General features: G+C 70.7%; 48 protein-coding genes and 1 tRNA gene (2 of these 49 only partly in view). 27 read left to right on the top strand and 22 right to left on the bottom strand.

Going from position 1 to position 57671, the window contains the following annotated elements:
* Positions 1-701: the final stretch of an MFS transporter gene (locus tag OG798_RS24460; protein WP_267062116.1), read on the top strand. Its footprint begins 850 nt before the window's first position; 701 of the gene's 1551 nt are visible here — the last part of the coding sequence; the start codon falls outside the window, past its left edge; its stop codon occupies positions 699-701.
* 176 nt (positions 702-877) lie between these two features.
* Here OG798_RS24460 and OG798_RS24455 read toward each other — a convergent pair whose 3' ends face one another.
* Positions 878-1387, bottom strand: a complete 510-nt coding sequence (locus OG798_RS24455) for a MarR family winged helix-turn-helix transcriptional regulator (protein WP_067376571.1) — start codon at positions 1385-1387, stop codon at positions 878-880.
* 133 nt (positions 1388-1520) lie between these two features.
* Here OG798_RS24455 and OG798_RS24450 point away from each other — a divergent pair, with 133 nt between their 5' ends.
* Positions 1521-2333 (top strand): dioxygenase family protein, encoded by an 813-nt coding sequence (locus tag OG798_RS24450; RefSeq protein WP_121415862.1) that lies wholly within the window; start codon positions 1521-1523, stop codon positions 2331-2333.
* Positions 2334-2351: 18 nt separating this feature from the next.
* Here the strand turns inward: OG798_RS24450 and OG798_RS24445 are convergent, their stop codons facing one another.
* Positions 2352-2891 carry a GNAT family N-acetyltransferase gene (locus OG798_RS24445; protein WP_095854144.1) on the bottom strand — a complete coding sequence of 180 codons (540 nt, stop codon included), beginning with the start codon at positions 2889-2891 and terminating at the stop codon, positions 2352-2354.
* A gap of 169 nt (positions 2892-3060) precedes the next feature.
* Between OG798_RS24445 and OG798_RS24440 the strand changes: the two genes are divergently transcribed.
* Both OG798_RS24440 and OG798_RS24435 read left to right on the top strand, forming a co-directional pair.
* Complete coding sequence (locus tag OG798_RS24440) at positions 3061-4062, top strand: sigma-70 family RNA polymerase sigma factor (RefSeq protein WP_054233096.1); 1002 nt, start codon at positions 3061-3063, stop codon at positions 4060-4062.
* Between the two features lie 571 nt (positions 4063-4633).
* Positions 4634-5209: a TetR family transcriptional regulator gene (locus OG798_RS24435; protein WP_328760072.1), complete on the top strand. Its 576-nt coding sequence runs from the start codon at positions 4634-4636 to the stop codon at positions 5207-5209.
* Positions 5210-5285: 76 nt separating this feature from the next.
* On the opposite strand, the gene OG798_RS24430 is transcribed toward OG798_RS24435, so the two are convergent.
* Positions 5286-6341 carry a helix-turn-helix transcriptional regulator gene (locus OG798_RS24430; protein WP_267062115.1) on the bottom strand — a complete coding sequence of 352 codons (1056 nt, stop codon included), beginning with the start codon at positions 6339-6341 and terminating at the stop codon, positions 5286-5288.
* A gap of 62 nt (positions 6342-6403) precedes the next feature.
* Between OG798_RS24430 and OG798_RS24425 the strand changes: the two genes are divergently transcribed.
* Positions 6404-7978, top strand: a complete 1575-nt coding sequence (locus OG798_RS24425; RefSeq protein ID WP_267062114.1) for an MFS transporter — start codon at positions 6404-6406, stop codon at positions 7976-7978.
* Between the two features lie 323 nt (positions 7979-8301).
* A complete protein-coding gene (locus OG798_RS24420) occupies positions 8302-10077 on the top strand; it encodes an HEXXH motif domain-containing protein (RefSeq protein ID WP_095854145.1) in 1776 nt (591 codons plus the stop codon).
* Between the two features lie 43 nt (positions 10078-10120).
* Here the strand turns inward: OG798_RS24420 and fxsT are convergent, their stop codons facing one another.
* The 4 genes from fxsT to OG798_RS24400 form a co-directional block, all read right to left on the bottom strand.
* Complete coding sequence (fxsT, locus tag OG798_RS24415) at positions 10121-13987, bottom strand: FxSxx-COOH system tetratricopeptide repeat protein (RefSeq protein WP_328757662.1); 3867 nt, start codon at positions 13985-13987, stop codon at positions 10121-10123.
* Positions 13984-14922, bottom strand: a complete 939-nt coding sequence (locus tag OG798_RS24410) for an AAA family ATPase (RefSeq protein WP_328757661.1) — start codon at positions 14920-14922, stop codon at positions 13984-13986. The genes fxsT and OG798_RS24410 overlap by 4 nt, the downstream gene beginning before the upstream one ends.
* 119 nt (positions 14923-15041) lie before the next feature.
* A complete protein-coding gene (locus tag OG798_RS24405) occupies positions 15042-16553 on the bottom strand; it encodes a VMAP-C domain-containing protein (RefSeq protein ID WP_095854147.1) in 1512 nt (503 codons plus the stop codon).
* Positions 16550-17353, bottom strand: coding sequence for a toll/interleukin-1 receptor domain-containing protein (locus OG798_RS24400; protein WP_121415864.1), 804 nt, complete (start codon positions 17351-17353; stop codon positions 16550-16552). Before OG798_RS24400 ends, OG798_RS24405 begins: the two co-directional genes overlap by 4 nt.
* Positions 17354-17577: 224 nt before the next feature.
* Between OG798_RS24400 and OG798_RS24395 the strand changes: the two genes are divergently transcribed.
* From OG798_RS24395 to OG798_RS24380, 4 genes are all read left to right on the top strand, one after another.
* Positions 17578-18339 (top strand): DeoR/GlpR family DNA-binding transcription regulator, encoded by a 762-nt coding sequence (locus OG798_RS24395; protein ID WP_054233089.1) that lies wholly within the window; start codon positions 17578-17580, stop codon positions 18337-18339.
* Positions 18336-19289 (top strand): 1-phosphofructokinase, encoded by a 954-nt coding sequence (pfkB, locus tag OG798_RS24390; protein ID WP_095854149.1) that lies wholly within the window; start codon positions 18336-18338, stop codon positions 19287-19289. The genes OG798_RS24395 and pfkB overlap by 4 nt, the downstream gene beginning before the upstream one ends.
* Positions 19290-19494: 205 nt before the next feature.
* Positions 19495-21591 (top strand): PTS fructose transporter subunit IIABC, encoded by a 2097-nt coding sequence (locus OG798_RS24385; protein WP_267062111.1) that lies wholly within the window; start codon positions 19495-19497, stop codon positions 21589-21591.
* 87 nt (positions 21592-21678) lie between these two features.
* Positions 21679-21936 (top strand): hypothetical protein, encoded by a 258-nt coding sequence (locus tag OG798_RS24380; protein ID WP_328757660.1) that lies wholly within the window; start codon positions 21679-21681, stop codon positions 21934-21936.
* Between the two features lie 91 nt (positions 21937-22027).
* On the opposite strand, the gene OG798_RS24375 is transcribed toward OG798_RS24380, so the two are convergent.
* The 4 genes from OG798_RS24375 to OG798_RS24360 form a co-directional block, all read right to left on the bottom strand.
* Positions 22028-22777, bottom strand: coding sequence for a DUF6227 family protein (locus OG798_RS24375; RefSeq protein WP_095854152.1), 750 nt, complete (start codon positions 22775-22777; stop codon positions 22028-22030).
* Positions 22778-22934: 157 nt separating this feature from the next.
* On the bottom strand, positions 22935-24140 hold the full coding sequence (locus tag OG798_RS24370; protein ID WP_443053832.1) for a L,D-transpeptidase: 1206 nt from the start codon (positions 24138-24140) through the stop codon (positions 22935-22937).
* A 235-nt stretch (positions 24141-24375) separates the two neighbouring features.
* Positions 24376-25407, bottom strand: a complete 1032-nt coding sequence (locus tag OG798_RS24365) for a P1 family peptidase (protein WP_121415868.1) — start codon at positions 25405-25407, stop codon at positions 24376-24378.
* Positions 25404-26648, bottom strand: coding sequence for a low temperature requirement protein A (locus OG798_RS24360; RefSeq protein WP_095854155.1), 1245 nt, complete (start codon positions 26646-26648; stop codon positions 25404-25406). Before OG798_RS24360 ends, OG798_RS24365 begins: the two co-directional genes overlap by 4 nt.
* 104 nt (positions 26649-26752) lie before the next feature.
* On the opposite strand from OG798_RS24360, the gene OG798_RS24355 reads away from it, so the two are divergent.
* Positions 26753-26959, top strand: coding sequence for a hypothetical protein (locus tag OG798_RS24355; RefSeq protein ID WP_095854156.1), 207 nt, complete (start codon positions 26753-26755; stop codon positions 26957-26959).
* Between the two features lie 334 nt (positions 26960-27293).
* Here OG798_RS24355 and mscL read toward each other — a convergent pair whose 3' ends face one another.
* From mscL to OG798_RS24325, 6 genes are all read right to left on the bottom strand, one after another.
* Positions 27294-27764 carry a large conductance mechanosensitive channel protein MscL gene (mscL, locus tag OG798_RS24350; RefSeq protein ID WP_095857998.1) on the bottom strand — a complete coding sequence of 157 codons (471 nt, stop codon included), beginning with the start codon at positions 27762-27764 and terminating at the stop codon, positions 27294-27296.
* 150 nt (positions 27765-27914) lie between these two features.
* Positions 27915-28529, bottom strand: a complete 615-nt coding sequence (locus OG798_RS24345; protein WP_267062108.1) for a hypothetical protein — start codon at positions 28527-28529, stop codon at positions 27915-27917.
* Between the two features lie 216 nt (positions 28530-28745).
* Positions 28746-29579: an S-methyl-5'-thioadenosine phosphorylase gene (locus tag OG798_RS24340; protein WP_121418447.1), complete on the bottom strand. Its 834-nt coding sequence runs from the start codon at positions 29577-29579 to the stop codon at positions 28746-28748.
* A 115-nt stretch (positions 29580-29694) separates the two neighbouring features.
* Positions 29695-30006 (bottom strand): FmdB family zinc ribbon protein, encoded by a 312-nt coding sequence (locus tag OG798_RS24335; RefSeq protein WP_095854158.1) that lies wholly within the window; start codon positions 30004-30006, stop codon positions 29695-29697.
* Positions 30007-30074: 68 nt separating this feature from the next.
* Positions 30075-31337 (bottom strand): MFS transporter, encoded by a 1263-nt coding sequence (locus OG798_RS24330; protein ID WP_095854159.1) that lies wholly within the window; start codon positions 31335-31337, stop codon positions 30075-30077.
* A gap of 269 nt (positions 31338-31606) precedes the next feature.
* Positions 31607-33163: a potassium/proton antiporter gene (locus OG798_RS24325; RefSeq protein ID WP_095854160.1), complete on the bottom strand. Its 1557-nt coding sequence runs from the start codon at positions 33161-33163 to the stop codon at positions 31607-31609.
* 304 nt (positions 33164-33467) lie between these two features.
* Between OG798_RS24325 and OG798_RS24320 the strand changes: the two genes are divergently transcribed.
* A complete protein-coding gene (locus tag OG798_RS24320; protein WP_121415871.1) occupies positions 33468-36233 on the top strand; it encodes a penicillin acylase family protein in 2766 nt (921 codons plus the stop codon).
* Between the two features lie 57 nt (positions 36234-36290).
* On the opposite strand, the gene OG798_RS24315 is transcribed toward OG798_RS24320, so the two are convergent.
* The gene (locus OG798_RS24315) at positions 36291-36878 is read right to left on the bottom strand and encodes a 5-formyltetrahydrofolate cyclo-ligase (protein ID WP_443053831.1); all 588 of its coding nucleotides are present in this window, start codon (positions 36876-36878) and stop codon (positions 36291-36293) included.
* Positions 36879-37010: 132 nt separating this feature from the next.
* Between OG798_RS24315 and galU the strand changes: the two genes are divergently transcribed.
* The 7 genes from galU to OG798_RS24280 all read left to right on the top strand — a co-directional run bounded on the left by galU (position 37011) and on the right by OG798_RS24280 (position 42560).
* Entirely contained in the window at positions 37011-37913 is a 903-nt protein-coding gene (galU, locus tag OG798_RS24310; protein ID WP_095854163.1) for a UTP--glucose-1-phosphate uridylyltransferase GalU, read from the top strand.
* Between the two features lie 4 nt (positions 37914-37917).
* Positions 37918-39240: a molybdotransferase-like divisome protein Glp gene (glp, locus tag OG798_RS24305; protein WP_328757657.1), complete on the top strand. Its 1323-nt coding sequence runs from the start codon at positions 37918-37920 to the stop codon at positions 39238-39240.
* 61 nt (positions 39241-39301) lie between these two features.
* Complete coding sequence (moaC, locus tag OG798_RS24300; RefSeq protein ID WP_053852462.1) at positions 39302-39781, top strand: cyclic pyranopterin monophosphate synthase MoaC; 480 nt, start codon at positions 39302-39304, stop codon at positions 39779-39781.
* Entirely contained in the window at positions 39778-40290 is a 513-nt protein-coding gene (locus OG798_RS24295; protein WP_097225617.1) for a MogA/MoaB family molybdenum cofactor biosynthesis protein, read from the top strand. Before moaC ends, OG798_RS24295 begins: the two co-directional genes overlap by 4 nt.
* On the top strand, positions 40287-40940 hold the full coding sequence (locus OG798_RS24290; protein WP_054233071.1) for a GNAT family N-acetyltransferase: 654 nt from the start codon (positions 40287-40289) through the stop codon (positions 40938-40940). The genes OG798_RS24295 and OG798_RS24290 overlap by 4 nt, the downstream gene beginning before the upstream one ends.
* Positions 40941-41117: 177 nt before the next feature.
* Entirely contained in the window at positions 41118-42401 is a 1284-nt protein-coding gene (gene sepX / locus OG798_RS24285; protein ID WP_267062103.1) for a divisome protein SepX/GlpR, read from the top strand.
* 85 nt (positions 42402-42486) lie between these two features.
* Positions 42487-42560: transfer RNA gene (locus tag OG798_RS24280), tRNA-Ala, on the top strand.
* A gap of 66 nt (positions 42561-42626) precedes the next feature.
* Here OG798_RS24280 and OG798_RS24275 read toward each other — a convergent pair.
* Entirely contained in the window at positions 42627-43112 is a 486-nt protein-coding gene (locus tag OG798_RS24275) for a GNAT family N-acetyltransferase (protein WP_095854167.1), read from the bottom strand.
* A 58-nt stretch (positions 43113-43170) separates the two neighbouring features.
* Here OG798_RS24275 and OG798_RS24270 point away from each other — a divergent pair, with 58 nt between their 5' ends.
* Positions 43171-43974, top strand: coding sequence for an exodeoxyribonuclease III (locus OG798_RS24270; RefSeq protein ID WP_095854168.1), 804 nt, complete (start codon positions 43171-43173; stop codon positions 43972-43974).
* 25 nt (positions 43975-43999) lie between these two features.
* On the opposite strand, the gene OG798_RS24265 is transcribed toward OG798_RS24270, so the two are convergent.
* Entirely contained in the window at positions 44000-44626 is a 627-nt protein-coding gene (locus tag OG798_RS24265) for a MerR family transcriptional regulator (protein ID WP_097227576.1), read from the bottom strand.
* 161 nt (positions 44627-44787) lie between these two features.
* On the opposite strand from OG798_RS24265, the gene OG798_RS24260 reads away from it, so the two are divergent.
* The 4 genes from OG798_RS24260 to OG798_RS24245 all read left to right on the top strand — a co-directional run bounded on the left by OG798_RS24260 (position 44788) and on the right by OG798_RS24245 (position 48501).
* Positions 44788-46347, top strand: coding sequence for a flavin-containing monooxygenase (locus OG798_RS24260; RefSeq protein WP_121418448.1), 1560 nt, complete (start codon positions 44788-44790; stop codon positions 46345-46347).
* A complete protein-coding gene (locus OG798_RS24255) occupies positions 46344-47273 on the top strand; it encodes an alpha/beta fold hydrolase (protein ID WP_267062102.1) in 930 nt (309 codons plus the stop codon). Before OG798_RS24260 ends, OG798_RS24255 begins: the two co-directional genes overlap by 4 nt.
* Complete coding sequence (locus tag OG798_RS24250) at positions 47270-48154, top strand: SDR family oxidoreductase (protein WP_095854170.1); 885 nt, start codon at positions 47270-47272, stop codon at positions 48152-48154. The genes OG798_RS24255 and OG798_RS24250 overlap by 4 nt, the downstream gene beginning before the upstream one ends.
* An 86-nt stretch (positions 48155-48240) precedes the next feature.
* Positions 48241-48501: a hypothetical protein gene (locus tag OG798_RS24245; protein WP_095854171.1), complete on the top strand. Its 261-nt coding sequence runs from the start codon at positions 48241-48243 to the stop codon at positions 48499-48501.
* Positions 48502-48685: 184 nt separating this feature from the next.
* Here the strand turns inward: OG798_RS24245 and OG798_RS24240 are convergent, their stop codons facing one another.
* The gene (locus OG798_RS24240; protein WP_097225621.1) at positions 48686-52159 is read right to left on the bottom strand and encodes a S41 family peptidase; all 3474 of its coding nucleotides are present in this window, start codon (positions 52157-52159) and stop codon (positions 48686-48688) included.
* Between the two features lie 165 nt (positions 52160-52324).
* Here OG798_RS24240 and OG798_RS24235 point away from each other — a divergent pair, with 165 nt between their 5' ends.
* The 3 genes from OG798_RS24235 to OG798_RS24225 all read left to right on the top strand — a co-directional run bounded on the left by OG798_RS24235 (position 52325) and on the right by OG798_RS24225 (position 56406).
* Positions 52325-52912 (top strand): TetR/AcrR family transcriptional regulator, encoded by a 588-nt coding sequence (locus OG798_RS24235; protein ID WP_067376328.1) that lies wholly within the window; start codon positions 52325-52327, stop codon positions 52910-52912.
* Between the two features lie 112 nt (positions 52913-53024).
* Positions 53025-55256 carry an MMPL family transporter gene (locus tag OG798_RS24230; protein ID WP_097225622.1) on the top strand — a complete coding sequence of 744 codons (2232 nt, stop codon included), beginning with the start codon at positions 53025-53027 and terminating at the stop codon, positions 55254-55256.
* Positions 55257-55395: 139 nt separating this feature from the next.
* Entirely contained in the window at positions 55396-56406 is a 1011-nt protein-coding gene (locus tag OG798_RS24225; protein WP_328757656.1) for a helix-turn-helix domain-containing protein, read from the top strand.
* Between the two features lie 187 nt (positions 56407-56593).
* Here the strand turns inward: OG798_RS24225 and OG798_RS24220 are convergent, their stop codons facing one another.
* Positions 56594-57671, bottom strand: partial view of a serine hydrolase domain-containing protein gene (locus OG798_RS24220; RefSeq protein WP_121415879.1) — the 3' portion only. Its footprint extends 95 nt past the window's final position; only the last 1078 of its 1173 coding nucleotides appear in the window; its start codon lies beyond the right edge, outside the window; it ends in the stop codon at positions 56594-56596.

Below are 57671 nucleotides of genomic sequence, written 5' to 3'. Positions count from 1 at the left end.
TCTACCTCTCGCTCGGCCTCGCGATCATCGCGATGTTCGGCCTGTTCCTGTTCCTGACCTACTACCTGCAGATCGTGAAGGGCTACTCGCCGGTCAAGACCGGCTTCGCCTTCCTGCCGATGATCGCGGGCATGATCACGGGCTCCACCCAGATCGGCGCCCGTCTGATGACCCGCGTCCCGCCGCGGCTGCTGATGGCACCGGGCTTCGCCCTGGCCGCCCTGGGCATGCTGCTGCTGACCCAGATGGAGATCAACTCCTCCTACGCGGGTCTGCTGCTCCCGGCCCAGCTGCTGCTCGGCCTCGGTATGGGTACGGCGTTCATGCCCGCCATGTCCCTGGCCACGTACGGTGTCCAGCCGCAGGACGCCGGTGTCGCCTCCGCGATGGTCAACACCTCGCAGCAGGTGGGCGGCGCGATCGGTACGGCCCTGCTGAACACGATCGCCGCCTCGGCGACCACCTCGTACATCAAGGACCACATCGGTGGCGCCGCCTCCAAGTCGCAGCAGCAGCTCGTCCAGCTGCAGGGCATGGTGAACGGCTACACCAACGCCATCTGGTTCGCCGTCGGCATCCTGGTGGTCGCGGCCACGATCGCCGCGACCCTCGTCAACACCGGCCGCCCGGACATGTCCGCGGCCTCCGGCGCGGGCGACGGTGCCGAGGACGAGGTCAAGGTGCCGGTGATCGCCCACTGATCACCCGTACCGCCCGTACCGCCGCTGGTACCTCAGGTGCTTCGAGTGCGGGCGCGGGGTGGGGACGCCTCGCCCGTACGATTCCCAGGGTCCGCCCCGGTTCCGAGTTCATCGGGACCGGGGCGGACCCGCGTCCGCTCCCGGTCAACCCGTAACCCCGTAACCCCGTCAGCCCGTCAACGCAGCCAAGGCAGGTCCGCGCCCGCGTCCTTCGGCTGCAGCCCCTCGGCGATGATCCGCATGGCCTCGCCGAGGGCTTTGTGCTGTTCGGGCGTGAGCCGGTCGAAGAAGGCCTGCCGTACGGCGTCGACATGGCCCGGCGCGGCCTTGCTCAGCACCTCGTAACCGGCGTCGGTGAGGACGGCGAACTGGCCCCGCTTGTCGGAGGGGCAGTCCTCGCGGCGCACCCACCCGTTCTTCTCCAGGCGGGCGATCGCGTGCGAGAGGCGCGAGCGGGTGATCTTCGCGTTCATGGCCAGCTCGGTCATCCGCAGCCTTCTGCGCGGCGCCTCGACGAGCTGGACGAGCAGACCGTAGTAGACGTGCGGCATGCCCGCGTCGCGCTGCAGCTGACGGTCGAGATGGTCCTCGAGGAGGGTGGCGGCGTTCATGTACGCACGCCAGGTGCGCTGTTCCTCGTCGGTGAGCCAGCGCGGCTCTTCAGCGGATGCGGATGCCGTAGTCATGTACTCCACTGTACGAGCCCCTTCTTGAATGTTAAACAAATCGGGAGTATGGTTCCGCATGGAAGCTTGAGACTTCAAATAACTTCCCAATCGGTCTTACGATAGGGGGGACCCCCCGGAGGGAGTAGCCGCCATGTCTGTCGCCACGTCTGCCGTCACCGAGGGGCGTGCCCCGCAGGAGCGCATGCCCGCCCTCTACCTCAGTCATGGCGCTCCGCCGCTCGCCGACGACCCGATCTGGCCCGGAGAGCTGGCCGCCTGGTCCGCCGAACTGCCCCGTCCCAAGGCGATCCTGATGGTCTCCGCCCACTGGGAGGAGGCCCCGCTGGCCCTCGGCGCGGTCCAGACCGTACCGCTCGTCTACGACTTCTGGGGCTTCCCCGAGCACTACTACCAGGTCCGGTACGCGGCTCCCGGCGCCCCCCAACTCGCCGAGTCCGTACGGAAGCTGCTGCGCGCCCCGGGCGTTCCCGTCCAGGACATCCCGGACCGCGGCCTCGACCACGGTGCCTACGTCCCCCTCGTCGAGATGTTCCCCGACGCCGACATCCCTGTCCTGCAGATCTCCATGCCGACCCTCGATCCGGTGAAGCTGATGGAGATCGGACGCAAGCTGGCGCCGCTGCGCGACGAGGGCGTCCTGATCGTGGGCTCCGGCTTCTTCACCCACAACCTGGCCGCGCTGCGCCAGGCCGGCGTCCCCTCCTGGTCGGTCGAGTTCGACGACTGGGGCCACCGCGCCCTGGACGCCCGTGACTGGGACGCCCTGCTCGACTTCGGCCACAAGTCCCCGGCCGGCCTGCTCGCCCACCCCCGCACCGAGCACTTCGCCCCGCTCTTCGTGACGATGGGCGCGGCGGACGCCACGGGCGAGCTGGACGAGCAGCGGTCGGTGATCGACGGGTTCTGGCTGGGGCTGGCCAAGCGGTCGGTTCAGTTCGGCTAGAGGTTCTTCCCGTATCGGCTAGAGGTTCTTCTCGTACCAGGCCACATCCCAGTACCGGCCGAACTTCCGGCCCACCTCCCGGTACGTACCGACGTAGCGGAACCCGAAGCGTTCGTGCAGCCGCACGGACGCTTCGTTGGGTTGGGCGATGCCCGCGTAGGCGCGGTGCACGTCCTCGTCGGCGAGCGCCTCGAAGAGGGCCTTGTAGAGCAGCGTGCCGACGCCCCGGCCGCCCGCGTCCGGGGCGAGGTAGATGGTGACCTCGACGGAGGTGGCGTAGGCGGGCTTGGGGCGGAAGGCGCTTGACGTGGCGTATCCCAGAATTCGCTGTGCGTTCCCGGGAACCCCCTGTGAGTCCGTGTCCGTGGCAACCATCAGGCGGTGCGGGCCGTCTTCAGGGTGGGAGAGCAGCCAAGGACGACGCTCTTCCGAGGTGAAGACGGCAGTGTCGAAGGTGATGGGCGTCTCGCGGACGTAGTGGTTGTAGATGGCCGTGAGAGCGTCGAGGTCGGCCTCGACTCCTGGCCTGACCTGCACCTCTGTACGTTCCGTTGCCATCCGACCTCCCGCTGTGGCGGCACAGGGTACTGCATGGTCAGAAAAATAGGAGGGCGGGTTGGGAATTCTGTCCGGATTCCAGTCGTTGTTTCCTTCGGATGCCGGGCACTCGGAAGAGTGTCCGAGCCGCCACTAGGACCCGCAAGCCCACCATCGCAAGGGAGCACGCATGGCAACCCGTGCCGTCGCCCGTCGTCAGTCCGCCACCGGCGAGACCACCGACGCGGCACGCAGTGTTCGCGCCGTAGGCGGCGAAATCGCCGACCGCGACCTGGTCGGCATGTACCTCGACGAGATCGCGCGTACGCCGCTGCTCGACGCCGCCAAGGAAGTCGAGCTGTCCCAGATCATCGAGGCGGGTGTGTTCGCTCGGCAGATCCTCGACGACGAGGTCGATGCCCCCAAGGCGGATGCGACCCGCGAGGAGCTCGAGGCGCTGGTCGCCGAGGGGGAGCGGGCCAAGGATGTCTTCATCCGCTCCAACCTGCGGTTGGTCGTCGCCGTGGCCCGGCGGTATCCCCGTAGCGGCCTGCCCCTGCTCGACCTGATCCAGGAGGGCAACGCGGGCCTGGTGCGCGCGGTCGAGAAGTTCGACTACCGCAAGGGCTTCAAGTTCTCGACGTACGCCACGTGGTGGATCCGTCAGGCCATCACCCGCTCCATCGCCGACCAGTCGCGCACGATCCGCCTCCCCGTGCACCTGGTCGAGGAGCTGGGCCGGATCCGTCGCGTGCAGCGCGAGTTCAACCGCAAGAACGGGCGCGAGCCCGAGCACGCGGAGATCGCCGCCGAGCTGGACTCGACCCCGGAGCGTGTGACGGATGTCCTGGACTGGGCCCGCGACCCGGTCTCGCTGAACATGTCGGTGGACGACGACGGTGACACCCAGTTCGGTGACCTCCTCGAGGACACCTCCGCGGTCTCGCCCGAGCAGTCCGTCCTCACCCTGCTGCGCAGCGAGGAGCTCGACGACCTGATCGGCCGCCTCGACCAGCGCACGGCCTCGATCATCAAGATGCGGTACGGCATCGACGACGGCCGGGAGCGCACGCTCACGGAGGTCGGCAAGGAGCACGGGCTCACCCGTGAGCGCATCCGCCAGATCGAGAAGCACGCGCTGCTGGAGCTGAAGAAGCTGGCTCGCGACACCGGTTTTGACGCGGCGGCTTAAGAATGTCCGTGGTTAGTGCGGTTTGCGTGGTTCATGTGGTTGGTGTGCCACGTATGGTTCGTACGGGTTCGACGGATCTGACGGATCTGATGGCCCCGAGGTCGGCCATAAGTCGACCGGACATGGCCATGTAACGCCGCTTAACTCGCTGGGCTCTGGGCACAAGACTTCAGGGCCCAGGGTTCAGGGTCCCGGGGCGCAGCCCCAAGACCCCCCAGAACCGAGTCCCGACGCACTCCCCCCCCCCGCGCCGGGACTCTCCAGAGCCGAGCTTCGGCGCCTTCCCCCCCCCTGGCGCCGGGGCTCGGCTCCTTTTTGTGCGGGGTTCGGCGGGGTCGGTCGGGGTTCGTCCGGGGATGGGGCGGGGTTCGTCCGGGGGTGGTTCGGGCCTCGCTGCGGGGGAGCGGTGGTTTTCGGGCAGGCCGACGGGCCACCCCGTACCTGAACCCCGGGGTGACCCGGATGGCAGATTGTGCCACAGGGGCATAACCTGCCGTCCGTGACCGGTACGGACCGCGCGGCCGCCGCTCCCGGGCTCTCGCTCACGGAGCGACGCAAGGCCGCCACCCGGATGGAGATCGCGCGGGCCGCGGCCGGGCTCTTCATGAGGCACGGTCTGCGTGCCACCCGAGCCGAGGACATCGCCCGCGCCGCCGGTGTCGCGCCACGCACCTTCTACCGCTACTTCGCCGGCAAGGAAGAGTGCCTCGCCCCGCTCTTCTCCGCGGGCGTCGAGAAGTGGGCCGAGGCCGTCCGTGACGCCCCGGCCGACCTGTCCGTGCCGGAGGCGCTTCGCCACGCCGTCGTCCAGACCCTCACCCCGGGCGTCGGGCTGCGACCTGAGTCCATGGACTGGGTCCGCGCTCTGCTCCGCTTGGCCGAGGGGAGCCCGGCGCTGCTGAGGGTGTGGGGCGAGGCGTGTCAGGGGGCGGAGCGGACGCTGGCGCAGGTACTGGAGGCGAGGGCGTCCGTGGCGGGCGGCGGGGCGGAGTTCCGGCTCGGTGCCGCCGTGGCCGGTGCGGCGGTTCGCGTGGCGGTGGAGGCCTGGGCCGCCGGTGACGAGCCGGCCGACGGTCCGGCCGGACCGGTCGCGCTCGCGGTACGTCATCTGGAAGCGCTGCGTGACTTCCCCTGGGGCGCTGTGTGACTTCCCCTGGGGCGCCGCGTGACTTCCCCTGGGCACCGTGTGAGCGCGCCGCGGACCGGTCGGGCCCGCGCGGGGCTCACCCGGCCCTGACGCCGCGCCCTTCCCGGCGGCCACCCTCCGCCCCGTCTCCCGCCCTGCCCGCCGCCCCGCCCTCCGACCCGTCTTCCGGGCCGCCCGCCGCCCGAGTCAGGCGCCCGCCCAACTCCCGTACACACTCCACCAGTTCCGCCGGCCGCCGCACCGTGAACTCGCAGTCGACCATCGCGAGCCGTACCGCCAGCCACTCCACGGCGTCCCCGGCGGAGGAACGCAGCAGACAGTTGCGCTCGTCGATCGGCTCGGGCGCGCCGAACCACTTGGGCAGGCGGGCCGCGACGAACGCGGCGGGCGCGGCGAAGGCGACCTCGAAGTCGTACGTCTCCTGGCGCCCGTACATCGACTGCCGCAGGTATTCGGCCGCGTTGCCCGTCGGCAGTTCGCGTGGCGTGAAACGGACGCCGGTCGCGAAGGGCTCGGCGATCCGGTCGACGCGGAAGGTGCGCCAGTCGTCGCGGTCGAGGTCGTAGGCGACGAGGTACCAGCGACGGCCGGTGGACACGAGACGGTAGGGCTCGGCCAGGCGTCGTGAAGGGGTGTCGTCCCCCGAGCGGTAGGCGAACCGCAGCCGTTCCCGCCCGGTCACCGACGCGGCGATCACGGTCAGCGTCTCGGGCGCGATGCTCGCCCCGTCCCCGCTGGTCAGCGGGGTGGTCGCGGCCTGGAGCGTGGACACACGGTGGCGCAGCCGGGACGGCAGCACCTGCTCCAGTTTGGCGAGGGCCCGCACCGAGGCCTCTTCGACGCCCTCGACCGCGTGCCCGGCGCCGGCCCGCAGCCCCACCGCGATCGCCACCGCCTCCTCGTCGTCGAGCACGAGCGGCGGCATCGCCTTGCCCGCCACCAGCCGGTACCCGCCGTCGGCCCCCTTCGTCGCCTGTACCGGATAACCCAGCTCCCGGAGCCGGTCGATGTCGCGGCGGACGGTACGCCGGGACACGCCAAGACGCTCGGAGAGCTCGCCGCCGGGCCATTCGCGGGGCGTCTGGAGGAGGGAGAGCAACTGGAGGAGCCGGGCCGGGGTGTCCGTCGTCATGTTTCCCAGAGTGCCGCACATCTAGGACATGATCTGACCTAATGGGGGTCTACCTTCAAGCCATGACCTCCACCGAGACCACTCCCAGCAGTCCGGCCGAGCCGCCGCAGGGCCCGGCAGCCGTGGCCGACCGACGGCGCTGGTTCGCGCTCGCCATCGTGATGACCGCGGCCTTCATGGACCTGGTCGACGTCACGATCGTCAACATCGCGATTCCCTCGATCAAGCAGGACGAGGGCGCGTCCTTCAGCCAGATCCAGTGGATCACCGCCGGCTACGCGCTCGCCTTCGCCGCCGGGCTCATCACCGGTGGACGGCTCGGCGACATCCACGGCCGCAAGCGGCTCTTCCTGGTCGGCATAGGCGGCTTCACGATCGCCTCCGCGCTGTGCGGCTTCGCCGCGAACCCGGAGATGCTCGTCGCCTCGCGCATCCTGCAGGGCGGGATGGCCGCGCTGATGGTGCCGCAGGTGCTGTCGATCGTGCACGCGACCTTCCCGGCGCACGAGCGGGGCAAGGTCTTCGGCCTCTTCGGAGCGATCGTCGGCCTGGGCGCGGTGTCCGGCCCGCTGCTCGGCGCGCTGCTCACCGAGTGGAACCTCTTCGGTCTCGAATGGCGGCCGATCTTCCTCATCAACCTGCCGGTGGGCATCGCCGCGCTGATCCTGGGACGCCGCTTCATCAGCGAGTCCAAGGCCCCGAAGGCCCTCAAGCTCGACCTCGTCGGCGTGGCCCTCGTGACGCTGGGCCTGCTGATGCTGCTCTACCCGCTGACGCGCGGGCGTGAGCTGGGCTGGCCGCTGTGGGGGTACGTGTCGATGGGCGGCGCCCTCCTCGTCTTCGCGGCGCTGGTGGCGTACGAGCGGCGGAAGGCGGCGCGGGACGGTTCGCCGCTGGTGGAGCTGTCGCTGTTCAAGGTGAAGAGCTTCGCCGCGGGCATCGCCGTCCAGACCGTCTTCGGGGTCGGCCTCGGCATCTTCTTCCTGGTCTGGACGCTGTACATGCAGGTCGGCCTGGGCTGGCGCCCGCTGCGGGCGGGTCTGACCGGGGTCCCGTTCTCGATCGCGGTCTCGGCCGCGGCGGGCATGTCGGTGCAGCTGCTCGTCCCGCGCTTCGGGCGCAAGGTGCTCCAGGCCGGCGCGCTGATCATGGCGGCCGGGGTGCTGCTCTACATCTGGGAGTCCGAGCGGTACGGCCTGTCCATCGCCTCCTGGCAGATGGCGCTTCCGCTGGTCGTCATGGGCGCGGGCATGGGCTTCATCGTGGCCCCGCTGACCGACGCGGTGCTGTCGGAGGTGCCGCGCGAGCACTCCGGTTCGGCGTCGGGCCTCATCAACACCGTGCAGCAGATGGGCAACGCGCTCGGACTCGGCCTGGTGTCCGTGGTCTTCTTCGGCCAGATCGGCGACCGCCTGACCCCCGCCCAGGTGGGCCCGGCCTTCGTCAACGGCTTCCAGCACGCGCTGGGCTGGGTCGTGGCGGTGATGGTCGCGATCTTCCTGCTGATGTTCGCACTGCCGAAGCGGCCGGCGCAGCATGTCGAGGGGGTGGAGGACACCGCGGCCGGCGAGCCGGAGAACGCGAACCCGGCGGCGGGCACCCCGGTGTCCGACAGCGAGCCGGCGCTGCTCGGCTGACGTCCTGGTGTCGACGCCCTGGTCGTGTGCCCGCCCTCCGCCGCCGGAGGGCGGGCACACCTCGCTGGGGAGTGGTTCTGCGTTTCTTGAGAGCACACGTTGATATACGGTGACGTAATGTCATCGAGGGAACACGTCACCCCCCGTGAAGCGGTGGTGCCCGGGGCGCCGCAATCCTGGCTTCCCACCTTGTCGGCACTCTCGCTCGAGGAGGTCGCGGCCCTTGATGACGCCGTTCTACGGCCGTCGATCGAGCGCTTGACGTATCGCGTCGGCCGTCCTGTGTCCACGATCGCGGGCAGCGAAGGCGGCTAGGCCCGCGGATGCGTCTTCACCACCTCTCCAACCCTGTCCTGGACGCGCTGAACTCCGTCACCGAGAACGAGGAAGCCGTCGGTTTTCTGCTCGACGCGGAGTCGAGCCGACGCCTGTTGCTGTTGCGCGCGATCCTGGACGCGGCAGCGGACGCCGACGACGTCCGTCGGGCCTGGAAGCTGCTCGAAGCCGCCGAGCGGGCGGACCCGGCGGCCTTCCGTACGGTGCTCCTCGACCCGCAGGTGGGTGTGTGGGCGGCGAGCCTGCTGCGCAGACTGTCCCGCCCGGATCCGGCGGCGGCGACCGAGATCGAGACACCGCTGCACGTGGAGCTGGGGTTCCTCGGACAGTTGGCGGCGGCCGTGTTCATCACCGCCGGGGCCGACTTCCGTGCGTGTGTGCCGGTGCGGGAGGGGCGGGTGTTCCTGCCAGGCCTTGGCCGGGCCACGGTCGGTGGCGATCTCCGGGGAACCGCCGAGGTGTGGAGGCAGGACGGGGTGGTCCGGGTCGGCGCGGGCGGTGTGACCGTGACGGTGCCGGACGAGACGGAGAACGACGCCCCGGGATGGGAGGGGCAGCGGTGGCTGCGTGCGCAGCACGCGGGAGTCGACCTCACCCTCGCCCTCGACGACCTCGGACCCTATGCACCGGTGCCGCAGCTGACGGCGCCCGGACGTCTCGCTCCCGCGCAGTTCGCTTCCTGGCAGCGCTGGTTCGAGCGCATGTGGCCGGTACTGGTGGAGGGTCACACGGACGGCGCCCGGGCCTTGGCCGCGGGCTTGCGATCCGTCATTCCGCTGCCGCGGGGCGAGCGGCTGCGCGCGCGGGCGGCTTCGTCGAGCGACGCGTTCGGGTGCCTGCTGCTGTCCGAGCCGGACGAGGACGAAGACGTCCTCCCGGCGCAGCTGGGGGTCGCCGTCCTGCATGAGTTCCGGCACACCCTGCTCAACGGCCTCATCTTCCTTACGCCGCTGTTCGATGAGTGCGACGACCTGTTCTACGCGCCCTGGCGCGACGATCCGCGCCCCCTCGGGGGGCTGGTGCATGGGGCCTATGCCTTCTCAGGGGTCGCGCACTACTGGCGCACGCGCGGCCCGGAAGGGCTTGCGGGCTTCGAGTACGCGCTGTGGCGGAGCGCCGTCCGCACGGTGCTCGGGACCCTGCGCGACCACCCCGCCCTGACTCCGCTGGGGCGCTCGCTGATCGGCAGCCTGGACGAACAGACCGCGCCCTGGCCTGCGGAGTCGGTGGGAGCGCGTGAACAGCGCCTTGCGCATCTCGCGACGGTCCACCACCGTGCGACCTGGCGTGTGCACCACCTCCATGTGCCCCCGGCGCATGCGAGGGAGCTGGCTGACGACTGGCGGGCGGAGCGGCGCGTGGATGTCGGCATGCGCCCCGAGCGCGCGTTGCGGGCCGATTCGGGCGCCTGTCGGCTCGACACACTCGCGCTGCTGGCGCGCCTCAGCCTCATCGCCCCCGGCGAGTTCGACGCCCTGCGCGCGGCGGAGAACCCGGCGAGGACGGTGCCGGGTGTCGTTCCCGCCGATCTGGCGCTGGTGGACGGCGACGCCGCGAGCGCGGTCAAGCTGTACACCGAGGAACTCATGGGTCCGGTCGCCAGACCCGCCGCCTGGGCCGGACTCGGCCTTGCGCTGGCCGAGTGCGGCGAGCGAGCCGCCGGGACCGCCCTGATCGAACGACCCGAACTGGCCCTGGCCGTCAGCCGGTCGCTGCCCACCCCGCCCGATCCGGCACTTCTGGCTCACTGGCTCGCGGAGTAGGGGTACTGCTCGGGCCAAGCCCGACCCGAGCGGCGCGGATCTGTCACAGCGGCATCGGATCGATGTCGCAGTTCGCGCGGTGGTCCCAGTCCGCGGCCTGGGCGACGGCCGGGTGTCCGCTGCCCAAGGTGCGGTGGAGACGGTCGCGGGTGTCGCCGTGCAGTGCCTCCGCCTCCTCATCCCGTCCCACGGCCCGTAGGTCCATGGCGAGGTTCGCGGCACAGGCCAGGGTGGAGGGGTGTGCGTCGTCGAAGACCTCCCGGGACCTGCGGAGTGTTTCGGTGTCGAGGTCCAGCGCGCCGACCGCGTCACCGAGCGCGTAGTGGTCGCTGGCGAGATTGGTGCGGCACACCAGCGCGGAGGGGTGCGTCGCGTCCAGCGTCCGTGTGAACTGCTCGAGCGCCACGGCGTCGATGTACTGTGCGGCCGCGGCGTCGCCCAGGAGCCGATAGGTGATCGCGAGGTTCACCGCGGCGGACAGGGCATGCGGGTGGTGCTTGCCGTACGTCTCCTCGTACCGTCGGCAGATCGCCGTACCCAGACGCAGTGCTTCCTCCAGGTCTCCCCGGTGGCGCAGGTGGATGGTCAGTTCGAGGGTGGCGGCCATCGACTCGGGGTTGCGGTCGCCGTACCGGCGGACGAGGTCCGCGCGAATGCGCTGCGCCGTCGCGGCGGCCTCCTCGTGCTCGCCGGCCTTGCGCAGGGCGACGGCCAGGAGGCGGATGCAGGACAGGGTGAACGGATTGCTGCCGCCGAGCAGTGTGGTGGCCTGTTCGGTGATCTCGCGGTGGTAGGTCAACGCTGTTTCGTAGTCGCCGAGTTCGCGGAGGTCGACGATCATCCCGAGCCAGGTGCTCAGTGAGTCGATGTGGTCCTGGCCGAAGATCTGGATGCGGTTGTGCCAGGTCTGCTGGTCCAGCTCGTAGGCGCGGGCGAACTTCCCCACCAGGCGCAGGCTCACGCCGAGGTTGTGCGCCGCCCGCAGTGTCTCCGGGTCGTCCGGACCGATGAGTTGCAGGTACTGCTGGTGCACGGAGTCGGAGAGTTGGAGGGCCTCGGTGAACGCGCCGCGCACGCGGTGGTCTATGGCGACGTTGCCGAGCGCGGCGAACGTGTCCTGGTGGTGGGGACCCAGCGACCTGAGATGTGCTTCCAGCGTCTTCGTGTTGAGCTCGGCAGCCTCCTTGTAACGGCCCATGCTGAACTGGAGGAACGCCAGCCACCGGGCGATCTGCAGAGTCTGGGTGTGCTCCGCGCCCAGGCGACCGGACCAGTCGTCGTAGGCGGACCGGGCGAGTTCCAGACAGGATTCGTAGTCCCCCCAGCGCCGCAGGTACTTGACCTCGTTCACCACCAGCCTGCGCACCCAGGTCTCGTCGGACTGCATCGCGCCGGAGACCACCACGTGGGGATAGAGCGCGCCGTACCGGTCCCAGCGCAGCGCGTTGCTGGGGTCGTTGGGGTCGCTCGCCACCAGCAGCATGTGCGCCCCGTGCCGCATGGTGGACCGGTCCGCCTCCGTCATCCGGAACTGCAGCGCCGCCTGCACCAGCCGGTGCATCTGGAGGGAGTTGGTGCGGTGGTCGAAGCGGGCCAGGGAGTAGCGGCCGATGTCGCGGATGGCCTGGCCGAGCCGGATCGGATCCTCCAGGGCGGCGTCCAGCTCGGGGGTGATGGGACTGGGCGGCATCCGCATGAACATGGTCCGCGCGATGGGTTCGGGCGCGTAGAAGGAGCACACCTGAAGCAGCTGGTACGCGGCCGGGCTCTTGGCCTCCAGCCGGTCCAGGGAGATGTTCCAGGCCGCTATCACCGGATGCTGGTTGCCGAGCGGCGCGGTGCCGCGCAGCAGGTCCACGCGCTTCTCGTCGAGCAGCCGCAGGTACTCGTCCACGGGCATGCCCGTCTCCGCGTGCCAGGCGGCGGCCTGCTCGATGGCGAGCGGCAGGTCACCGAGTGCCTCCGCGAGCCGGTCGGCCTCCGCGTCGCTGATCTCCGGGCCGCGTATGCGCAGCAGCTGTTTGCTCTCCTCCCGCATGAAGACGTCGACCTCCAGCGGCCGGGCGACGGAGGCCCATTGCGGATTGCGCGAGGTGACGAGGATGTTGCCCGGTCCTCCGGCCGGGAAGAACTGCCGTACGGATTCCGGGCTTTCGGCGTTGTCGAAGACCAGGATCCAGTTGGCGTAGGGCACGCCGATACGCAGCGCCTCCAGGACCGAGGCGACGGTCGAGGAGACGTCGGACCCGGTCGGCAGGCCCAGGCGCGGTGCCAGTTCCACCAGGGACAGGGAGATCTGCGCGGTGCGCTCCGCGGAGATCCACCAGACCACGTCGTACTCCGCCATACGACGGTAGAGGTACTCGACGGCCAGCAGGCTCTTGCCGACGCCGCCCATGCCGTGCAGCGTGTGGGGCAGCACGGCGGTCGCCTTCTCCCGCAACAGCCGCTGGTGCAGCTTGTCGAGGAGTTCCTCGCGGCCCGTGAAGTTCGGATTCCTGGGCGGGATGTTTCCCCAGATCGTGGGCGTGCTCCTGGTACGTCCGTTGCCCACCGTGCTCGCCGGGGCCTGCTGCGGCATCACCGGCCTCCTCTTCCCCTGATCGGTCCGACGGTCGGCGTCGTCCGGGAGCCGGACGACGGCATCGCTGGGTGCTGTGGGTGTTGCGGGTGCGATGGCGGTGCCGTGGTGCTGTGCGTGCTGCGGGCGGGTCCGATCGGCCGGGGCGGCCGCGAGGGCCTCGTCGACCTCCCTCGCCGGCTTCAGGAACGGCCCGGACAGGGCGTGGAGCACAGCGCTCTCCGCCATGAGCCACGGCCCGGACTCCGCGTCGACCGGCGGGAGTCGGTGCACGGCGGCCCCGCGCAGCAACCGGGGCAGTCGCCACAAGTGTTCCCCGCCGGATCCCCGGCGATCCCCGATCAACTCGACTACCCGCACCACATCGGTACGCCGTCCGGTGGCCAAGAGCTCCTCGCGGATCCCGGGGGCGAACGCGAACGTGGTGTGCCCGCCGTCGGCCGGCCGGACCAGGCCGTGCACCAGTAGGTGTGCGACGTCGGTGAGGGAGGTGCCGGGCAGGAGCGCGCCCCGCACCTCCTCGATCAGCCCGGCGTCGAGGGGTGTCGCGGAGAGCATGGTGGCGAGCGTGAACACGCTCCGGGGCACGGACGACTGGAATCGCGCCACCCGAGCCGCCGGGGTGGGGTCGGGCTCCGCCGCCGGAGCGGCGGGTACGCGCGCGCGGGGGAACATCACCGTCATCGGCAGCCACGACGGCGGGCCCCCGCCCAGCAGGCCGGACCAGGCGTCCAGCCAGCGGGGGGCGAGCTCGAGCACGGGCACCGCCACGTCGGGACGGTGGGCCGGCGGCAGGCCGTGGAGATCGGGGCCCAGGCCGCGGGGCCGCCACCGCATTCGGTGGTTGGCCGCGCCCGGGGCGGGCGCGCGCAGCAGCACCTGCCAGCCGCGCAGCCCCGTCGTGTGCCACACCGGGTGCGGCAGCAGGTGGATCAGCGCGAGCGGTCCGGACTGGCCCCAGCGGCGCAGCAGCGGTTCCACCTCGTGGGTGCGCCAGCGTGGGCCCGCGCCGTCGGTGAGGAGCAGGGTCAGCCGGGTGCCCGCACGGTGACGCGGCAGGGTCGCGGGGTCGGCACTGTGCCCGTACGGCAGCCTGTGCGTGGTGATCCGGCCGAAGGCCCCGCACCGATGCAGCGCCGTGGCGAACTCGTGGACCGTCCGGTGCCAGATCCCCATCGTCGGCCCCGAGTCCGCCACCACCGCCACGTCCCGGACAGCGGTGCGGCCGACCGCGGTGCCGAGCGCGGTGCCGAGCGCGGTGCCGATGTGCCGCAGGGCCTCCGGGAGCCCCGGCGGGAGCGCCGCGGGAAACGGGCCGGGCCCCGTCATGGCTCCTCCGGCGCGGTCCACTGCCAGAGGGTGTCGACGGCCTCCTGCCAGTCGCCGCCCTCCGCCACGGCCTGGAGGACACCGTCGGCGGCCAGGCGGAGTGCGTCCAGGAACCGTTCCAGCACCGGTCCCTCGGTGGCGGTGGCCCGTTCGACGAAGGCGTCCACGGCGTCCGGCGCCGGGCCGGGACGTCCGGGCTCCGCAGGGAATCGGTTCGCGGCGATGGCGCGCAGCAGGTCCGGGCCGGGCCGCTGGGTCCGCAGGGTCACACAGCGGCGTACGAGATCCGATGGCAGATCCCGCTCACCCGTGGTGGTGATGACCACCACGGGGAAGGCTCGGCAGCGCACCGTTGCGTCCGGCAGGGAGAATCCTCCGGCCGCCAGTACCGTGCACAGGTCCTCGGGCAGACTGATCTCGGCCCGGTCCAGCCGGTCGATCAGCAGCACACGGGGCCTGCGGTACGGCAGCAAGGCGGTGCCCAGGGGCCCGAGCCGGATCCCATCGTCGTGCCCGCCCGCGTCATGACCTTCGTGCGCGCCGTCGTACGGGCCGTCGTGCGGGCCGTCGTACAGGCCCTCCCGAAGTGTGCTCAGGGAAGTGATCTGCCAGCGCAGGACCGGGCCGAGGCCGAGCTCCCCGCTGATGCGGTAGGCGAGGGACGACTTGCCGGTGCCGGGCTCGCCCGTGACGAGCAGGGGGCGGCGCAGGTGCAGCGCCACGTTCACCCGGGCCACCTCGTCCGGTGGAGCGGGCAGTGGCTGCCTGATGGTGCCCAGCACCGCGGGGGCGCACGGGTCGTCGACGGGGGGCGGGGGGAGCTCGGGGCCGCCGCCGAAACTGCGCCAGGCCGGTGCCTGGGGCCACTCCTCCTGTGTCGCACCGGGCAGCCCCGTGCCTCGGTACAGTCCCCACGACTGGCTGTTCGGCGGCATGAGCGGCGTCCCTCCGTACGACGACTGGGGTGGCGATGCCCGGACCGGTGGCGCCGGTCCGCACTGCTGGTCCGTGGTCATGGATCCGCACTGCTGGTCCGTGGTCACGTGGTCCGAGGTCACGGTGGCTCGGGACGCACGGGTTTGCGGTCGGGGTCGTCCCACAGGACCGCGAGGTGGCGGCCGATGTGTGCGGCGTCCTCGTCGTCGGCGGCGTCGATCGCCGCACGGCGGCGGTAGGCGGCCACCTTGGCCGGGAACCGCGACAGGCCCTCGGTGAGGAGCCCGTCGAGGACACCCCGGAACTCCTTGGTGGAGCGGCCCGCGCGGTGCCAGATCACCACGGGCAGCCCGCTGCGCAGGGCCGCGTGCAGCTCCCGGCGGCCGTTGCCGTGGTCGGGCAGCGGCGGCTCGCTCAGCACCAGGGCCACGCAGTGCTCGTTGTCCCCGAGGCGGGCCTCCAGGCCGCGCAGATGGTTGCCGTTCTGGTGCGCGACGTTGACGTACACCGACTTCGACGGGTGTTCGTCGCGCGCCAGCTGCTGCCAGCGGGTACGCCAGAACCGGTACCAGTCCCGGTTCTGCAGCCGGTCCAGGCTGCGCACGACCACCGGGTAGTCCACCGCGAGCGGCACGTTCGGTACTTCGGTGGTGTCCCGGGGCCACCAGTCGACGGGCAGGTTGAGCAGTTCGAAGGGGAGCACGAACTCCAGCCACACATGGGCCAGCCGGTCGCCGCCGCCCCCTTCGACCGTTTTGATGATGCGGGTCACGGCATGCTGCAGCCCGTCGGTCGGCACCCGCTGCATCGGGTCGCCGTGCTGCCAGTTCGGGCCGCCGGCGTCGGACATGAGGGAGTGCGAGACCGTGTAGCGCCCGTTCTCCAGCGGGTCCGGAGCGATGTGGATCGCCAGGTATTCCTGGCCCGGCCTGACTGCCGGCGGTGGCGCCGGAGTCCGGGCGCGGTCGAGGTCGAGCAGCTCGGCCAGGCCGCATCTCAGGGCCCACTGCCGGTTGCGTGCGAGCAGCTCGACCGCGACGGGGTGGCCCATGGCGTCGGCGGTGCGGTCGAGGTAGACCATCCACGGTGGCAGCCCGCCCCGTGGAGCTCCCTGCCCGGCCATGTGCAGGAAGTCGTGCCAGCAGGTGTCGGCGTGCGGCGGCGGGGCGGAGACCCTGGCCTCGGTGGCCGTCCGGACGAGGGCCGTCCGCATGGCGTACGACATGGCCAGCGTGCCCAGGGTGGCACCGAGGAACTGCCAGGAACCGGTGACCTCCGGCAGGCCGTCGAGCGAGTCCACGGCCGTCCATTCGTCGGCGAGCCGTTGCACGACGGGTCCCTGCGGGCAGCCCGGCTCCAGCATCGGCAGTTTCCGCGCGAGCGCCGACAGTCCGTCCTGGTGACGGGTGCAGAAACGGAACAGTTCCAGCAGCTGCAGCGGCACGGTGGACTGTTCCCGCAGGTCGGCCCGGTGCCCCAGCGCCTCGCCCACCAGATCGGTCAGCAGGGCGCGCGCGTATCGGTCGTGGAGCGCGGGGACCGCGAGCAGTGCGTCGAGGGTCTCCTCGCCGATCCGCTCCCGTATCCGTAACGCCGGGTTGTGGCGGCCCGCGCCGCCCCGTCCCGTCAACGTCGGCCCGCCGGGTCGGGGAAGCGCGGAGGTGCGGCGTGCCTGGTGGGGACGGTGCGGGTGACGCCGACGGCGTCGAGCAGCCGGGTGCGGGCCTCGTCCTCGCCGAGGCCCGTGAGGTCGGTGTGCGCGATCGTGGACAGTGGCCATGGGGGCCGACACGGCTCCACCATGACCGGCACCAGCAACCCGGCCATGCCCTCCGGGCTCCGGCGGTGCATGGCCTGCCAGGCCTGCTGGACGGGTGCGGAGCCGACGTAGGCCGGGGACAGGACGGCGAGCACGCGTTCGCGCTGTTCCAGACCGTTCAGCGGTCCGTCGAGGAGGTCGAGGCGTACGCCGACGCCCGCGTCCTCCAGGTGCCAGGCGATCCAGGACGCCCATGCGAGGTCGGTGACGGCGCAGGAGAGGAACAGGTGAACAGGGGGGTCGGCGTGCGAGGGGGCGTGCGGTGGTGCGGCCCCGACGTGCTCCCGTACGACGTGCTCCCGCACCAGCTCACCGACGGCGTCGGCCGTCCGGCTGCGGCCCTCCAGCAGTGACACCGCGTCGGCCAGCGCGGACAGTCCGTGGTTCGCCGCGATCTCCTCGCGGACGCAGAACCGCACCAGTTCGAGCAGCTGCAGCTGCGTGGTCGCCTGTTCCCGCAGGACCACCGGCCGCCCCAGCCGGTCGCCGATCAGCTCGGCCAGCATCGCGCGGGCACTGCGGTCACCCAGGACCGGGGAATCGCACAGCGCCTGGACCACGGCCTGCTGCCAGTCATGGTCCGGGCGGGCGCGGAGACCGTCCCTGTCCACAACACCCCCCGAGAAGTTGTGTCCCGCATTCCAGGATACGGACGTGATGACACGGCGTCAGGGCTTCTGCGAGGCCGGAACGAGCGGGGCGGAGGGCTCACCTCGATGCCCGTTTGTGTCCACCTGAGACCCGAACCTGTTTACTTTCCGGAAATCCGGGCGTAGCCTCCGAGCGAAACCACAAGTTCGGGCATCGGCCGCACAGAAATCGGAGGCGAACGGACATGTACGCACCGGAGCGGCAGCAGGAGATTCTCCGGCTCGCCCGTGACGGCGGTCGGGTGGACGTGCTCTCGCTGGCCGAGGAGTTCCAGGTCACCGCGGAGACCATCCGCCGCGATCTGAAGACCCTCGACCGCGCGGGACTCCTGCGGCGGGTGCACGGCGGTGCCATACCGGCCGGGCGGCTGGACTTCGAGCCCGACCTCGCCGAGCGCGAGTCCACCGCGGCCGACGAGAAGGACCGCATCGCACAGGCCGCCGTCGCCGAGCTGCCGGACCAGGGCACGATGATCCTCGACGCCGGCAGCACGGTCGCCCGGCTCGCCGGGGACCTTCCGCTGGAGGCGACGCTCACCGTAGTCACGCACAGCCTGCCGATCGCGGCCCGCCTCGCGGACCACCCCGGCATCCAGCTCCACCTGGTCGGAGGCCGCGTCCGGCACCGTACGCGCGCCGCCGTGGACGCCTGGGCGCTGCGCGCGTACGCCGAGATCCGCGCCGACGTCCTGTTCGTCGCGGCCAACGGCTTCTCCGCCGAGCACGGACTGACCACCCCCGACCTCGCCGAGGCCGCCGTGAAGCGCGCGGCCATCCGCGCCGCGCGCCGTGTGGTGCTGCTCGCCGACTCCTCCAAGCACGGCCAGGAGCACTTCGCCCGCTTCGGCGACCTGAGCGACGTGGACCTGCTGATCACCGACAGCGGGCTGAGCCCCGAAGACGCCACCGACATCGAGCGCGGTGGCACGGAAGTAGTGCGCGCATGATCCTCACCGTCACCCCCAACCCCTCCCTCGACCGTACGTACGAGGTCCCGTCGCTCGACCGCGGCGAGGTCATCCGGGCCACCGGCGAACGCATGGACCCGGGCGGCAAGGGCGTGAACGTCTCGCGCGCGGTCGCGGCGGCGGGGCAGCGCACGATCGCCGTACTGCCGCTGGGCGGCGCGCCCGGCGCACTCGTCGCCGAGCTGCTCCACGCGCAGGGCATCGAGGTCGCGCCGGTCCCGGTCACCGGGGCCACCCGCTCGAACATCTCGGTCGCCGAGCCGGACGGCACGCTCACGAAGATCAACGCCCCCGGCCCCGAGCTCACCGCCGCCGAGGCGGAGCTGCTCCTGGAGACGGTGCGTCAGCAGTATCGTTCCGGCGACACCGACTGGATCACCTGCTGCGGCAGCCTGCCGCGCGGACTCGGTCCTTCCTGGTACGCCGACCTCGTCGCCCGCGCCCACGCGGCCGGCGCCAGGATCGCGCTGGACACCTCCGGCCCCGCGCTGCTCGAGGCGCTGCGCGAGCGGCCCGACGTGGTGAAGCCCAACGCCGAGGAGCTCGCCGAAGCCGTCGGGCGCCCCCTCGTCACCGTCGGTGACGCGGTCAAGGCCGCCGAGGAACTGCGTGCGATGGGCGCCGACGCCGTGCTCGCGAGCCTCGGCGCGGACGGGCAACTGCTCGTGGACGGCGCGGGTGCCTGGTTCGGCAGCGCACGGGTGGATGCCGTACGCAGCAACGTGGGCGCCGGTGACTCCTCCCTCGCCGGTTTTCTGATCGCCGGTGGCCGCGGCCCGGAGGCCCTTGCCTCCGCCGTCGCCCATGGCGCCGCGGCCGTACAGCTGCCCGGCAGTGTGATGCCGGGCCCGGCCGACCTCGACCCCTCCGCCGTGACCGTCACGTCGGAGGTCCCCGCGGACCGCGTACTGACGGAGCCGGTGTCATGACGAATCCCCGTGTCATGACGACCGCCACTCCTGCGGCCCCACCCCCTGGACCGGCTCTGATGAGGCGGGGTTTCCCCGGCCCCGCCTCCGCCATCTCAGTCCCGGTCTCTCTTCCCCTGTACCCCGCGCTCCTTGAGCGCGGCACCCCCGTCCCCACCCCCGCCCAAGACTTCCCCCGGGCGATACGCGTGCGAAGGAGCCCGCGATGAGCGAGATGATCACCGCGGACCTGGTCGATCTCGACCTGTCCGCCGAGACCAAAGAGGCGGCGGCACGCGCCCTCGCCGAGCGCATGGTGACCCTGGGGCGGGTGACCGACCTAGAAGGCTTCCTCGCCGACGTGGCCGCCCGCGAGGCCCAGATGCCCACCGGCCTCGACGGCGGGATCGGCATCCCGCACTGCCGGAGCGAACACGTCACCGAGCCGACGCTCGGCTTCGGCCGCAGCGCGGCCGGGATCGACTTCGGCGCGCCGGACGGCCCGGCCGACCTGATCTTCCTGATCGCCGCCCCGGCGGGCGCCGACGACGCGCATCTGACGATCCTGTCGTCGCTGGCCCGTCAGCTCATGAACGCCGAGTTCACGTCCGCGCTGCGGGCCGTGGACGACGCGGCGGCCGCGGCCGCGCTCATCCGCGGGGACGAGTCCCCGGCGGCCGCGGCCTCGACCGCGTCCGAGGGCACCGAGCCCACCGAGGGCTCCAAGGACTCCGTGGCGGTGTCGGCGGCGGCCTCCGCCGACACCGCCACGGGCACCACGACCGACACCACCACTGCGGACACCGGAGCCTCCGGCGAGCGTCCGTTCCGGATCGTCGCCGTCACCTCCTGCCCCACCGGCATCGCGCACACCTACATGGCGGCCGAGTCGCTGGAGAACGCGGGCCGCGAGGCGGGTGTCGAGGTCGTCGTCGAGACACAGGGCTCGGCCGGCTTCACCCGGCTCGACCCGGCGATCATCGCGGCCGCGGACGGTGTGATCTTCGCGCACGACGTGCCCGTACGGGACAAGGACCGGTTCGCCGGCAAGCCCACCGTCGACGTCGGCGTGAAGGCGGGCATCAACAAGCCCGCCGAGCTGATCACCGAGGTGCGTGGCAAGGCCGCGCGCGGCGAGGTCAGCGCGGGATCCGCGCCGGGTACGCCGGTGGAGCGCTCCGGCGACTCCGCCGAGGGATACGGCACCAAGCTTCGCAAGTGGCTGATGTCCGGCGTCAGTTACATGGTCCCGTTCGTCGCCGCGGGCGGTCTGCTGATCGCCCTCGGGTTCGCGATCGGCGGCTACAAGATCAACAAGGCGCCGTCGGTCATGGACCACTTCATGTGGCTGCAGGCGGACAGCTGGGGCGCGCTGTTCTTCCAGATCGGCGTCGTCTCCTTCGGCTTCCTCGTCCCGGTCCTGGCCGGCTACATCGCCTACGGCATGGCGGACCGGCCGGGTCTCGTGCCCGGCTTCGTCGGCGGCGCGATCTCCCTCACCATCAACGCGGGCTTCCTCGGCGGTCTGGCCGCCGGTCTCATCGCCGGTGGTGTGGTGATCGGGATCCAGAAGGTGAAGATCCCGGCGGCGTTGCGCGGCATCATGCCGGTGGTGGTGATCCCGCTGATCTCCGCGGCGATCGTCGGATTCCTGATGTTCGTGGTCATCGGCAAGCCCATCGCCTCCGCGCAGAAGGGCATGACCGACTGGCTCAACGGCCTCACCGGCACCAACGCCGTCCTGCTCGGCGCGCTGCTCGGCCTGATGATGTGCTTCGACCTCGGCGGCCCGGTCAACAAGGTCGCGTACACGTTCGCCACCGCCGGTATCGCGGTCGCGAGCCCCAGTGACTCGGCGATGAAGATCATGGCGGCCGTGATGGCGGCGGGCATGGTTCCGCCGCTGGCCATGGCGCTCGCCACGACGGTGCGCGGCAGGCTCTTCACCGAGACCGAGCGGGAGAACGGCAAGGCGGCCTGGGTCCTGGGCGCCTCCTTCATCTCGGAAGGCGCGATCCCGTTCGCGGCGGCCGACCCGCTGCGCGTGATCCCCTCCGCCATGGTGGGCGGCGCGGTCACCGGCTCCCTGTCGATGGCCTTCGACGCCACGCTGCGGGCCCCGCACGGCGGCATCTTCGTGGTCCCGCTGATCGGCAACCCGTTCCTCTACCTGATCGCCATCGCGGCCGGTGTCTGTGTCACCACCGCCCTGGTGGTCGTCCTGAAGGGCATGCGCAAGCAGGCCCCCGAGGGGACCGGTGCGGGGGTCGCCGACACCGCGATAGCGGCGAAGGTCGACTCCAAGGAGCCGGTCGCGGCCTGAACGGCCAACTACTCGCCCTTTTAGGGCATCTGCGAGATACGTCACGGTCCGGGGCCAAAGTCCCGGACCGTGGTGTCTACTGGGGGCATGCCTGAGCATGTGTCGAGCCTCCAGCTGATGGGTGTGGCCGTCCTCGCCCTCGCGACCGTCATCTGGGTCGTCGGCCTGTCCCGCCTGCTGCGCCGCGCGCGCACCGGGGCCGCCGTGCGCCATCACGGGCAGGTGCTCCGCGCCATACCTCGTCAGCGCCGGTCCGGCCCCGCCGCGGAGACCGTGGAACTCACCCCCGAGGAACGCGCCGCGTTCGCGGGCCTGGTACGCCAGTTCAGCGACAGTCGCCCCTGACGAACGGGGCTTCCCCTGAGGGAAGAGGGGCTCCCCTGACGAACGAGGGCTCCCCCTGACGAAGGGGGTGTTCGGCTCGACCCGCCAGGCTCTAGGCGAGCCGCGCCGCCCGGCGTTCCATGGCGGCCCGAGCCGCGTGCTCCGTCGGATAGACCTCACACATGTGCCGGCCGTCCGGCGTCGCCGTGTGCTCGACCTCCCACAGGGAGATCTCCTGGCCGTCGCGGAGCAGGAACGCGTGCTCGTAGAGCGAGAAGCACAGCCCGACCTGGCCCGCCCGGCAGGGGCGCCCGAAGGCCTGGGTGATCTGGTGCGCGAACGCGGTGCGCAGCAGCAGCGTCGTGATGTCGGCCCCCGGCCGGTCCGCGTTCTCCGCCCGCCGCAGCAACCGCCGCGCGTGATCCGCCGAGTCGTCCGTCAGGTAGACGTGCCGCGGCTCGGGGACCGGTGACGGATGGACCATCACGGGCAGCTCGAAGTCCGGCGTGTCCGGCGGCAGCGGCAGCCGGGCCGTGGCGGCGCGCAGCTCCTCCTCGTCGACATACACCTCGTGCTGCGGCTCACTCCCGAGCGCCGTGTTGTGCACGAGCTCCCACAGCGTGACCGCCGAGCCGTCGGCGAGCAGCCAGGTGTGCCGGTACGTCTCGCGGTGCAGCCCCGCGCTGTGGTGCGCGGAGTGCAGCGAACTGTCGTGCGCCAGCGCGCAGTCGAGCCGCCTTATCGTCTCGTCGGGCAGCTCGAAGGAGTTCAGGGCACGGCCGAGGAGTCGCTCGAGGTGCTCCTCCGGAGACTCGGGCGACTCGGGTGGTTCGTACGCTGCTGTCTCGTACGGAACGCTCAAGGCTTCTCCCGGCGTTGCTGCATGTCACCTTGTGGGTGCATACCGTAGCCCCTCGGTCGGACATCAATCCTGCGAACCGAGAAAACGTACGGACAGAAAACGAGCGGGCCGCGCGGCAAGTTCCCGCGCGGCCCGCCGTGACGTCAACGGCCCCAGGTCAGACCGTACTTCCCGCGGTCCACGCACTCCAGGACATGTTCCAGCCGTTCAGTCCGTTGTCCGGCGAGACGGTCTTGTCGGGCGAGTTCTTCACCACTACGACGTCCCCGACGAGAGAGCTGTCGTAGAACCACTTCGCGCTGGTGTCGCCCTGCGCGCCCTGTACATCGGCGAGACCGACACATCCGTGGCTGGTGCCCTGCTGTCCGAAGGGCGGGTTCCCGCGGTTGTACCAGTAGTTGCCGTGGATGAACGTCCCCGAGGACGTCAGTCGCATCGCGTGCGGCACGTCCGGGATGTCGTACTCGCCGCCGTAGCCCACCGTCGAGCCGTTCATCCGCGTCTGGACGAACTTCTCGGATATCACCATCTGACCGTTGTACGTGGTGTGCTCCGGGCTGCCCGCCGAGATCGGCACCGACTTGAGCGTCTTGCCGTCACGCACGACCGTCATGGTCTGCGTGTTGACGTCGACCGTGGAGACCTGGGAGCGGCCGACGGTGAAGGTGACCGTCTTCTTCTGCACCCCGAAGACGCCGTTCGCGCCCTCGACGCCGTCCAGGTCGATCTTCATCGTGACCTTGGAACCGGCCTTCCAGTACGTCTCGGGCCGGAAGTCGAGCCGCTGCGAGCCGAACCAGTGCCCGGCCACCTGCTGCCCGCTGCTGGACGTGACCGTGATGTGCGACTGCACGGCCTTCTGGTTGCTGATCACCTTGTTGAAGTTGAACGACACCGGCATTCCGACGCCGACCGTGGTGCCATTGTCGGGCGTGTACGTGCCGATGAAGCTGTTGCTCGAGGAGACCGTCGTGAAGATGGAGTTGGCGGCGGCCGTGCGCCCGCTCGCGTCCTTCGCGGTCGCCGAGATCTGGTACTTCGTGCCGCGCTCCAACTGCGCCGCCGGCTTCCAGCCGGTCCCGTCCGCGGTGATCGCCCCCGGCACCGCCGTCCCGGACCCCGACACCGTCATCTTCACGTCGGTCAGCTTGCCGTCGCTGACCTTCACGCCGGTCGCGTTGATGGACGCGTCCGTCGAACCGTCCTTGGCCGAGATGACGATCTTCGCCGTGGACGTCTTGGCCGAGGTACCGCCGTCCTTGCCACCCTTGGCGTCGGCGCTGGCGTTGCCGCCGCAGCCGGTCAGGGTGAGGGTGCCGACCATCAGGGCGGCACAGGCCCCCAGTGCGCGCCGCGCTGTCATGTTCGGCGTTGTCACGGGCTACTCCAGTTTCTCGTGATGTGCGTGATCCGCTCCAGTGCGTGGATAGAGAGCGAGCGGTGCCGCGAAGGGTTCCCCCCGTCCCCGGCCCAACACCGTCGCGTGACAGAACCGGGACAATCACCCACCGGGCCCACGACGAACTCCCCCTCCTCCTGACCCGACTTGGCGTCGGCGAGGGCAGCGGGCCACCCGCGGTCACGGGCCAGGACTCGTCCTAGGCGCTCCCGTACAGCTCCTCGTACGACGGCCACACCCCGCCAGGTCCGTCCACCGGGTCGGCCGCTCGTACCGCGCGGACGATCGCCCGGGTCACCAGATCCGCGCCCGCCGCGAGGATCTCGTTGAGGGCCAGGGGGTTGTCGGATTGGAGCGGGCGGGCGCCCGTGGCCAGGGCGAAGACCGTGTCGCCGTCGTTCAGGAGGTGGACCGGGCGGACGGCGCGCGCGATGCCGTCATGGGCCGTGCCGGCGAGCTTGTGGGCCTGGGCGCGGGTGAGCTCGGCGTCGGTGGCGACGACGGCGAGTGTGGTGTTCAGCGGGGGAGGCGCGTTCTTCGCGGCGGCTTCGGCGAGCCGTTGCCGCGCCGCCTCGTGGACCTCGGCGGAGGGATAGGCCGTACGACCGTCTCGCAGCAACTCCCCGTACAACACCCCCGTCTCCGGATCCACCGCCGAACCCGCCGCGTTGGCCACCACCAGCGCGGCCACCGTGATCCCCGAGTCGAGCACGGCGCTCGCCGTCCCGATCCCGCCCTTGATCCGCCCGACCGTCGCCCCCGTCCCGGCGCCCACGCACCCCTCCGGCACCGGCGCGCCCGGCCCGCTCGCGTCGGCAGCCTCGACCGCGGCCCGGCCCGTGGCCGCGTCCGGCCTCGCCCGGAAGTCGCCACCGCGACCCAGGTCGAAGACACAGGCGGCGGGCACGACCGGCACGACGTGCGCCGGATCGAGGCCCACCCGCACCCCGCGACCCCGCTCCTCCAGCCAGGCCATCACCCCGGACGCGGAGTCCAGCCCGTACGCGCTGCCGCCGGTCAGTACGACCGCCTCCACCTTCTGCACCAGGTTGCGCGGGTCGAGCGCGTCGGTCTCCTTGGTGCCGGGCCCGCCGCCGCGTACGTCCACGGCCGCGATGGCGCCGCCCGCGGGGGCGAGCACGACCGTGGTGCCGGTGAGCCAACCGTCGCCGGTACGCGTCGCGTGTCCCACGCGCAGTCCCGCGACATCCGTCAGAGCGTCAACTGTCATGTCTCCAGTGTTTCCCGCCCCGCGCTCCCCACCCCCTCCGTTGTGACCATCCGTGCCGTCAGGGCGACCCCGACCGCCACCGACAGAGCCGCCACGACGCCCGCCGCGAGCACCGCCCAGCTGTGCAGGAAGGTGCACAGGATCACCAGCAACGCCGTCGTCGGCAGGATGAGTTGCTGTGTGATGCCCATCTTGAAATGGCGCGCGTGCAACACCCACACCGTGAGGAAGTACAGCGCCGTCGGCAGTGTCACCGCGGCGGACGCGGCGAGCGTCGAGATCGGTGTCTTGCCGACCGCCTGCTCGACCGCGACCTCCAGGCCCGCGCCGATCGCGGCCGCCGACGCGAAGATCAGGTAGTGGCCGTATCCCCACAGGAATGCGTGGACGCTGGACCGCAGGCGCCCGTGGATGGGCACCACGAAGTAGATCCACCAGGCGGAGAAGACGATCAGCAGTCCGCCGGCGGCGATCGGCAACAGCTCGCCCAGCGCGTCGTGCTCGTCCACCGCCGACTTCACGGCCATCGTCGACGCGGCGATCGTCTCGCCCAGCACGATGATCGTGAACAGGCCGAACCGCTCGGAGACGTGGTGCGGATGCCAGGAGGTGGCGAAGTCCTTCTCCGCGTACGCGGGGACGCACATCTCGGCGATCGCCATCACCAGGAACACCCAAGGACGCCCGGGCTCCGGCAGTACCAGCAGCCCCAGCCAGCCGACCTGGCACAGCAGCACACCGCCCGCGTACCGCAGCGCCATGGTTCTCTCGGGGCCCTTCGTGCCGCGGGCCACCCGCAGCCACTGGGCGATCAACGCGAACCGCATGATCACGTAGCCGAGCCAGACGGCCAGGTACACATGGTTCTCGAACGCCCGCGACACCCCGGCGGCGAGGACCAGGACACCGGCGATCTGCACCAGCGTCACGACCCGGTAGAGCGCGTCGTCGTTGTCGTACGCCGAGGAGAACCAGGTGAAGTTCATCCACGCCCACCAGATCGCGAAGAAGATCATCGCGTAGTTGAGGATGCCCTCGCCCGCGTGTCCCGCCGCCACGGCGTGCACCAGCTCGCCGCCCGCCTGGGCGATGGCCACGACGAAGCACAGGTCGAAGAAGAGCTCCAGCGGCGACGCGACGCGGTGTGCCTCGTCCCTCCTCCGGGCGGTCATTCTGCGCAGGGGCCCGAGTCGGGCCGTCCTGGGCGTCGGGGTGGGTTCGGAAGCGGCGCTGGACGTCATACGGCCAAGCACAGCAGAAAAGAGTCCAGGTCGCTCGGGTTGACGGCCGCAGGACGCGGCCGTACCGGGGTGGGCTGGGGACCCCTCGGCGTACTCTGGGACGCATGAGTACCGGCCCCGCCCCCACCTCCGAACCGCGTGACGCGTCCGCACCGCGCGATCCGAAGTCCGCGCTGATCTTCGACGATCCGCTGAGCCAGCAGTCCTCGGACGACACGGACCGGGGATGGGGCGAGCAGTCCGGCGGTGACGGTGACAGCGTGGCGGACCTGAAGCGGTTCCTCGACGAGAAGCCGCCGCACCACCTCTGAGCCGCCGTACCTCGGCGCCGCCTGCCGCCGACCCCGCCATGGCGAGCGCCGGTCCCGAGGCCGCGGCGGCCGGACCTGCGGTCGCGGATCCCGGCCTGGAGAGCACGAAGGACGATTCCGAGCGTCCGGAGCCGGCCTCCGGGCGTGCGGAGGCGGCCTTCGATCGTGCGGAGCCGGCCTCCGAGCGACCGGAGAAGGCCCCTGAGCGTGCCCACCACGCCCTCGGCGTGCGGCCCGAACCCGACTGTCCACGGCTGGGCCGCGCGTTTCCGGAGCCCGACTGCCGTCCGCAGCCGGCCCCCGGGCTTCCGTAGGCCGCCCCCGGTCTTCTCCGTCAGTGCTGGCTGTTGCCCGAACCGCGCTGGGCCACCAGGGCGTCGCGGATTTCCTTGAGCACCTCCAGCTCGGACACCTCGATGACCTCCTGGGTGTTCTCCTTCGCCTTCTGCCGGGCCGCCTGCCGGGCCAGGAACTTCGACATCGGCAGGACCATCAGGAAGTAGACGACGGCCGCGGTGATCACGAAGCTGAGCGTGGCGCCCAGCACGGAGCCCCACATGATCCGGATGCCCGTCGCCGTGTCCCCGGTGCCGGTGCAGCGGGGTTCGAGGCAGGAGCTGTAGCTGTCGAGGTTCTGCGTGCCTATCGCACCCACCAGCGGGTTGATGATGCCCTTCACCACCGAGTTGACGATGTTGGTGAAGGCCGCGCCGATGACCACCGCGACGGCCAGGTCGATGACGTTGCCCCGCATCAGAAAGGCCTTGAAGCCCTCCCAGACACCGGGTTGCTTCTTCTCGCTCACCAAAAGGCCCCTCTGCACAAGTTGTGGAACAAACAGCTCCGCAACCTACGGCAGGGCCCGCCGGACCTGTCCAATTCGGTAGCACCATCGTGCGAGTTGACACCGATTCGATATCCAGGAAGGTCGTCGGTACGGCATTGCGCACGACGCTCAACACAGCGTCACCGCCAGCCGCGCCGTCGTGCCCGCGCCCGCCAGTCGCGCCGCCGTGGCCCGGGGCACGGAGAGGACCACCAGCGCCCCGGTCTCGGTGGCGGCGAAGTCCGGAACCTCGGCCACCCGCGCCCCGGCCGCGACCACGCGGCCCTCGCCGCCCCCGTCCGCCGCGATCACGTCGACCCGGTCGCCCGGCCTGAGCAGCCGCACCGTGGCCGCGTCGGCGATCCGCACCGGCGCCGCCACCGTCTCCACCGCGCCCCGCCCCCGCACGGACGCGGTAGGGGAAGAGGGAGAAGAGGACATGGGGGAGGAAGCGGACGTGGAGGGGGGAGCCGCCGCCGGATGGCCCCGTGCCCGCCCGGAGCCACCGGGGCCCGCCGCCACGAGGGCCGCCGCCGTGACGGCGAGCCCCGCGGCCACGGCCCGCCGCTTGTGACGGGTGAGGCGCCGCAGCCCGTACCGCCCGCCGCGCACGTGCACGGGGGCGAACTGCGGCACCTCGCGGATCGGAGGCGCGTCCACACCGGGCGGACGTACAGGATCTGTGCCCGGCGCCCGTACGAGATCCGTGTCCAGCGGGCGTACAAGAGGAGCGTGCTGTGCCATGGGACCACCACCTGCGACGAGAGATCGGCTTGCGATCCCACGATGGGGCTTCGCGGCGGAGCCCGTCGGCGCCGGTGGACTACCGACGAGTTGTGGACAACTCCCTCACCCGAACGGGAAGTTCCACGGCGTGGAAACGCCCGTCAGCGCCCGGCAGTACCCATTGGCGCCCGGCAGTACCCATCGGCGCGCACCGAGCGCCCGTCGAGGCCATCGTCACGGCAGCTCGAAGCCCGGATCCATGCCGCCCAGCGCCTTCGTGCACAGACAGTCCCGCGTCCCGTTCCGCGGCAGGGCCGCCACCGCGTCGTACAACACGTCCCGCAGCCGGTCCACGTTCGACGCGAACACCTTCAGCACGTCGTCGTGCGAGACGCCCTCGCCGGCCTCCGCGCCCGCGTCGAGGTCGGTGACCAAGGTCAACGAGGTGTAGCAGAGCTGGAGTTCACGGGCGAGCGCGGCCTCGGGGTGGCCGGTCATGCCCACCACGGACCAGCCCTGCGCCTGGTGCCACAGCGACTCGGCGCGGGTGGAGAACCGCGGTCCCTCGATCACCACGAGCGTGCCGCCGTCCACCGGCTCCCAGTCACGCCCGCGCGCCGCTTCGAGGGCGGCCTTGCGGCCGACGGGGCAGTAGGGGTCGGCCAGCGACACGTGTACGACGTTCGGCACGGTGCCGTCCGGCAGCGGGAGCCCGTCGAAGAACGTCTGCGTCCGCGTCTTCGTACGGTCGACCAGCTGGTCCGGCACGAGGAGCGTTCCCGGCCCGTACTGGGGGCGCAGTCCGCCCACCGCGCACGGTCCGAGGACCTGATGGGCGCCTACGGAGCGCAGCGCCCAGAGGTTGGCCCGGTAGTTGATGCGGTGCGGCGGCAGATGGTGGCCGCGGCCGTGGCGAGGAAGGAAGGCGACCCTTCGCCCGGCGATCTCGCCGAGGAACAGGGAGTCGCTCGGCGGCCCGTAGGGGGTCTCGACTTGTATCTCGGTCACATCGTCGAGGAAGGAGTAGAAGCCCGAGCCGCCGATGACACCGATCTCTGCGTTCGCCATGACGATCACAGTAGCGGGCTTCGAAGATCTGACTCCGAAAACGTCGAGGACGCTGTCTCCCGAAAACACCGAGGACCCCATCGTCGTACGACGACAGGGTCCCGGCGAGAAAGTCCTACGCGGCCGAGCTGCTGCTCGACGAGCCGCTGCCCGACGACTTCGAGTCCGACGAGGACGACGAGGTCGTCGACGGCGAGGACGAAGTCGACGTGGTCGACGGCTTGGACGCCGGCGAGCTGCTCGACGAGGAGCCACGGCTGTCGTTGCGGTAGAAGCCGGAGCCCTTGAAGACAATGCCGACGGCCGAGAACACCTTCTTCAGGCGTCCACCGCAGTTGGGGCACTCGGTCAGGGCATTGTCGGTGAACTTCTGCACCGCCTCGAGGCCCTCGCCACACTCGGTGCACTGGTACTGGTAGGTCGGCACTTGTCTTCCTCCTGGCACTCTCACTCAATGAGTGCTAACGACGATCCATACTGACGTATTCCGTGAGATCAGTCCACTGTCACCGGCACTCGGTGACCGACGCCACGTGCGACGGTGCGTCCGGTGGGCCGCGTGGCCAGCCGTGAGCGCAGGGCCACCAGGGTCGCCAGCGCCAGTGCCGTACCGGCCATCGGCACCAGGAATCCGGCACCGTTCCACAGGCGGTCCTCCAGCTGTCCGGCGACCGTGACGGCCGCCGCCTGGCCGAGCGCGACGGCGCCGGTCAGCCAGGTGAAGGCCTCGGTGCGGGCGCCCGCCGGGACCAGGCCCTCGACCAGCGTGTAGCCGGTGATCAGGGACGGAGCGATGCACATGCCGACCAGGAGGCCGATCGCGGCGAGCACGACCACGGAGTGCGCGGCCCACAGTCCGCACGCGGCGAGCGCCAGGGCGGCGTAGCCGATGACGAGCCGCCGCTGCGGGGCCACCTTCCAGGCGATGGCGCCGCAGACGACGCCGGAGAGCATGTTGCCCGCGGCGAAGACGCCGTAGAGGACGCCGTTCAGACCCGGCTCGCCGATCGACTCGCTGAACGCGGCGAGCGAGACCTGCATACCGCCGAAGACGGAGCCGATGCCCAGGAAGGTCACGATCAGCACGCGCACTCCGGGGACCCGCAGCGCGGAACCGTGCTCCACGCGCGTGTGCCCGGCGGCGGCGACAGCGGGCTGGGTGCTCTTCTGCGCGGCGAAGAGGAGACCGCCGATCAGGGTCAGCCCGGCCTCGGTCAGCAGGCCCGCGGCCGGGTGCACGGCGGTGCACAGCGCCGTGGCGAGCAGCGGGCCGAACACGAAGGTCAGCTCGTCCGTGACGGACTCGAAGGCCGCCGCGGTGGTCATCAGGGGCGAGTCCTGGAGTTTCACGCCCCAGCGGGCGCGCACCATGGGCCCGACCTGGGGCACCGAGGCGCCGGTCGGCACGGCGGCGAGGAAAAGAGCCCACAAGGGGGCGTCCGTCAGCGCCAGCGCCGTCAGGGAGAAGGCCGCCAGGGTATGCACCAGGACGCCGGGCAGCAGGACGGCCCGCTGTCCGTGGCGGTCGGCGAGACGGCCGGTGAAGGGCGCGAATAGCGCCATGGAGACGCCGGTGACGGCGGCTACGGCGCCGGCGGCCCCGTATGAGCCGGTGGTGTGCTGGACGAGGAGTACGAGGGAGAGCGTCAGCATCGCGAAGGGCTGACGTGCGGCGAAGCCGGGAAGCAGGAACGTCCAGGCGCCGCGGGTGCGCAGCAGCTGTCCGTATCCGGGGCGGGAGGTGACCGTGGATGCCACGGCCCGTGCCTTTCTGCCACCTGGTAGCGCGGCCCCATTTTGTTGGGCGGGGGCGCCGAGAGCTGTCCTCTTGCGCGGAACTGCGGTAGATGCCGCGCCGCCCACTGCGGGGAGGTCGCGACCGCCATACGGTCGCGCCAGCTCTGCTTCAGGCAGAGTTGGTTCGATCAAGTGCCTTCATCGTACAGGGGCGAGTGCTGCGGTGCCTGTGAAAGTGAGCACCATGGCGGTGTTCGCCTGTGAATGCACATCGCCCCTTAATGTCCCGTTTACTGTCCGGAATGTCGGGAGTGCGGTCCGGTGCCGTTGCCCGCGAGGCCCAGCCAGCCCGCCAGCTTGCCGCCCTGGCCCACCGCGCGCAGCCGTCGCTCGGCCGCGTCCCGGACCGGGTCGGTGGCCACCACGAGCAGCTCGTCGCCGCGGCGCAGGACGGTCGTGGGCAGCGGCACGAAGGAGGTCCCGTCGCGCACGACGAGGGTGACGGCGGCCCCCGAGGGCATGCGCAGCTCGGCCACCTCCACGCCGTGCATGCGGGAGCCCTTCGGGATCGCGACGGACAGGAGATGGCCGCGCAGTCGCTCCAGGGGCGCTGATTCGATCCCGAGGTCGGCGGCGCCCTCGGACTCGCCCAGTCGCAGCTTGCGGGCCAGCCAGGGCAGCGTGGGGCCCTGGATGAGGGTGTAGGCGACGACCAGGACGAAGACGATGTTGAAGATCCGGCGGTTCTCCGCGACGCCGCTCACCATCGGGATGGTCGCCAGGATGATGGGCACGGCGCCGCGCAGGCCCGCCCAGGACAGCAGCGTCTGCTCCTGCCACGGGATCCGGAAGGGCAGCAGGCCGACCACGACGCTCAGGGGGCGCGCCACCATGGTGAGCGCCAGGCCGATGACGAGGGCCGGCACGATGTCGTCGCCCATCTCGTGCGGGGTGACCAGCAGGCCGAGCAGGACGAACATGCCGATCTGGGCGATCCAGCCGAGCCCTTCGGCGAAGCCTCGGGTGGCGGGCCAGTGTGGCAGTTTGGCGTTGCCGAGCATCATCGCCGCGAGGTAGACGGCGAGGAAGCCGCTGCCGTGCGCGAGCGCGCCGGCGGCGTAGGCGGTGACCGCGATCGCCATCACGGCGATCGGGTAGAGGCCGGAGGCGGGCAGCGCCACGTGCCGCAGCCCCCAGGAGCCGAGCCAGCCCACCGCGAGGCCGATGGCCGCGCCGATGGCCAGCTCCAGGGCTATCTCACCCAGCAGCACGTACCAGTGCTCCACGGGGCCCGCCGTGCAGAACGCGACGACGAGGATGACCACCGGGGCGTCGTTGAAGCCGGACTCGGCCTCCAGGATGCCCGTCACGCGCGCGGGGAGGGGTACTTTCCGCAGCACCGAGAAGACGGCCGCCGCGTCCGTCGAGGACACCACCGCGCCGATGATGAGCGCCTGCCGCCATTCCAGGCCGATCAGATAGTGGGCGGCCGTGGCCGTCACTCCGACGCTCACCGCGATGCCGACCAGTGCCAGCGAGGTGGCCGCAGGCAGGGCCGGCTTGATTTCCTTCCACTTCGTGCCGAGGCCGCCCTCGGCCAGGATCACGACCAGGGCCGCGTACCCGATGACCTGCGTCAGTTCGGCGTTGTTGAAGTGGACGTCGCCGACCCCGTCCTGGCCCATGGCGATGCCTATGCCGAGGTAGACGAGCAGGCTGGGGAGCCCGCTGCGCGAAGAGATACGAACCGCTGCCACCGCGACGAGCAGAACGAGCGAGCAGACGAGCAGGAGCTGGTTGAGGTGGTGGACAGTCAGCGGCTGTTCCCTTCTCGCCAATCCGGGCACTGGATTCGAACGTGTGGATGTGAACACGTCGATTCGATGTGATCGCGTCGAAGTCAACGCGTGGAATCGAGGTGATCGCGTGGATCCCAGCACGTCGATCCGACCACCCGAAGTCGGTACATGAGTCCAAGTACTTCGTTACCTTACCTAACTCTTGACGCTTTCTTGACACTCCAGGGGCCGAGATCGAACGCTCGTCCGTCCTGTACCCGACTCCGCGTCAAGGCGCGTCGGGCCCTGCGCCTATGGTTGCTCCAGCACTCCAGGACCGCCTGCCGCTCGCGTTAGGACAGCAAGGACAGCGATGCCCCCGAACACCACCGCCTCTTCCGGCCAGAAGCCGGGCAAGTCCGGCAGGAAGAAGGGGCGCAAGGCCCGACTGTTCCTGATTGTCCTGGTTCTGGCCCTCTTCGGAGGCGTTGCCTATGGCGGCTACTGGGGGGTCAGTACCGTCCGTGCCTCCTTCCCGCAGACCAAGGGCTCCCTCACGCTCGACGGGCTGTCGGGCCCCGTGGACGTCAAGCGGGACGGCAACGGGATCCCGCAGATCTACGCCTCCTCCGACGAGGACCTGTTCATGGCGCAGGGCTACGTCCAGGCGCAGGACCGGTTCTACGAGATGGACGTACGCCGTCACATGACCTCGGGCCGGCTGTCCGAGATGTTCGGCTCCGGCCAGGTCAAGAACGACGAGTTCCTGCGCACGATGGGCTGGGACCGGGTCGCCAAGGAGGAGTACGACAAGAAACTGTCGGCCTCCACGAAGAAGTACCTCCAGGCGTACGCCAAGGGAGTCAACGCCTACCTGAAGGGCAAGGACGGCGAGGACATCTCCCTGGAGTACGCGGCCCTTGGTTTCACCAACGACTACAAGCCCCAGGAGTGGACCCCGGTCGACTCGGTCGCGTGGCTGAAGGCGATGGCCTGGGACCTGCGCGGCAACATGCAGGAAGAGATCGACCGCTCCCTGATGACCAGCCGTCTGGGCCCGAAGCAGATCGCCGACCTGTACCCGGAGTACCCCTACAGCCGGAACAAGACGATCACCCAGGAAGGCCAGTACGACAGCGTCACGGGATCGTACGTCCAGGGCGGCAGCACGACGGCGGGCAGCGGGACGCAGTCCACGTCGGGCACCGGCCTCGCGGGGAACACCACCGCGCCCGACGGCCTGCAGAGCCAGCTCTCCAAGCTCTACAACGTGCTCGACAACGTGCCCACCGCCGTCGGCGTGAACGGCAACGGCATCGGCTCGAACTCCTGGGTCGTCGCGGGCGAGCACACGATCACCAACAAGCCGCTGCTGGCCAACGACCCGCACCTGTCGGCCTCGCTGCCCTCGGTCTGGTACCAGATGGGCCTGCACTGCACGAGCGTCTCCAGCAAGTGCCAGTACGACGTCTCCGGCTACACCTTCGCGGGCATGCCCGGCGTGGTCATCGGCCACAACCAAAACATCGCCTGGGGCATGACCAACTCCGGGGTCGACGTCACCGACCTCTACCTGGAGAAGATCACCGGCGAGGGCTACGAGTACGACGGCAAGGTGCTGCCCTTCACGACCCGCAAGGAAACGATCAAGGTCGCGGGCGGCTCCACCAAGACGATCGTCGTCCGGGAGACCAAGGACGGGATGCCGCTGCTCTCCGACCGCGACGACGAACTGGTCAAGGTCGGCAAGAAGGCCACCGTCGACAGCGGGGCACCCGACCGCGGCGACGGCTACGCCATCGCGCTGCGCTGGACCGCCCTGGACCCGGGCAACTCCATGGACGCCGTCTTCCAGCTGGACAAGGCGTCGAACTGGTCCGAGTTCCGCACGGCGGCCGCGTCCTTCGACGTGCCCTCGCAGAACCTGATCTACGCCGACACCAACGACAACATCGGCTACCAGCTGCCGGGCAAGATCCCGACCCGGTCCAAGGGTGACGACGGCTCGCTCCCGTCGCCCGGCTGGAACTCCAAGTACCAGTGGACCGGCTACATCAAGCAGTCCGCGCTGCCCTACGAGTACAACCCGAAGCGCGGCTACATCGTGACCGCCAACCAGGCGGTCGTCGACAAGGACAAGTACCCCTACACGCTCACCACGGACTGGGGTTACGGAACGCGCAGCCAGCGGATCTCCGATCTCATCGAGGCGAAGATCAAGGGCGGCGGCAAGATCTCGACCGACGACATGCGCCAGATGCAGCTCGACGACAGCAGTGAGATCGCCAAGCTGATCGTGCCCAAGTTGCTCAAGATCGACGTCGCCGACAAGAACGTCCGCGACGCGCAGAAGCTCCTGGAGGGCTGGGACTACACCCAGGACGCCGACTCCGCGGCGGCCGCGTACTTCAACGCGACCTGGCGCAACATCCTCAAGCTCGCCTTCGGCAACAAGCTGCCCAAGGAGCTGCGGGTCAAGGGCCAGTGCCTGAACGTCGCCCCGGTCGACTCCACCGGCCCCGCGGACGAGAACCAGACGGTGCGCGAGTGCGGCCAGCGTGAGGCGGACCAGGCGCAGCCGGACGGCGGCGACCGCTGGTTCGAGGTGGTCCGCAAGATCATCGACGATCAGAACAACGACTGGTGGAAGGCGCCCAAGACGCGCCTCGACAAGGCGGCCGACAACCGGGACGAGCTGTTCGCGCGGGCCATGAAGGACGCCCGCTGGGAGCTGACCGCCAAGCTCGGCAAGGACATGGACACCTGGAGCTGGGGCCGGCTGCACCGCCTGTTCCTGAAGAACCAGACCCTGGGCACCGAAGGTCCCGGCGTCCTGCAGTACATGCTCAACCGCGGCCCCTGGAAGCTCAGCGGCGGCGAGGCGACGGTCAACGCGACCGGCTGGAACGCCGCGGGCGGCTACGGAGTGGTCTGGGTGCCGTCCATGCGGATGGTGGTCAACCTCGACGACTTCGACAAGTCGAAGTGGATCAACCTCTCCGGCGCCTCCGGGCACGCCTACAGCGCCCACTACACCGACCAGACGGACAAGTGGGCCAAGGGCGAACTGCTGCCGTGGTCCTTCTCGGACAAGGCGGTCGACAAGAGCACGAGCGACACCCTGGTGCTCAAGCCGTGAGCCATTGACGGCGACAGGCGAAAGGGCCCTCCACACACGCGTGGAGGGCCCTTTCGGCTACCCGGACCCGCAGTCGAAGCGGCGCACCCCCGAAGGCGTCACCACCGCGTGGACGGGACGGTCGTGAGGTTCCGCCGGGACATGCTCGACGACCTCCGCGTCGTACAGCAGCACCACCAGCGCGGGATCGGCCCCCGCGCGCTCCAGGCGGGCCAGTACGCGGTCGTACGAGCCGCCGCCGCGCCCCAGGCGCATTCCGTGCCGGTCCACGGCCAGGCCGGGCAGCAGGACGGCGTCGGCCTCCTGGACGGCCTCGGGACCGAGCCGCTCACCCGCCGGCTCCAAGAGAGCCATCCTGCCGCCGTGTCGGACACGCTCCAGGGAGCCCTCTCCGGCGTACGCGCCCCAGTCCAGGTCGTTGTCCGCCATCAGGACCGGCAGCAGCACGCGCACCCCGCGCGTGTGGAGCGCGTCCAGGAGCGCGAGGGTGCCCGGCTCGCTCCCCACGGAGACGTACGCCGCCACCGTGCGCGCGTGCGCCAGCTCCGGCAGCTCCAGCGCCCGCAGGGCCAGGGTCCCGGCGGATTCCCGCAGGTCGTAGGGTGTCAACCTGTTTCTCACCGCGAGGAAGCCTCGCCGCAACATTCGCTTGTCAGGCTCTGCCGCACGTCCCACGTGGCTCACAGCTCACTCCGTACCGTTCCTTATGCGCTCATATGAGAGCTATTTAACGGGACCAACAGATTGCGCTCATAGCCACCGGATATGGTTACGCGCATGACTGAGTCGCACCCCAGGATCAGCAAGGCTGTCATCCCCGCAGCAGGCCTCGGCACCCGGTTCCTGCCGGCCACCAAAGCCACTCCCAAAGAGATGCTGCCGGTCGTAGACAAGCCGGCGATCCAGTACGTGGTCGAAGAGGCCGTGTCGGCGGGTCTCGACGACGTCCTGATGATCACCGGACGCAACAAGCGCCCCCTCGAGGACCACTTCGACCGCAATTATGAGCTGGAGTCCGCCCTTCAGAAGAAGGGCGACGCCAACCGGCTCGCCAAGGTCCAGGAGTCCAGCGACCTGGCCACCATGCACTACGTGCGCCAGGGCGACCCCAAGGGCCTCGGTCACGCCGTCCTGTGCGCGGCGCCGCACGTCGGCCACGAGCCCTTCGCCGTGCTCCTCGGCGACGACCTGATCGACCCCCGCGACCCCCTCCTCGCCCGCATGGTCGAGGTCCAGGAGCAGCACGGCGGCAGTGTCATCGCGCTCATGGAGGTCGAGCCTGAGCAGATCCACCTCTACGGCTCCGCGGCCGTCGAGGCCACCGGGGAGGGCGACCTCGTCAAGGTGACCGGCCTGGTCGAGAAGCCGGACCCGGCGGACGCGCCCAGCAACTACGCGATCATCGGGCGCTACGTCCTCGACCCGCACATCTTCGACATACTCCGCAAGACCGAGCCGGGCCGCGGCGGCGAGATCCAGCTCACCGACGCCCTCCAGCAGCTCGCGCAGGACGAGAAGGTCGGCGGCCCCGTGCACGGCGTCGTCTTCAAGGGCCGCCGTTATGACACCGGCGACCGAGGCGACTATCTGCGTGCCATTGTCAGGCTCGCGTGCGAACGTGAGGACCTGGGCCCGGACTTCCGGACCTGGCTTCGCAGTTACGTAGCCGAGGAGATGTAGGAATTTGAGCAGCGCCGCGACCCGTGTCACCGGCCAGGACCACCTCTGGTCGGTGACCGAGCACCTGGAGGACATCCTCGCGACCGTTCGCCCTCTCGAACCCATCGAGCTGCAACTCCTCGACGCCCAGGGCTGTGTCCTGGTCGAGGACGTCACGGTGCCGGTCTCCCTGCCGCCGTTCGACAACAGCTCGATGGACGGGTACGCGGTCCGGGTCGCCGATGTCGCGGGCGCGAGCGAGGAGTACCCGGCGGTCCTCACGGTCGTCGGCGACGTCGCGGCCGGCCAGGGCGCGCAGCCCCATGTGGGCCCCGGTGAGGCCGCCCGCATCATGACCGGCGCCCCGCTGCCGCCCGGCGCCGAGGCCGTCGTCCCGGTGGAGTGGACCGACGGCGGCCTGGGGGAGGGCCCCGTCTCCGGGATGCGCGCCCACAGCGCGGCCCCCGACGGCGCCTCCGGCCAGGTGCACGTCCACCGCCCGGCCGAGGCACGCGCGCATGTGCGCGCGAAGGGCAGCGACGTGAAGGCGGGGGACCGCGCCCTCGAAGCCGGCACGATCCTCGGCCCGCCGCAGATCGGCCTGCTCGCCGCGATCGGCCGCGGCACCGTACGCGTGCGCCCGCGCCCGCGTGTGGTCGTCCTGTCCACCGGCAGCGAACTCGTCCAGCCCGACGAACCGTTGGGCAGCGGCCAGATCTACGACTCCAACAGCTTCGCCCTGTGCGCCGCCGCCCGCGACGCCGGGGCCATCGCCTACCGGGTGGGAGCGGTCGCCGACGACGCCGAGACGCTCCGCGCCACCATCGAGGACCAGCTCATCCGCGCGGACCTGGTGGTCACCACGGGCGGCGTGAGCGTCGGCGCGTACGACGTCGTCAAGGAGGCCCTGTCCTCGGTGGGCGACGAGGACGAGGAGGGCAGCGGCATCGACTTCCGCAAGCTCGCCATGCAGCCCGGCAAACCCCAGGGCTTCGGCACGATCGGCCCCGAGCACACCCCGCTGCTCGCGCTCCCCGGCAACCCCGTCTCGTCGTACGTCTCCTTCGAGCTGTTCGTCCGCCCCGCGATCCGCACCCTGTCGGGCCTGGACGACATCCACCGCCCCACCACCAGGGCGACCCTGGAGGCGGGCAAGGCGCTGACCTCGCCGGACGGCCGCCGGCAGTTCCTGCGCGGGAGGTACGCCGACGGCAAGGTGACCCCGGTCGGCGGCGCCGGATCCCACCTGGTCGCGGCCCTCGCCCAGGCCGACGCGCTGATCGTCGTCCCCGAGGACGTCACCTCGGTCGAGCCCGGCACCGAGGTCGAAGTGGTCCTGCTCGGCTGAGTGCCCCGAGTGGCGGTACCGTGTCGCGCACAAGAGGCCCGACCGGGAGCGCCGCGCAGACATGAGTACGCAGGACCGACTGACCCACATCGACGAGGCGGGCGCCGCCCGCATGGTCGACGTCTCCGGGAAGGACGTGACCGCGCGCACCGCCCGCGCCAGCGGCCGTGTCCTGGTCTCGCCCCGTGTGATCGAACTGCTGCGCGGTGAGGGTGTCCCCAAGGGCGACGCCCTGGCCACCGCGCGCATCGCGGGCATCATGGGCGCCAAGCGCACCCCGGATCTGATCCCGCTCTGTCACCCGTTGTCGGTCTCGGGTGTCAAGCTTGATCTGTCGGTCGCGGACGACGCCGTCGAGATCCTCGCCACCGTGAAGACCACCGACCGTACGGGCGTCGAGATGGAGGCCCTCACCGCGGTCAGCGTGGCGGCCCTCACCGTGATCGACATGGTCAAGGCGGTCGACAAGGGGGCGGTCATCACGGACGTACGGGTGGAAGAGAAGACGGGCGGAAAGTCGGGCGACTGGAGCCGGGCATGACGGCACCGTCGTACCGCGCGCTCGTGGTCACGGCCTCGAACAGAGCCGCCGCGGGGGTCTACGAGGACAAGGGCGGCCCCTTGATCGCCAAGGGGCTCACGGCGTACGGCTTCGAGGTCGACGGCCCCCGGGTGGTGCCGGACGGCGACCCCGTGGAGGCGGCACTGCGCGCGGGTGTCGACGCCGGGTACGACGTGATCGTGACGACGGGCGGTACGGGGATCTCGCCCACCGACCGGACGCCCGAGGCGACCCGGCGCGTACTCGATCACGAGGTGCCGGGCATTCCGGAGGCCATCAGGGCGTTCGGGAGAGAGAAGGTGCCCACGGCGGCGCTGTCCCGGGGGCTCGCCGGAGTCGCGGGACGGACGTTGATCGTCAACCTGCCGGGTTCCACCGGCGGGGTGAAGGACGGCCTGGCCGTTCTGGAGCCCCTTCTGATCCACGCCGTCGACCAGATCCGTGGCGGCGACCACCCCAGACCCAGCGGCAGTGGGGGTGCGAGCTGAACAGCCCATCCTGGCCCGTCGAGCTGGTGGACGGCGATGTCGTCCTTCGGCCGATAAAGGTGCGCGACCAGCGGGCCTGGCGCGAGGTGAACCGGCGCAACCGGGACTGGTTGCGGCCCTGGGAGGCGACGATTCCGCCGCCCACGCCCAGCGGTCCGATAGCGCACCGGCCGACCTACCGCCAGATGGTCCGGCATCTGCGCGCCGAGGCCAACGCGGGCCGGATGCTGCCCTTCGTCATCGAGTACCAGGGTCGTCTGGTCGGGCAGCTGACCGTCGCCGGGATCACCTGGGGATCGATGTGCTCCGGGCACATCGGCTACTGGGTGGACCAGTCGGTGGCGGGGCGCGGAGTGATGCCGACGGCCGTGGCGATGGTGACCGACCACTGCTTCCGCACGGTCGGACTGCACCGCATCGAAGTCTGCATTCGCCCGGAGAACGGGCCGAGCCGCCGGGTGGTGGAGAAACTCGGATTCCGCGAGGAAGGGCTCCGGCCGCGCTATCTGCACATCGACGGGGCCTGGCGGGACCATCTCGTCTTCGCACTCACCGCGGAAGAGGTGCCGGAGGGGTTGCTGGGGCGTTGGCGGCGGGCACGATCGATGCAGGCCCGTTCGGAGAACCAGAGCAAGCCCGGCACTCAGTAAATGAAATGTATGTTCGAAATTGATCGGTGCGTGATCGGCTCGGGGCATTAAATTCGCGCTCCCTGCGGCCTGCTGATCGCATCGGTCACAAAAAAAGCTCGAAATATCAGCCGGATCGTGCGACACACCGGCCGAATTGGCAGATGGCCTCACGCAAACCCCTCTACCGTGTGAGGCGTGAGCAGCAGCGGCCTCATCTACGCAGTCATCGTCGGGGCCTGGGCCGCCTACTTGGTGCCGATGTGGCTCCGTAGGCAGGACGAGCTGAACGAAGCCCGTCCGACGGAACGCTTCAGCACCGCCATCCGGCTGCTGTCCGGACGGGCGGGAATGGAGCGCCGGTACGCCAAGGACCTGCAGGCGCGCTCCACCGAAGAGGGGGAGCCCAGCGCCGATCCGGACGCCGTCACCGACTCGGTGGACGTCCGGGCCTTCGCCATGCCTCCGGTCCGGCAGCAGACCAAGGCCCAACTCCCGCCGCCCGCCCAGCCCGAACCGCAGCAGGCGCCACAGGCCGCCGCCCGGCAGGGTGCCCCACAGGGCTCCTCGACGGCCGGCCGGGCGGTGCCGCAGCAGTCGGCCCCACCCGAGCCGAACTCGGGCTCGGCATCGGGATCGGGCTCGGCATCGGGATCGCGATCGGATTCGGCCAACTCCGGGGCCTCCAGGGTTCCGGCCGCCCGGCGGGCCTCCGCGGCGGAGGCCGCGGCGCGCGCCCGGCGCTCGAAGGTGCTCGCGCGCCGACGGCGTACGACCGTGATGCTCTTCCTCGCCTTCACGCTCGGCGCGATCGTGGCGGCCGTCGGGGGGCTCGCGTTCCTGTGGGCGCCCGGCGTGCCCGCCGTGATGCTGAGTTCGTACATCGTGTACCTGCGCGCCCAGGAGCGACGGCGCTTCACGTACACCATGGACCGGCGCCGGGCCGAGGCCGCGGCGCAGCGGCTCAGGGAGCGGCAGCCGCGTCGGCGGCCCACCCTCGACCCCGGCGCCGACGAGCCCGACGACAGTCCCGAGCCGGAGACCGACCCCGGTCTGTCCGCGCTCGCGGCCGACCGCCGCGCCCTCGTCGAGCAGACCGACCACGCCGAGTGGGTCGACCAGCAGCGTGAGCGTCAGCGGGGCCCCGGCCGGGGCGACAGCTGGGATCCCGTGCCGGTTCCGCTGCCCACGTACGTGACCGCGCCGGTCGCGCCCCGGGCCACGTCCAGTGTCGATCTGGGGGCGCCGGACGCGTGGAGCTCGGCGCGCTCCAGCGCCGCCGAGCCGAGCGAGCCGGAGGCGGAGCCCGCCGCCGAGGAGGGCCACGAAGCCGCCGAGACGGCCGAGACGGCCGAGGCCGCCGATGACGGTCGCAGTGACGCCCGGCGCGCCGCGTCCGCCCGGCGGGCCCGTGAGCGCGGTCGCACTCCGCTGTTCGACCAGTACGAGGACGGCGAACGGCCGCGTGCCGCCAACGAATGACCAGGCGCTCGGGAGCCCCGGCTGACCTGCCAGGAACGGATTTCCGAGCACCCCGACGGGGATGCTAGAGTTTCACTCGTTGCAAGGGCCTGTGGCGCAGTCCGGTAGCGCACCTCGTTCGCATCGAGGGGGCCAGGGGTTCAAATCCCCTCAGGTCCACTGCAATTCAGAACCCCGTCGGATTCGTCCGGCGGGGTTCTTGCCTGTTCGGCCGCACTCCCTCGTTCACTGAATGCTCAGCGGCTTGGCATAGCAGAGGCTCAGTTCGTGGAAGCGGTAGTAGCCGAACTTGGCACACGGCTCGTAGCCGCTGGAGAGATAGAGGGCGACCGCCTCGGGCTGCTTGGCGCCGGTCTCCAGGACCATGCGGGTGCGGCCGGCCGTGCGGGCGTCGTCCTCCAGGGCGGCCAGGATGCGGCGGGCGAGGCCGAGACCGCGGGCCTCCGGGGTCACGTACATGCGCTTGAGCTCGGCGTCGCCGTCCGCGTACCCCTCGTCGTTCCTGTCCTGGCTGCGCCAGCCGCCGGACGCGATCGGGCGGTCCCGCTCGTCGTAGGCGAGGAGGTACAGGCCGAGCGGCGGCTTGAACATCGACGCGTCGAGCGGTGTGACATCGCCCTCATCGCCGTAGCGCTCGGCGTATTCGGCCTGCACCTGGTCGTTGAGCTTGACGGCGTCGGGGTGGTCGTACGGGACCGGGCGGATATGCATGCGGTGTATCGTACATGTATGCGCCCGCTGGGTGGAATGGATTAAGTATCGTGCCCGGGTGCTGACTGTTACCTCGGTGAATGTGAACGGGCTCCGGGCCGCCGCGAAGAAGGGCTTCGTGGAGTGGCTCGCGGAGACCTCCGCGGACGTGCTGTGCCTTCAGGAGGTGCGGGCCGAGCCCGGGCAGCTGCCCGAGGAAGTGCGGGCGCCGGAGGGGTGGCACGTCGTGCACGCTCCCGCGGCGGCCAAGGGGCGCGCGGGCGTCTCCCTGTACACCCGGCGCGAGCCCGACCGGGTGCGGATCGGGTTCGGGTCCGAGGAGTTCGACTCCAGTGGACGGTACGTCGAGGCCGACCTCCCCGGTGTCACCGTCGCCAGCCTCTACCTGCCCTCCGGCGAGGTCGGCACCGAACGGCAGGACGAGAAGGTCCGGTTCATGGACGAGTTCCTCGCCCACCTGAAGGAGCTGCGCGAGCGCGCCGCCGCCGACGGGCGCGAGGTCGTCGTCTGCGGCGACTGGAACATCGCCCACCAGGAGGCCGACCTCAAGAACTGGCGTGCCAACAAGAAGAACTCCGGCTTCCTGCCCGAGGAGCGCGAGTGGCTGGGGCGGGTCCTGGACGCGGACGACGGCGGGTACGTCGACGTCGTACGGGCACTACACCCGGACGTCGAGGGACCGTACTCGTGGTGGTCGTACCGGGGGCGGGCCTTCGACAACGACAGCGGATGGCGCATCGACTACCACGTCTCGACACCGGGGCTCGCGGGCAAGGCCGTGAAGGGGTTCGTGGAGCGGGCGGCGACGCACGCGGAGCGCTGGTCCGACCATGCGCCGGTGACGGTCGTCTACGAGCTGTAGCCCTGCGGCCGCCGGTGACGGTCGTCTACGAGTCGTAGTCCCGCAGCCGCCGGTCCAGGGCCATCGACACCTCCGCCTCCACCACGCTCTTCGCCAGGGGACGTAGGCGTTTGAGGTCCTCGGTGGTGCGGTTCTCCGTGAGGACGATGCCGGCGAACAGGTCGGCGAGGGCGTCGGCGTGGTCGCGGACGCGGCGGGCGGCGGTGAGGACGTCGGCCAGGGGGATGCCCTCGCGGACCAGGGCCGCCGAGACGTCGAGCAGGCGGCGGCTGATGTGGACGATCTCGCCGCCGTCGATGCCGAGATAGCCGAGGTCGAGGGCCGCGGCGAGGTTCTCCGGGGTGGCCTGGCCGGCGAAGACGTCGGCGAGCTCCTCGGGGGAGAGGCGGACGGGGGTCTCCTCGGTGGGCTCGCCCAGACCGAGGAGTTCACCGACGTCACGGCCGTGGTCGAAGGCCTCGGCCAGCTCCGCGATGCCGTTGAGGGTGTGGCCGCGTTCCAGCAGCGCCGAGATCGTGCGCAGGCGGGCCAGGTGCGTGTGGTCGTACCAGGCGATACGGCCCTCGCGGCGGGGCGGCGGTATCAGCTTGCGCTCCCGGTAGAAGCGCAGGGTGCGCACGGTGATGCCGGCCTCCTCGGCCAGCTCCTCCATCCGGTACTCACGCTTCTCCGCCACGTGCGAAACCCTACGTCGTACCGTCGGTAACTTTCGTCGTCGCAACCCTACCCATCAGTACGGAGCTGCTCTACGCTCCCATTGCGCCAGTGTTCACTGGCGGAGTCGGGCGGCTAGGGAGGCGTGGGATGGTCGGGATGACCGAGCACGAGCATGTGCGCGTCGCGGTGATCGGGTCCGGGTTCGGCGGTCTGGGGGCCGCGGTGCGGCTGCGCCGCGAAGGGATCACCGACTTCGTCGTCCTGGAACGGGCCGGAAGCGTCGGGGGAACGTGGCGGGACAACAGTTACCCGGGATGCGCCTGTGATGTGCCCTCGCATCTGTACTCGTTCTCGTTCGCGCCCCACCCCGACTGGCCGCGCACGTTCTCGGGGCAGGAGCACATCCGGGCCTATCTGGAGCACGTCACCGATGTCTTCGGGCTGCGCCCGCATCTGCGCTTCGACTCCGAGGTGAAGATGATGACGTGGGACCAGGAGAAGCTCCGGTGGGGGATCGAGACCAGCCGTGGCTTCCTCACCGCCGATGTCGTCGTGTCCGCGACCGGGCCGCTCTCCGATCCCAAGATCCCCGACATACCGGGGATCGACTCCTTCCCCGGCAAGGTCTTCCACTCGGCCCGCTGGGACCACGACTACGATCTGCGCGGCAAGCGCGTCGCCATGATCGGCACGGGTGCCTCCGCCATCCAGATCGTGCCCGCCATCCAGCCCGACGTGTCCCGGCTGACCCTCTTCCAGCGCACGCCGCCGTGGGTGATGCCCCGGGTCGACCGGGCCATCACCGGCGCCGAACGGTGGCTGCACAAGCAGCTGCCCTTCACCACGCAGGCCCGGCGCGGACTGCTGTGGGGGATCAGGGAGTTGCAGGTCCAGGCGTTCACGAAGCGTCCCGACGAGCTCGGCCTCGTCGAGCGGCTGGCCAGGCGGAACATGGCGCGGGCCGTCCACGATCCGGCGCTGCGGGCCAAGTTGACCCCCGACTACCGGATCGGGTGCAAGCGGATCCTGCTCTCCAACACCTACTATCCGGCGCTCACCCGGGCCAACGTCGACGTCGTGGCCTCCGGGCTCGCCAAGATCGACGGCTCCACGCTCGTCGCCGCCGACGGCAGCACGGCCGAGGTCGACGCGATCATCTTCGGTACGGGCTTCCACGTCACCGACATGCCGATCGCGGACCGGGTCGTCGGAACGGAGGGCAGGACGCTCGCGGAGGTGTGGCGCGACGGCATGAAGTCGCTGCGCGGGGCCACCGCGGCCGGGTTCCCCAACTGGATGACGATCATCGGCCCGAACACCGGGCTCGGGAACTCCAGCATGATCCTGATGATCGAGTCCCAGCTGAACTACATGGCCGACTACGTGCGGCAGCTGGACGTCCTGGGCGGACGCGCGGCGCTCGACGCCCGCCCCGCCGCCGTGGAGGGCTGGAACGACAAGGTCCAGCAGCGGATGCTGCGCACGGTGTGGAACACCGGCGGCTGCACCAGCTGGTACCTCGACGCGAACGGCCGCAACACCACCATCTGGCCCGGCACGACGACCGAGTTCCGTAGCGCCACCCGGCGGGTGGACCTGGGAGAGTACGAGGTGCTGCGCGCCCCCGGGTCGAACACACCCGGGCCGCGCACACCCGAGTCGCGCACCAAGAACTCCGGCACAAAGGGCGCCAAGAAGGTGGAGGCGGGAGCGTGAGTCGACTGACGCATGTGGAACACGGGGCGTACGCGCCGCCCGCGCCCGCGCGCGAACTGACCGCCGTCTCCGCCGACGGCGCCCGGCTGCACGTAGAGGTGCACGGACCCGAGGACAACCCGGCCGCGCCCGTCGTCGTCCTCGCGCACGGCTGGACCTGCTCGACCGCTTTCTGGGCGGCGCAGATACGGGACCTCGCCGTCGACCACCGGGTGATCGCGTACGACCAGCGCGGGCACGGCCGCAGTCCCGCGAGCGAGACGTGCACCGCGGACGCGCTCGCCGACGACCTGGAAGCCGTGCTCGCGGCCACCCTCGCGCCCGGTGAGAAGGCCGTGCTCGTCGGGCACTCCATGGGCGGGATGACGCTGATGGCGGCCTCGACGCGGCCGCGTTTCCGGGAGCACGCGGTGGCGGCCCTGCTGTGCAGCACGGGCAGTTCGCGGCTGGTGGCCGAGTCGCGGGTGGTGCCGATGCCGGCCGGATGGCTGCGCACCCAGGTGACCAAGAGGATCCTCGGGTCGGCCGCGCCGCTCGGGCCCGTCACACCGCTCGCCCGGCGGATCCTCAAGTACGCGACCATGGGCGCCGGTTCGTCACCGGGCATGGTGGAGGCGTGCGCGCGGATCGTGCACGCCTGTCCGCGCAGGGTGCGGTACGCCTGGTCGAAGGTGCTCGACCTGCTCGATCTCGACCACGGAGTAAGGGCGTTGACGGTGCCGACGGCCGTGGTGGTGGGTACGGCGGACCGGCTGACGCCCGTGGTGCACGCGCGCGCCCTGGTCGCGACCCTGCCGAACTGTGTCGGCGTCACCGAACTGACCGGGCTCGGGCACATGACACCGGTGGAGGCGCCGGAACTGGTCACCGCCCGCATACGCGAACTCGTCTCCACCTACGCAGAGATCAAGGAGGGCAGCGCATGACCAAGGTGAGCCTGGAAGGGCAGGTCGCGGTCGTCACGGGGGCCGCGCGGGGCGTCGGCGAACTCCTCGCCCGCAAGCTCTCCGCGCGCGGTGCCAAGGTCGCGCTGGTCGGCCTGGAGCCGGACGCGCTCAAGCAGGTCTCGGACCGGCTGCACGGCGAAAGCGGCTTCTGGCATGCCGATGTCACCGACCACGAGGCGATGGCCCAGGTCGCGACCGAGGTGAAGGAGCGGTTCGGGAAGGTGGACATCGTCGTCGCCAACGCCGGTGTGGCGAACGGCGGTCCCTTCGTCGAGTCCGATCCCGTCGCCTGGCGGCGGGTCATCGAGGTCAACCTCATCGGATCGGCGGTCACCGCACGGGCGTTCCTGCCCGTGCTCATGGAGAGCCGGGGGTATCTGCTGCAGATCGCCTCGCTCGCGGCCATCACCCCGGCGCCGATGATGACGGCGTACTGCGCGTCCAAGTCGGGCGTGGAGGCGTACGCGCACAGCCTGCGTGCCGAGGTCGGCCACAAGGGCGTACGGGTCGGGGTCGGCTACCTGTCCTGGACCGACACCGACATGGTGCGCGGGGCCGATCAGGACGAGGTGATGCGGGAGTTGAGGCAGCGGCTGCCGTGGCCGTCCAACAAGACGTATCCGCTGGGGCCGGCCGTCGACCGCATCGTCGCGGGGATCGAGCGGCGGTCCAGTCATGTGTACGCACAGTGGTGGTTGCGCGGGATGCAGGGCGTCCGGGGCTACCTCCCCGGGATCATCGGGGCGGTCGGACAACGGGAGATGCGGCGGTTCGAACCGCGGCTCAAAGGCGTGAGTACGGGGCTCGTGGGTGCCGGCGGGGCGGCCGACGAGCAGCGCCAGCAGGGGATATCACCGTGAGTGACTGATCGAAATGCGTGCGTAGTCCGTGCGTGTAAGTCTGGTCGAGCCCGATCCCCCTCACCCACAAATGGGAGTGAAACCTCATGGGCAAGAAGGACCAGATGCAGAACAAGGCCGAGCAGATGAAGCAGCAGGGCAAGAAGAAGATGGGCCAGGACATCGGCCACGAGAAGGCCCGTCCCGGCGAGCACTCCCCGCAGCCGGGTGCCCGCACCTCGCAGCCGGGTACGCGTTCCCCGCAGTCGGGTGAGCGCTCCCCGCAGAGGGGCGACCGGACGATCCCGGAGGCCGAGCGCATGCAGCGTGAGGCGAAGGACCGGCTCGACCAGGACTACGACGTCTGACGGTTCGCTGCGCCGGCTTAGGCCGAGTTGTGGGGCGCCCCTGATTGTTGGGGGCGCCCCACGCTTTTGGTTGGCGTCGGGGGGTGCGTTGTCGGGTGCGGGTGGGTGGGGGCTTGTCGCGCCCACGCGGCGGAGCCGCATATGTGAACAGCCCCGCGCCCCTTCAGGGCGCTGACCCCTCCCCCTATTGAGATCTCGGGGGGAGTTTTGGTCTTGATCTGTCGGGGGCGTTCGAGTAGTCGGGTGGGGAGGCCGCGTGGTGGGTGGTCAGGAGGTCCAGGGCCAGTTGGATGGCGGTGTCCATTTCGGTGTGGTGGCCCTCCGCCCAGTCCAGGGGGGTGCGCAGGACCGCCAGGTCCGGGGGGACGCCCTGGTTCTCGACGGACCAGCCGTACGCGTCGAACCAGGCCGCGTTCATCGGCACCGTGATCACCGTGCCGTCGCCGAGGCGGTGGCGGCCGGTCATGCCGACGACTCCGCCCCAGGTGCGCTGGCCGACGACGGGGCCGAGCTTCAGCAGCTTGAACGCGGCGGTGATCATGTCGCCGTCGGAGGCGGTCGCCTCGTCGGCGAGGGCGACGATCGGGCCGCGCGGGGCGTTCGAGGCGTACGACACCGGCTGGGCGTTGCGTGTCAGGTCCCAGCCCAGGATCGTGCGGGTGAGCTTCTCCACGACGAGTTCGCTGATGTGGCCGCCCGCGTTGCCGCGCACGTCGACGATCAGTGCGGGGCGCGAGACTTCCAGGCGCAGGTCGCGGTTGAACTGGGCCCAGCCCGAGCCGCCCATGTCGGGGATGTGGAGGTAGCCGCACCGGCCCCCGCTCAACTCCCGGACGACCTCGCGGCGTTTGGCCACCCAGTCCTGGTAGCGCAGGGGGCGCTCGTCGATCAGCGGGACCACGGCCACCCGGCGTGAGCGGCCCTCGCCCGCCTCGGGGATGAACGTGAGCTCCACCGTCGTACCGCCCGCGCCCGCGAGGAGGGGATAGGGGCCGGTGACCGGGTCGACCGGGCGGCCGTCGACGTGGGTGAGGACCGCGCCCTCGCGGATGCCGGTACCGGCGAGCGGTGAGCGTGCCTTGGAGTCGGAGGAGTCGCCGGGGAGGATTCGCTTCAGCGTCCAGCTGCCGTCGCGCCGGACGAAGTTGGCGCCGAGCAGGCCCTGCCAGCGCTGGTAGTGGGCCGGGCCCTCGTTGCGGCGGGCGGCGGCGACGTACGCGTGGGAGGTGCCGAGTTCGCCGAGGACCTCGCGCAGGAGGTCGGCGAAGTCGTCGGGGGAGGCGACCCGTTCGACCAGCGGGCGGTACTGGGCGAGCACACCGTCCCAGTCGATGCCGCACATGTGGGGTTCCCAGAAGTAGGCGCGGGTGAGGCGGCCCGCTTCCGCGTAGGCCTGGCGCCACTCGGCGGGCGGGTCCACCTCGTGGATGATGCGCCGCAGATCGATCCAGACCGTCGAGTCGGAGTCACCGACCTCGGTCGAGGGGACCGCTCGCAGGTCGCCCTCGTCCACGACGACCAATCGGGAGCCGTCGCCGCTGACCGCGAACCAGTCCAGGTGCTGGACGAGTTCGGACTTCTTCGCCTTGCTGATGTTGAAGAACTCCAGGGTCGGCCGGCCGGAGGTGTCGTCGGGGTTGACGAACGTCTCGCCCAGCGCGCCCGAGATCGGCCAGCGCAGCCAGACCAGGCCGCCGCCCGCGACCGGGTACAGCGCCGAGTACTTGGAGGCGGTGACCGGGAAGGGGGTCACCCGGCTCTCCAGGCCTTCCAGTTCGACGCTCACCGCGCCGTCCGCGCTCTCGTCCTCGATGGGGTCCAGGCCGCCGGCGACCGGCCGCCCGTCGGGGTTGAGCGCGAACGGGGAGGGGGTGGCGGAGGACAGGGGGACGAGGTAGGGGCGGCAGCCGAGCGGGAAGGAGAGGTCGCCGGTGTGGACGTCGTACACCGGGTCGAAGCCGCGCCAGGAGAGGAAGGCGAGGTAGCGGCCGTCGCGGGTGAACACGGGGTTTTCGTCCTCGAAGCGGCCGTTGGTGACGTCGACGATGAGCCGGTCCTTTATGCGCGCGATCTTGATCTGGCGCAGGGAGCGGCCGATCCCCGGGTGCGACCAGGTCAGCCAGGCCCCGTCCGGGGAGAAGGCGAGGTCCCGGACCGGCCCGTTGATCGAGGTGATCAGCTCGGTGACCTCCCCGCCCTCGGACTCGGTCGGCGAAGTGCCCTCGGGCTCTGTCCGTGAGGTGTCCTCGGACTCTGTCGGAGAGGTGTCCTCGGACTCCGGCTCCGAGGTGGTGCTGTCGGACTCTGTCAGGGAGGCTTCCTCGGGCTCCGGCCCGGACGTGGACGTGTCCCCGGACTCCTCCGTCGCGTCGAGGATCAGCAGGCGTCCGTCGTTCGAGGCGATCGCGAGGCGTTCGCCCTGCGGGTCGGAGACCATCTCCAGCACGCGCCCCAGTTCGCCGGAGGCGAGGCGGCGCGGCTCGCGCTGGCCGGAGGCCCGGGGGAGGAAGGCGATCTCGACGGCGTCCTCGCCGTCCGCGTCGGTGACGTAGGCGATCCGGCCGCCGGAGCCCAGCATCTCGGGGAGCCGGACGCGTACGCCGGGGGTGTCCGCGATGGTGCGCGCGGGGCCGTCGCGGTGGGTGAGCCAGTACAGGCTGCCGCGTACGACGACGGCGCTGGCCCGGCCCGTCTCGTCGACCGAGATGCCGTCCACGTGCTGCGCCGCGGGCACCTGGTACGTACGGCGTCCCGCGCGCGGGCCGCCGAGGCGGACGTCGAGGCGGCGCGGGACCGAGTCCGGGGACAGGTCTTCGACGATCCACAGGTCCCCGGCGCACTGGTAGACGACCCGGGTGCCGTCGCTGGAGGCGTGCCGGGCGTAGAAGGCGTCGTGGTCGGTGTGGCGGCGCAGGTCCCCGCCGTCGTACGCGCACGAGTACAGGTTCCCGATGCCCTCGTGGTCGGAGAGGAAGGCGATACGGCCGCCGACGAACATGGGGGAGTCGAGGTGGCCGTCGAGATCGGCGAGCAGGCGCCGTCCGTGTAGCCACAGCCGGCCGGTGGCGCCGCCCCGGTAGCGCTTCCAGGAGGCGGGTTCGTGCGGCGGGGTACCGGTGAGCAGGAGCGTCTTGTGTTCGCCGTCGAGGTCGGCGACCTGGATGGCGGCGACCGGGCCCCAGGGGAGCGCGCCGCCGGGGTCGCCGTCGGTGGGGACCTTGTAGGCCCAGGTGAAGTACGAGAAGGGCTGGCCGTGGGAGGCGACGGCGAGGATGTCGCTGTGCCCGTCCTTGTCGGGCGGCGACCAGCCGCAGACCTGGGTGTCCGCGCTGCCCCAGTAGGTGAGCCGGCGGGAGGGGCCGCCGTCCACCGGCACCAGATGGATCTCCGGCACGAGACTGCGCCAGCTCGTGTACGCGATGAGCCGGCCGTCGGGGGAGAAACGGGGGTGGCCGACCTTGGTCCGGTCGACGGTGAGCCGCCAGGCGCGGCCCGGCCCGTCGAGGGGGGCCATCCACAGGTCGTCCTCGGCGGCGAAGCAGAGGTGGTCGCCGCTGAGATGGGGGAAGCGGAGGTAGCCGGATGCGTTGCCCCTGGTGGTCGCGTTGTCCCCGGGGGGCGCATGGTCCGTGGTCGCCTTCTCATACGCGTCGCTCACCTGCCCATGCTTCTCCTCCCGGAGGCGCCCGGCAACTTGTGAGTAGGTTTCCTTTCGGGTGTGCGTGACCCAGCACACGTACGAAACGGTTTCGTTTCTTTGAATCGCGGGGTATCTTCATAGGTGTACGAAACCGTGTCGTCCGGAGCAGAGAAGGTGAGTGGGATGACTGAAGCCGCAACGGTGCGTCGCAGTCGGATCACCCCCGAGCGTGAGGCCGAGCTGTACGCGGCCGTGCTCGAACTGCTCCGAGAGGTCGGCTACGACGCCCTGACCATGGACGCCGTCGCCGCCCGCACCCGGTCCAGCAAGGCCACCCTCTACCGCCAGTGGGGCGGCAAGGCCGAGCTCGTCGTGAAGGCGCTGCGGCACGAGAAGCCGATCACCAGTGACATCGACACCGGATCCCTGCGGGGCGACTTCCACGCCATGGTGAGGCGTGAGGACGACTGCCACATGGAGCAGAACTCCGCGCTGATGCGGGGTCTGGCCACGGCACTGCACGGGAACCCCGATCTCCTGCGTGCATTCCGCGAGTGGATCATCGAGCCGGAGACCGAGATGCTCCGCGAGATCCTGCGGCGCGCCGTCGATCGAGGTGAGATCCGGGCGGACAACCCCGCCCAGGACTACGTGCTGCACATGATGATCGGCGCCTTCGCGGTGCGCGGCATCGTCGACGAACTGCCACCCACCCAGGACTTCCTCACCTCGTACATGGACGCCGTGATCCTCCCCGCTCTCGGCGCCTGAGCCTGCCCGACCTTCAGTAACGCCTACGTGCACCTGACGCGACCGCTCACGTCGTCGGGCTGATCTCCCCTGCCCAGCTGCCAGCAAACGACCTGACCGGGAGTACGCCCTCGTGGCCACATTCCTTTACAAACTCGGCCGATTCGCCTTCAGGCGACGCCATTTCGTCGCCCTGATCTGGGTGGCCCTGCTGACGCTGGCGGGTGTCGGCGCCGCCTCCGCGCCCACCGCGGGAGCGTCCTCTTTCTCGATCCCCGGCACCGAGGCGCAGAAAGCCTTCGACCTGCTCGAACAGCGCTTCCCCGGGATGAGCGCCGACGGCGCGACCGCCCGTGTGGTCTTCAAGGCGCCCGCCGGCGAGAAGATGGGCGACAAGGCCAACAAGGCGACCGTCGAGAAGACCGTCAAGGCGCTCGGCGACGGCTCCGAGGTCACCTCCGTGTCCGACCCCTTCAAGTCCCACGCGGTGAGCAAGGACGGGTCGGTCGCCTACACCTCGGTGAAGTACAAGGTGTCCGGCATGGAGTTGAAGGACTCCTCGAAGACCGCCCTGGAGGAGGCCGCGCAGCAGGCGCGGGACGCCGGGCTGAGCGTCGAGGTCGGCGGTGACGCGCTCCAGGCGACGCCCGAGACCGGGTCGACCGAGGTCATCGGTATAGCCGTCGCCGCGGTCGTGCTCGTCATCACCTTCGGTTCGCTGATCGCGGCCGGGCTGCCGCTGCTGACCGCGCTGATCGGCGTGGGCATCGGCGTCTCGACGATCACGGCGCTGGCGAACGCGCTGGACCTGGGCACCACCACCTCCACCCTGGCGATGATGATCGGCCTCGCGGTCGGCATCGACTACGCCCTCTTCATCGTCTCCCGCTACCGCGCCGAACTGGCCGAGGGCCGGGAGCGCGAGGAAGCGGCCGGACGGGCCGTCGGCACGGCGGGCTCGGCGGTCGTCTTCGCCGGTCTGACGGTCGTGATCGCGCTGGTCGGTCTGTCGGTCGTCAACATCCCGATGCTGACGAAGATGGGTGTCGCGGCGGCGGGCACGGTCGCCATCGCGGTACTGATCGCGCTGTCGCTGATTCCGGCCCTGCTGGGCTACGCCGGCCGCAAGGTCCAGCCCGCGGGCAAGAAGAGCAAGCTGCTCGGCGGTGGGCGTGCCGCGAAGAAGGAGGGCAAGCCCAACATGGGCACCCGCTGGGCGAGCTTCGTCGTGCGCCGGCCGCTCGCCGTGCTGCTGCTCGGCGTGATCGGCCTCGGCGCCGCCGCGCTCCCGGCGGCCTCGCTCGAACTGGGTCTGCCCGACGATGGTTCGCAGCCGACGTCGACCACGCAGCGCCGGGCGTACGACACGCTGTCCGACGGCTTCGGTCCCGGCTTCAACGGTCCCCTGATGCTCGTCGTGGACGGCAAGTCCAGCGACGACCCCAAGGCCGCGGCCACCAAGGTCACCGACACGGTCAAGGACATGAAGGACGTCGTGTCGGTCAGTCCGGCGGCGTTCAACAAGGCCGGGGACACCGCGACGATCACGGTCATCCCCGACTCCAAGCCGTCCTCCGTCAAGACCGAGGACCTGGTGCACGCCATCCGTGACGCGGGCGGCAGCATCACGACGGAGACCGACGCGAAGGTGCTGGTCACCGGTACCACCGCGATGAACATCGACTTCTCGCAGAAGCTGAACGACGCGCTGATCCCGTATCTCGCGCTGGTCGTCGGCCTCGCCTTCCTCCTCCTGATCGTGGTCTTCCGCTCGATCCTGGTCCCGCTGAAGGCGGCGCTCGGCTTCCTGCTGAGCGTGATGGCGGCGCTCGGCGCGGTCGTCGCCGTCTTCCAGTGGGGCTGGCTGTCCGGCCTCCTGGGCGTCGAGGAAACCGGCCCGATCATGTCGATGATGCCGATCTTCATGGTGGGTGTCGTCTTCGGTCTCGCGATGGACTACGAGGTGTTCCTCGTGACCCGGATGCGCGAGGCGTACGTCCACGGGGAGAAGCCCCACCAGGCGATCGTGACCGGGTTCAGGCACGGCGCACGCGTCGTCACGGCGGCCGCGGTCATCATGATCGCCGTCTTCTCGGGCTTCATCGGCTCCAGCGAGTCGATGATCAAGATGATCGGCTTCGGCCTCGCGATCGCGGTCTTCTTCGACGCGTTCGTGGTCCGCATGGCGATCGTCCCAGCGGTGCTGGCCCTGCTCGGGAAGAAGGCCTGGTGGCTGCCGAAGTGGCTGGACCGGGCGCTTCCCAACGTGGACGTCGAGGGCGAGGGCCTGCGCACGGCGGCGGAGAAGGGGCAGGGACCCGGCGACGGGGGCCGGGACGAGGACCGGGAGCTGGTACGGGTCTGAGGCCCGACCGGCTGTCCGTCCGGTCGGCCGACTGATGTGCTGAGGGGCACCCCGCATTGCTGCGGGGTGCCCCTCACTTCTTGCTCCTTGCTGTGGAATCATCCGGTCCCAGGCTCTCTCACCAGGAGGTCCGCCGATCGTGTTGCACGAGTCGGTCTTCAAAAGCGCGGACCTGCCGGTCGGTGACCGGTTCGAGGCGTGGACGCAGCGCATGGGCCGTACGCACGCGCCCATGCAGCTGGCCAGCGACCGCGCGGCGGACTACCGCGCGCACCAGCGCATGATCGGGCTGGGGGACGTCACGGTCTGGCCGGCGACCTTCGACCACCTGGTCTTCCGTCGGACGCCGAAGCTGATCCGCCAGTCCGATCCCGAGGTGTTCCACCTCTCCCTCCTGCTGCGCGGAGAGGGAGCGGCGGCCTGGGACAGACGGCAGGCCGCGTACCGGGTCAACGACATCCACACGAACTGTTCCTCGCGGTCGTACGAGATACACACCGGCGCCGACCCGGTCAGTCTCGTGGGAGTCGAGATCCCGCGGTCGCTGGTGGCGCTGCCCGCGAACCGAGCCGACCAGGTGATCGGCAGCCGGATCTCGGGCCGTGAGGGAGTCGGCGCGCTCCTGGCGCAGTTCCTCGTCCAGCTGGCCTCGGACACCGGCTCCTACCAGCCGTCGGACGGACCCCGGCTGGGAACGGTCCTCTCCGATCTGGTCACGGCCGTCTTCGCGGGCGCCCTGGACGCCGAGGCCCTGCTGCCGCCGGAGTCCCGCGGCCGGACGCTGACCCTGCGCATCAAGGCGTTCATCCGCCGGAATCTGGGCGACCAGGAGCTGACCCCCGCACGGATCGCCGCCGCGCACCACATCTCGCGCAGCCATCTGTACCGCCTCTTCCAGGCCGAGGGCCTCACCGTGGCCTCCTACATCCGCGATCAGCGGCTGGAGAACGCCCGCCGCGACCTCGCCGACCCGGCACTGCGCGCGATGCCGGTCCATGCCGTCGCCGCCCGCTGGGGCTTCCCCCGCGCCGCCGAGTTCACCCGGGCCTTCCGCACCGCCCATGGCGTCCCGCCGAGTGAACTCCGCAGGCAGGCGGTGGCCGAGGAGCGTGAGGCAGGTCCGGAAGGCCGTGGACCCTGCGCCAAGTAGGTGGCGACTGTGTGCCAACGACAGGCGGGCGGTCGGCCGCGCATTCTGGTGATCGCCGCGCGGCGAGGGACGGGCGGACCGGAAGGGGCGGGCCAGGATCGCGGGGGTGTCCTGGCACGGCCCCGGCCGTATCGACTACGCCGCGTCCCCGGTCCGAGCGACTACGCCGCGTCCCCGGCCCGGTCGGCTACGACGACAGCGCCGACCGTACCGCCCGTACCAGTGCCTGCGCCCGTGGGTCCGCCGTCACCGTCTTGCGGAAGCCGTTCGTGATGTAGCCGAAGGCGATGCCCGACTCGGGGTCCGCGAAGCCCAGGGGGCCGCCGCGGCCGGGGTGGCCGAACGAGGCCGGGCCCAGCAGCGGGGAGGCCGTGCCGTGGAGCATGTAGCCGAGGCCGAAGCGCGTGGTGATGACCAGGGTGCGGTCCGGTCCCGCGGACGCCTCGGCGCGGGCCAGGTCGACCGTGGCCGGGGTGAACAGCCGGGTGCCGTCCAGCTCGCCGATCAGGGCCGCGTAGAAACGGGCGAGACCGTCGGCCGTGGCGATGCCGTTCGAGGCGGGGAGGGCCGCCGCGCGATAGGCGGGGTCGTTGTCGTCGGGCGGCGGGGTGATCGCGGCGAAGGCGCGGACGGTCGTCGAGTCCGGGTCCTTGTAGGCCTCGGCCACCGACCGCTTCGGGCGGGTGCGCAGGGCGCTCGACGGCTCGGGCGAATCGACGCGGCCCGCGCGGCCCACCCGGTGGGCCTCGGCCCCCGGCAGCCCGACCCAGAGGTCCAGGCCGAGCGGGGCGGCGATCTCCGTCGCGATGAACTCGCCCACGCCCCGGCCGCCGGTGACGCGGCGGACCAGTTCGGAGAGCATCCAGCCGAAGGTGTGGGGGTGGTAGCCGTGGTCCGTGCCCGGCTCCCAGAGGGGGGTCTGCGCCGCGATCGACTCGGCCGTACGGTCCGGGTCCGCGGCCTCGGCCGGGGTCAGCGGCACGTCGACCACGGGCACGCCCGCCCGGTGCGACAGCACATGCCGGACCAGGAGGTGTTCCTTGCCCCGAGCCTTGAACTCGGGCCAGTACTTCCCGACCGGTGCGTCCAGGTCCAGCTCGCCGCACTCGTGCAGCATCAGGAGTACGGCGGCCCCGACACCCTTCGTCGCCGAGTGCATGACGTGGGCTGTGCCGTGCTCCCAGGGCGCCGAATCCGCCGTACCGTCCACGTCCCGCGTGCCGCCCCACAGGTCGACGACCTTGCGCCCGTGCCGGTACACGGAG

The organism is Streptomyces sp. NBC_00271, assembly GCF_036178845.1.
Taxonomy (GTDB): Bacteria; Actinomycetota; Actinomycetes; order Streptomycetales; family Streptomycetaceae; genus Streptomyces.
This window is presented reverse-complemented; position numbering and strand designations above follow the sequence as displayed.

What these genes read in the sequence shown, in the direction of transcription:
- OG798_RS24455 (WP_067376571.1), bottom strand. Translation starts at nt 1,387, where the DNA reads ATGACTACGGCATCCGCATCCGCTGAAGAGCCGCGCTGGCTCACCGAC.
- OG798_RS24450 (WP_121415862.1), top strand. Translation starts at nt 1,521, where the DNA reads ATGTCTGTCGCCACGTCTGCCGTCACCGAGGGGCGTGCCCCGCAGGAG.
- OG798_RS24445 (WP_095854144.1), bottom strand. Translation starts at nt 2,891, where the DNA reads ATGGCAACGGAACGTACAGAGGTGCAGGTCAGGCCAGGAGTCGAGGCC.
- OG798_RS24440 (WP_054233096.1), top strand. Translation starts at nt 3,061, where the DNA reads ATGGCAACCCGTGCCGTCGCCCGTCGTCAGTCCGCCACCGGCGAGACC.
- OG798_RS24435 (WP_328760072.1), top strand. Translation starts at nt 4,634, where the DNA reads ATGGAGATCGCGCGGGCCGCGGCCGGGCTCTTCATGAGGCACGGTCTG.
- OG798_RS24430 (WP_267062115.1), bottom strand. Translation starts at nt 6,341, where the DNA reads ATGACGACGGACACCCCGGCCCGGCTCCTCCAGTTGCTCTCCCTCCTC.
- OG798_RS24425 (WP_267062114.1), top strand. Translation starts at nt 6,404, where the DNA reads ATGACCTCCACCGAGACCACTCCCAGCAGTCCGGCCGAGCCGCCGCAG.
- OG798_RS24420 (WP_095854145.1), top strand. Translation starts at nt 8,302, where the DNA reads ATGCGTCTTCACCACCTCTCCAACCCTGTCCTGGACGCGCTGAACTCC.
- fxsT (WP_328757662.1), bottom strand. Translation starts at nt 13,987, where the DNA reads ATGACGGGGCCCGGCCCGTTTCCCGCGGCGCTCCCGCCGGGGCTCCCG.
- OG798_RS24410 (WP_328757661.1), bottom strand. Translation starts at nt 14,922, where the DNA reads ATGCCGCCGAACAGCCAGTCGTGGGGACTGTACCGAGGCACGGGGCTG.
- OG798_RS24395 (WP_054233089.1), top strand. Translation starts at nt 17,578, where the DNA reads ATGTACGCACCGGAGCGGCAGCAGGAGATTCTCCGGCTCGCCCGTGAC.
- pfkB (WP_095854149.1), top strand. Translation starts at nt 18,336, where the DNA reads ATGATCCTCACCGTCACCCCCAACCCCTCCCTCGACCGTACGTACGAG.
- OG798_RS24385 (WP_267062111.1), top strand. Translation starts at nt 19,495, where the DNA reads ATGAGCGAGATGATCACCGCGGACCTGGTCGATCTCGACCTGTCCGCC.
- OG798_RS24380 (WP_328757660.1), top strand. Translation starts at nt 21,679, where the DNA reads ATGCCTGAGCATGTGTCGAGCCTCCAGCTGATGGGTGTGGCCGTCCTC.
- OG798_RS24370 (WP_443053832.1), bottom strand. Translation starts at nt 24,140, where the DNA reads ATGACAGCGCGGCGCGCACTGGGGGCCTGTGCCGCCCTGATGGTCGGC.
- OG798_RS24365 (WP_121415868.1), bottom strand. Translation starts at nt 25,407, where the DNA reads ATGACAGTTGACGCTCTGACGGATGTCGCGGGACTGCGCGTGGGACAC.
- OG798_RS24360 (WP_095854155.1), bottom strand. Translation starts at nt 26,648, where the DNA reads ATGACGTCCAGCGCCGCTTCCGAACCCACCCCGACGCCCAGGACGGCC.
- OG798_RS24355 (WP_095854156.1), top strand. Translation starts at nt 26,753, where the DNA reads ATGAGTACCGGCCCCGCCCCCACCTCCGAACCGCGTGACGCGTCCGCA.
- OG798_RS24345 (WP_267062108.1), bottom strand. Translation starts at nt 28,529, where the DNA reads ATGGCACAGCACGCTCCTCTTGTACGCCCGCTGGACACGGATCTCGTA.
- OG798_RS24340 (WP_121418447.1), bottom strand. Translation starts at nt 29,579, where the DNA reads ATGGCGAACGCAGAGATCGGTGTCATCGGCGGCTCGGGCTTCTACTCC.
- OG798_RS24320 (WP_121415871.1), top strand. Translation starts at nt 33,468, where the DNA reads ATGCCCCCGAACACCACCGCCTCTTCCGGCCAGAAGCCGGGCAAGTCC.
- OG798_RS24315 (WP_443053831.1), bottom strand. Translation starts at nt 36,878, where the DNA reads ATGTTGCGGCGAGGCTTCCTCGCGGTGAGAAACAGGTTGACACCCTAC.
- galU (WP_095854163.1), top strand. Translation starts at nt 37,011, where the DNA reads ATGACTGAGTCGCACCCCAGGATCAGCAAGGCTGTCATCCCCGCAGCA.
- moaC (WP_053852462.1), top strand. Translation starts at nt 39,302, where the DNA reads ATGAGTACGCAGGACCGACTGACCCACATCGACGAGGCGGGCGCCGCC.
- OG798_RS24295 (WP_097225617.1), top strand. Translation starts at nt 39,778, where the DNA reads ATGACGGCACCGTCGTACCGCGCGCTCGTGGTCACGGCCTCGAACAGA.
- OG798_RS24275 (WP_095854167.1), bottom strand. Translation starts at nt 43,112, where the DNA reads ATGCATATCCGCCCGGTCCCGTACGACCACCCCGACGCCGTCAAGCTC.
- OG798_RS24265 (WP_097227576.1), bottom strand. Translation starts at nt 44,626, where the DNA reads ATGGAGGAGCTGGCCGAGGAGGCCGGCATCACCGTGCGCACCCTGCGC.
- OG798_RS24260 (WP_121418448.1), top strand. Translation starts at nt 44,788, where the DNA reads ATGACCGAGCACGAGCATGTGCGCGTCGCGGTGATCGGGTCCGGGTTC.
- OG798_RS24250 (WP_095854170.1), top strand. Translation starts at nt 47,270, where the DNA reads ATGACCAAGGTGAGCCTGGAAGGGCAGGTCGCGGTCGTCACGGGGGCC.
- OG798_RS24245 (WP_095854171.1), top strand. Translation starts at nt 48,241, where the DNA reads ATGGGCAAGAAGGACCAGATGCAGAACAAGGCCGAGCAGATGAAGCAG.
- OG798_RS24235 (WP_067376328.1), top strand. Translation starts at nt 52,325, where the DNA reads ATGACTGAAGCCGCAACGGTGCGTCGCAGTCGGATCACCCCCGAGCGT.